The sequence below is a fragment of the Specibacter cremeus genome (genome assembly GCF_003946885.1).
Taxonomy (GTDB): domain Bacteria; phylum Actinomycetota; class Actinomycetes; order Actinomycetales; family Micrococcaceae; genus Specibacter; species Specibacter cremeus.
Map to the genome: position 1 here is coordinate 112,124 of NZ_RWKQ01000002.1, position 42,153 is coordinate 154,276.

Annotated in this window: 39 protein-coding genes (1 of these 39 running past the window's edge); 20 read left to right on the forward strand and 19 right to left on the reverse strand. The window is 70.7% G+C overall.

Annotated elements, in window-relative coordinates:
• The 4 genes from EJC77_RS01205 to EJC77_RS01220 form a co-directional block, all read right to left on the reverse strand.
• Positions 1-71, reverse strand: the 5' portion of a protein-coding gene (locus tag EJC77_RS01205; RefSeq protein WP_125609739.1) for a TOBE domain-containing protein. The gene continues 340 nt to the left of window position 1, outside the view; the window shows 71 of its 411 coding nt (coding positions 1-71); it begins with the start codon at positions 69-71; the stop codon falls past the left edge of the window.
• Between the two features lie 145 nt (positions 72-216).
• Positions 217-1,308, reverse strand: coding sequence for an NAD-dependent epimerase/dehydratase family protein (locus EJC77_RS01210; RefSeq protein ID WP_125609740.1), 1,092 nt, complete (start codon positions 1,306-1,308; stop codon positions 217-219).
• Positions 1,309-1,392: 84 nt separating this feature from the next.
• Entirely contained in the window at positions 1,393-2,196 is an 804-nt protein-coding gene (locus EJC77_RS01215; RefSeq protein WP_125609741.1) for a PspA/IM30 family protein, read from the reverse strand.
• Positions 2,197-2,420: 224 nt separating this feature from the next.
• Positions 2,421-4,403: a TPM domain-containing protein gene (locus tag EJC77_RS01220; RefSeq protein WP_338069446.1), complete on the reverse strand. Its 1,983-nt coding sequence runs from the start codon at positions 4,401-4,403 to the stop codon at positions 2,421-2,423.
• A gap of 293 nt (positions 4,404-4,696) precedes the next feature.
• On the opposite strand from EJC77_RS01220, the gene EJC77_RS01225 reads away from it, so the two are divergent.
• From EJC77_RS01225 to EJC77_RS01235, 3 genes are all read left to right on the forward strand, one after another.
• Positions 4,697-6,205, forward strand: coding sequence for a S1C family serine protease (locus EJC77_RS01225; RefSeq protein ID WP_125609743.1), 1,509 nt, complete (start codon positions 4,697-4,699; stop codon positions 6,203-6,205).
• A gap of 247 nt (positions 6,206-6,452) precedes the next feature.
• Positions 6,453-7,244, forward strand: a complete 792-nt coding sequence (locus tag EJC77_RS01230; RefSeq protein ID WP_125609793.1) for an electron transfer flavoprotein subunit beta/FixA family protein — start codon at positions 6,453-6,455, stop codon at positions 7,242-7,244.
• A gap of 12 nt (positions 7,245-7,256) precedes the next feature.
• Complete coding sequence (locus EJC77_RS01235) at positions 7,257-8,234, forward strand: electron transfer flavoprotein subunit alpha/FixB family protein (RefSeq protein ID WP_125609744.1); 978 nt, start codon at positions 7,257-7,259, stop codon at positions 8,232-8,234.
• On the opposite strand, the gene EJC77_RS01240 is transcribed toward EJC77_RS01235, so the two are convergent.
• The 7 genes from EJC77_RS01240 to folE all read right to left on the reverse strand — a co-directional run bounded on the left by EJC77_RS01240 (position 8,231) and on the right by folE (position 14,153).
• Positions 8,231-9,034: a class I SAM-dependent methyltransferase gene (locus EJC77_RS01240; protein WP_125609745.1), complete on the reverse strand. Its 804-nt coding sequence runs from the start codon at positions 9,032-9,034 to the stop codon at positions 8,231-8,233. The genes EJC77_RS01235 and EJC77_RS01240 overlap by 4 nt on opposite strands.
• Before the next feature lie 34 nt (positions 9,035-9,068).
• Positions 9,069-9,536 carry a tRNA (cytidine(34)-2'-O)-methyltransferase gene (locus EJC77_RS01245; protein ID WP_125609746.1) on the reverse strand — a complete coding sequence of 156 codons (468 nt, stop codon included), beginning with the start codon at positions 9,534-9,536 and terminating at the stop codon, positions 9,069-9,071.
• 30 nt (positions 9,537-9,566) lie between these two features.
• The gene (locus EJC77_RS01250; protein WP_125609747.1) at positions 9,567-10,496 is read right to left on the reverse strand and encodes a J domain-containing protein; all 930 of its coding nucleotides are present in this window, start codon (positions 10,494-10,496) and stop codon (positions 9,567-9,569) included.
• A gap of 65 nt (positions 10,497-10,561) precedes the next feature.
• Positions 10,562-11,308: a pyrimidine reductase family protein gene (locus tag EJC77_RS01255; RefSeq protein ID WP_125609748.1), complete on the reverse strand. Its 747-nt coding sequence runs from the start codon at positions 11,306-11,308 to the stop codon at positions 10,562-10,564.
• Positions 11,305-12,249, reverse strand: coding sequence for a dihydropteroate synthase (folP, locus tag EJC77_RS01260; protein WP_205786751.1), 945 nt, complete (start codon positions 12,247-12,249; stop codon positions 11,305-11,307). Before folP ends, EJC77_RS01255 begins: the two co-directional genes overlap by 4 nt.
• Before the next feature lie 8 nt (positions 12,250-12,257).
• Positions 12,258-13,493, reverse strand: a complete 1,236-nt coding sequence (locus tag EJC77_RS01265; protein ID WP_240629631.1) for an NAD(P)/FAD-dependent oxidoreductase — start codon at positions 13,491-13,493, stop codon at positions 12,258-12,260.
• A 36-nt stretch (positions 13,494-13,529) separates the two neighbouring features.
• Positions 13,530-14,153 (reverse strand): GTP cyclohydrolase I, encoded by a 624-nt coding sequence (folE, locus tag EJC77_RS01270; protein WP_125609750.1) that lies wholly within the window; start codon positions 14,151-14,153, stop codon positions 13,530-13,532.
• 112 nt (positions 14,154-14,265) lie between these two features.
• On the opposite strand from folE, the gene EJC77_RS01275 reads away from it, so the two are divergent.
• A complete protein-coding gene (locus EJC77_RS01275; protein WP_240629633.1) occupies positions 14,266-14,934 on the forward strand; it encodes a helix-turn-helix transcriptional regulator in 669 nt (222 codons plus the stop codon).
• A 105-nt stretch (positions 14,935-15,039) separates the two neighbouring features.
• On the opposite strand, the gene EJC77_RS01280 is transcribed toward EJC77_RS01275, so the two are convergent.
• Complete coding sequence (locus tag EJC77_RS01280) at positions 15,040-16,863, reverse strand: HNH endonuclease signature motif containing protein (RefSeq protein ID WP_164520269.1); 1,824 nt, start codon at positions 16,861-16,863, stop codon at positions 15,040-15,042.
• A gap of 311 nt (positions 16,864-17,174) precedes the next feature.
• Here EJC77_RS01280 and EJC77_RS01285 point away from each other — a divergent pair, with 311 nt between their 5' ends.
• From EJC77_RS01285 to EJC77_RS01330, 10 genes are all read left to right on the forward strand, one after another.
• Positions 17,175-18,026: a hypothetical protein gene (locus tag EJC77_RS01285; RefSeq protein WP_125609753.1), complete on the forward strand. Its 852-nt coding sequence runs from the start codon at positions 17,175-17,177 to the stop codon at positions 18,024-18,026.
• Positions 18,027-18,046: 20 nt separating this feature from the next.
• Positions 18,047-19,270: a cysteine desulfurase family protein gene (locus EJC77_RS01290; protein ID WP_125609754.1), complete on the forward strand. Its 1,224-nt coding sequence runs from the start codon at positions 18,047-18,049 to the stop codon at positions 19,268-19,270.
• A gap of 115 nt (positions 19,271-19,385) precedes the next feature.
• On the forward strand, positions 19,386-20,522 hold the full coding sequence (gene mnmA, locus EJC77_RS01295) for a tRNA 2-thiouridine(34) synthase MnmA (RefSeq protein WP_125609755.1): 1,137 nt from the start codon (positions 19,386-19,388) through the stop codon (positions 20,520-20,522).
• 113 nt (positions 20,523-20,635) lie between these two features.
• Positions 20,636-21,247 carry a TIGR03086 family metal-binding protein gene (locus tag EJC77_RS01300; protein ID WP_125609756.1) on the forward strand — a complete coding sequence of 204 codons (612 nt, stop codon included), beginning with the start codon at positions 20,636-20,638 and terminating at the stop codon, positions 21,245-21,247.
• Between the two features lie 142 nt (positions 21,248-21,389).
• Positions 21,390-23,039, forward strand: a complete 1,650-nt coding sequence (locus EJC77_RS01305) for an ABC transporter substrate-binding protein (protein WP_125609757.1) — start codon at positions 21,390-21,392, stop codon at positions 23,037-23,039.
• An 86-nt stretch (positions 23,040-23,125) separates the two neighbouring features.
• The gene (locus tag EJC77_RS01310) at positions 23,126-24,214 is read left to right on the forward strand and encodes an ABC transporter permease (RefSeq protein ID WP_125609758.1); all 1,089 of its coding nucleotides are present in this window, start codon (positions 23,126-23,128) and stop codon (positions 24,212-24,214) included.
• 2 nt (positions 24,215-24,216) lie between these two features.
• Complete coding sequence (locus EJC77_RS01315) at positions 24,217-25,167, forward strand: ABC transporter permease (RefSeq protein WP_125609759.1); 951 nt, start codon at positions 24,217-24,219, stop codon at positions 25,165-25,167.
• A complete protein-coding gene (locus EJC77_RS01320; RefSeq protein WP_125609760.1) occupies positions 25,164-26,852 on the forward strand; it encodes a dipeptide ABC transporter ATP-binding protein in 1,689 nt (562 codons plus the stop codon). The genes EJC77_RS01315 and EJC77_RS01320 overlap by 4 nt, the downstream gene beginning before the upstream one ends.
• Before the next feature lie 85 nt (positions 26,853-26,937).
• A complete protein-coding gene (locus tag EJC77_RS01325; RefSeq protein WP_125609761.1) occupies positions 26,938-27,426 on the forward strand; it encodes a chorismate mutase in 489 nt (162 codons plus the stop codon).
• Positions 27,423-28,499, forward strand: coding sequence for a uroporphyrinogen decarboxylase/cobalamine-independent methonine synthase family protein (locus EJC77_RS01330; protein ID WP_125609762.1), 1,077 nt, complete (start codon positions 27,423-27,425; stop codon positions 28,497-28,499). The genes EJC77_RS01325 and EJC77_RS01330 overlap by 4 nt, the downstream gene beginning before the upstream one ends.
• A gap of 36 nt (positions 28,500-28,535) precedes the next feature.
• Here the strand turns inward: EJC77_RS01330 and EJC77_RS01335 are convergent, their stop codons facing one another.
• The 7 genes from EJC77_RS01335 to EJC77_RS01365 form a co-directional block, all read right to left on the reverse strand.
• Complete coding sequence (locus tag EJC77_RS01335; RefSeq protein ID WP_125609763.1) at positions 28,536-28,802, reverse strand: type II toxin-antitoxin system RelE family toxin; 267 nt, start codon at positions 28,800-28,802, stop codon at positions 28,536-28,538.
• On the reverse strand, positions 28,799-29,020 hold the full coding sequence (gene relB, locus EJC77_RS01340) for a type II toxin-antitoxin system RelB family antitoxin (protein ID WP_125609764.1): 222 nt from the start codon (positions 29,018-29,020) through the stop codon (positions 28,799-28,801). The genes EJC77_RS01335 and relB overlap by 4 nt, the downstream gene beginning before the upstream one ends.
• Before the next feature lie 66 nt (positions 29,021-29,086).
• A complete protein-coding gene (locus EJC77_RS01345; protein WP_125609765.1) occupies positions 29,087-30,379 on the reverse strand; it encodes a DUF58 domain-containing protein in 1,293 nt (430 codons plus the stop codon).
• Positions 30,380-30,382: 3 nt separating this feature from the next.
• Positions 30,383-31,381 (reverse strand): AAA family ATPase, encoded by a 999-nt coding sequence (locus tag EJC77_RS01350; protein WP_125609766.1) that lies wholly within the window; start codon positions 31,379-31,381, stop codon positions 30,383-30,385.
• Complete coding sequence (locus tag EJC77_RS20245) at positions 31,378-32,601, reverse strand: DUF4350 domain-containing protein (RefSeq protein ID WP_164520271.1); 1,224 nt, start codon at positions 32,599-32,601, stop codon at positions 31,378-31,380. The genes EJC77_RS01350 and EJC77_RS20245 overlap by 4 nt, the downstream gene beginning before the upstream one ends.
• Complete coding sequence (locus EJC77_RS01360; RefSeq protein WP_164520272.1) at positions 32,598-33,311, reverse strand: DUF4129 domain-containing protein; 714 nt, start codon at positions 33,309-33,311, stop codon at positions 32,598-32,600. Before EJC77_RS01360 ends, EJC77_RS20245 begins: the two co-directional genes overlap by 4 nt.
• A gap of 26 nt (positions 33,312-33,337) precedes the next feature.
• Complete coding sequence (locus EJC77_RS01365) at positions 33,338-34,642, reverse strand: DUF7847 domain-containing protein (protein WP_125609768.1); 1,305 nt, start codon at positions 34,640-34,642, stop codon at positions 33,338-33,340.
• Between the two features lie 173 nt (positions 34,643-34,815).
• Here EJC77_RS01365 and mtrA point away from each other — a divergent pair, with 173 nt between their 5' ends.
• From mtrA to EJC77_RS01395, 6 genes are all read left to right on the forward strand, one after another.
• The gene (mtrA, locus tag EJC77_RS01370; RefSeq protein ID WP_125609769.1) at positions 34,816-35,490 is read left to right on the forward strand and encodes an MtrAB system response regulator MtrA; all 675 of its coding nucleotides are present in this window, start codon (positions 34,816-34,818) and stop codon (positions 35,488-35,490) included.
• Between the two features lie 16 nt (positions 35,491-35,506).
• The gene (mtrB, locus tag EJC77_RS01375; protein WP_420820285.1) at positions 35,507-37,303 is read left to right on the forward strand and encodes an MtrAB system histidine kinase MtrB; all 1,797 of its coding nucleotides are present in this window, start codon (positions 35,507-35,509) and stop codon (positions 37,301-37,303) included.
• Positions 37,300-39,042 (forward strand): LpqB family beta-propeller domain-containing protein, encoded by a 1,743-nt coding sequence (locus EJC77_RS01380; protein ID WP_125609771.1) that lies wholly within the window; start codon positions 37,300-37,302, stop codon positions 39,040-39,042. The genes mtrB and EJC77_RS01380 overlap by 4 nt, the downstream gene beginning before the upstream one ends.
• A gap of 114 nt (positions 39,043-39,156) precedes the next feature.
• Positions 39,157-39,993, forward strand: coding sequence for a ComF family protein (locus EJC77_RS01385; protein ID WP_125609772.1), 837 nt, complete (start codon positions 39,157-39,159; stop codon positions 39,991-39,993).
• A gap of 129 nt (positions 39,994-40,122) precedes the next feature.
• Positions 40,123-40,815, forward strand: a complete 693-nt coding sequence (hpf, locus tag EJC77_RS01390; protein WP_125609773.1) for a ribosome hibernation-promoting factor, HPF/YfiA family — start codon at positions 40,123-40,125, stop codon at positions 40,813-40,815.
• Positions 40,816-40,825: 10 nt separating this feature from the next.
• Positions 40,826-42,046: a winged helix-turn-helix domain-containing protein gene (locus EJC77_RS01395; RefSeq protein WP_125609774.1), complete on the forward strand. Its 1,221-nt coding sequence runs from the start codon at positions 40,826-40,828 to the stop codon at positions 42,044-42,046.
• The last annotated feature ends 107 nt before the right edge of the window (positions 42,047-42,153 follow it).

The following is a 42,153-nucleotide window of genomic DNA, read 5'->3' on the forward strand; positions in this document are numbered from 1 at the left end:
AGCCAGCGCCGGACGGTGTCGTCACTGACGCCCAGGAAACGGGCCGCCTCGGCGACGCGAATTTGTGTCATGCAACGAATCTACATCCTCGAATGCGGATTCATCCACTTGATTTCACCGTAAATGCGTCATTCAGGTTCCGTTGGAATCCCGGCGCGGCATTGATTCCCCAGTAATGGCGGGTGCGGGAGCCGATCACCCGCCGTTGGCGAGGAATCAACGCAGGGAGGCGGCCGCGAGCCGGTCCGAGAGGTCCATGAACGCCGGGTCGACCACCCGCGCCTCCGGATGGTCGATGTGCCAGGCCATGATGGCCCGGGCGCCGGCACTGAACGGGATGCGGGCACGGAAGTCCGGCACCAGGGCCTTGATCTTTCCGTTGTCAAAGACGACCGAGTGCGCCCTGTCGCCCAGCAGCCCGGGCCCCAGCGCCGGGGCGTTTGCGGCAATCGTCTCGCTGGCAACGTGCACGAGCCGCGGCTCCGGCACCCCGGCCGCGGCGCCCACGGCCCGGTAGATCGCATCCCACGGCAGCACCTCGTCGGAGGTGATCGTGAAGCTGTCGCCGATCGCCTCGGGCCGGCCCAGGAGGCCCGCGAACCCGACGGCGAAGTCGGCCGCGTGCGTCAGCGTCCACAACGATGTGCCGTCGCCATGCACCAGCACGGGCAGCCCGGCGCGCATGCGGTGCACATCCGTCCACCCGCCCAGCAGCGGCAGGCCGGTCCGGTCATAGGTGTGCGACGGGCGCACGATCGTCACCGGGAAACCGGTGTTCCGGTACGCTGCCGTGAACACGTCCTCGCAGGCGATCTTGTCGCGCGAATACTGCCAGAACGGGTTGCGCAGCGGCGTCGACTCCGTGACGGGCAGCCGTGCCGGCGGCTTCTGGTAGGCCGAGGCGGAACTGACGAACAGGTAGTGGCCCGTGCGCGCGGCAAAGAGCTCGACGGCGGCGCGCGCCGCCTCGGCCGTGAAGCACAGGAAGTCCGCCACCACGTCAAAAGTGCGCGAGCTAAGCGCCGCCCGGACGGCGGCCGGATCGGCGACGTCGGCGACGAGCCTGTCCACGCCGGGCCCGTCCACGCTGCCGGGGAGTGGCCGCCGTGTGTCCGTACCGCGGTTGAGCACCGTGACCCGGTGCCCCACCGCGACGGCCCGTGCCACCACGGCGGAGCTGATGACGCCCGTGCCGCCCAGCACCAGCACGCGCAGGGCGGGTGCGGCCCCGACTGACACCGGTTCCCGCCCGCGGCCGGCCCCGAACGTGTCCAGGCCGGCCGCGACGTCGTCGTTCAATCCGCTCATGCGACGCCGGCCCGGTGGGCCCACGCGCCCGAGGGCCCCGTTGAGACATCGCGCCAGCGGTGGATCAACGGGAGGGCCCGGGGCCTAGATCTTGTCGAAATCGGCCTCGTCGACCGTGTCGTCGGCTGCGTCGGCGCCGGCCGTCGGGGTGGGTTCGATCGCCGCCGGCGCCGGCGCGCTGCCCGCCTTGAGCGCGGCCAGCCGGGCGTCGATCTCGGTTTGCTCGCCCAGGTCCTCGAGGCTGTTGAACTGTGCGTCCAGGCTGGAGGCGGCAAGCTCGTTCAGGCCACGCACCTTCGCCTCCTCGCGGCGGATCTTGTCCTCGAAGCGGCTGACCTCGCTGGTCGGGTCCATGATGTCGATGCTCTTCAGCGCGTCATGCACCTGGGTCTGCGCCTCGGCGGTCTTGGCCCGGGCGATCAGTTCGTTGCGCTTGTTGGAGAGTTCGCCCAGCTTGGTCTGCATCTGGGTCAGGCCGACCTTCAGCTTTTCCACGACCTCGTTCTGCGCGGTGATATTCGGCTGGGCCGTCTTGGCCTCGTTCTCCGAGGACATCTGGCGCTGCAGGGCCACCTTGGCCAGGTTGTCGAACTTCTGGGCGTCGGTGGCGTTTCCGGCCGCACGGAACTCGTCGGCCTTCCGGCTGGCGGCCAGGGCCTTGGAACCCCACTGCTGGGCGGCCTTCACGTCCTCGTTGTAGTCGTCCTCCAGCATGCGCAGGTTGCCGATCGTCTGGGCGACGGCGGACTCGGCCTCGTTGATGTTGTCCTTGTAGTCGCGGACCATCTGGTCCAGCATCTTCTGCGGGTCCTCGGCCTGGTCGAGCAACGCGTTGATGTTGGCCTTGGCCAATTGTGCGATCCGGCCGAAAATGGACTGCTTCGTCATGGTGCTACCTTTCGTCCTGCCCTTGAATAACATCTCTGATCTGCTCTGCTTCGCTCGTGCCGTGTCCGTTGGATGCCGCGTCCCAACATTGCGCTGTCCCAAAATTGCGGCGTCCCTTACTACCGTATTACCTCCACTGCCCGGTGGACACCGCCCCGTGGACCGGTATCACCGCCCCGCGGACAGGTATCCGGGGCGGGAACCAGCCGGCCGGGCGCGGCCGGCTAGAAGTTGCCGCCGCCACCGCCAAAGCCCCCGCCGCCGCCACCGAAGCCCCCGCCCCCGCCGCCGCCACCGAAGCCGCCGCCACCGAAGCCGCCTCCGCCGCTGAACCCGCCGCCGATCATGCCGCCGAGGATGCCGCCGAGTATCGCCCCGCCCATGCCGCCGCCCATGCTGCCGCGGCCACCGTAACCGCCCCCGCCGCCGAACCCGTCGACGTCGTTCTGGGCGTAGGCCAGCGCCTGCTGGGCGAGCTGCAGCGCCTGCTGGGCGTACACGAGCGCGTTGGCCGGGTCGCTGTCCTTGATGGACACCGCGTAGTCCAGGTTGCGTTGCGCCTCGGACAACCGCGTGCGGGCCTGCGAGCCGACGCCGCCGCGGCGGGTCGAGATGAAGTCGTCGGCGGCCTGGATATGCGCCTGCGCCGACATGATGGCCTGGGTCAGCGCGGCCTGGGCCCGCAGGGCCTGTTCCTGCTGGTTGCGAATGCCGGTCAGCAGTTCGTCGAGCTGGCCGTGCGCGGCCTGGACGCCGGCCAGCAACGCGACGGGGTCGATCTTGCCCGACCCGGATTGCGCCCTGGCATCGGCCAGGACCGTTTCGGCGGAGGTCACGGTCGGTGTGAACCGTTGGAACTGCGGGTCCCTGACCATCGCCTTGGCCTTGTCCAGATCGGCCAGCGCGGCGGCCAGCGCCGGCCCCAGCGCCTGGCTCGACGCGCCGATCGACTGCTCCGTCTTGCCGATGGCCTCCAGCAGCACGGTGGCCTGCAGCAGGCTCTCCTCGGCGGCCTTGACGGCGACGGCGGCACCGGCCGTGTCCTGTGCGCCGAGCTTGTCGCCGGCCTCCTTCGCCGCGGTTTGCACGAACTCCAGCCGCTCGTTGGCCTGGGCGATGTTGTCCGCCACGGTGGCCAGCGCCGAATCCGCGTAGCGCTCCCGCAGCCCGGCCAGGGCCACCTCGGCGGCGTCGACCTGGCCCGTCACGGTCGCGGCGTCCGCCGAAACCTTCGCCAGCACCTGCGGCGCCGTGCGCTCCAGCTCGCGCAGCTCGTCGAACTTCGCCTTTTGCGCATCGAGCGCCGCGCCGGCTTCCTGGCAGTGCGCGATGATCTGGCCGTACCAGGAGCGTGTTTCCTCGATCGTGTCCGGGATTTCGTCGTCGAGCAGCTGCTGCAGCTTGAACGACTCGTTAAGATGCGTCCTGGCCGCCTGCAGCGCCGCCTGGAACGGTTTAACGGCCTCGTCCCCGTAGGAGGCCTGGGCGAAGCCGACCTCGTGGTCGCTGGCCTTGATGGCGTCATCGGCGGCGATCAGCATGCTGCCGGCCTTGGTGCGCAGCTCGGGGATCGGCACGCCGGCGTTCGGGTCGATCCCGGCGCCGTCCGCGCCGTACCCCAGCTCGCGCTGCCGCTCGGACCTCTGCTTGCGCTTGGAGCGCATCAGCAGGGCCGTACCGACGCCGCCAACGACGACGACGCCGCCGACCCCCAGCGCGACGAGCCCACCCGTGGCGTTGGGCACGGTGCCCTTGCCGCCGCCAGCCGCGTCGCCGAGCGCCGCCGCGGTGTCGATGGCTGCCTGCGCCCAGTTGTGCTGCTTCAGTTGCGGGAGCAGCGCCGACTTCTGGATCGTGTCGTTCTGGGCCGGCGTGATGACCGAGGTATCGGCGATGAGCGCGTATTTGCTGTCCTGGACGGCCACGGCCAGCACGGCGTCCTGGGGCCCGAGCTGCTTCTTGGTGGCGACGTCGGTCGCCCAGGTGACGGGCGTCACGCCGTCGAACGAGTTGACGTACACGACGAACAGGGTCATGCCGTGGTCATGGCCCAGCTTGTTGATGGCGTCCTGGACCTTGGCCTTGTCATTGCCCAGCACGGCCGCATTGTCCACGATGTACGTGCCGCCGGGGATCGTCACCGGTGGTTCGGCGTGGGCCGCGGCGGCCGGGAGCACCAGCAGTGCGGCCAGGCCGACGGCCGCCAATAGCCGTGAAAACAGCGGTCGTTGGAATACAGTGCTGCGGAACCGCATCAGTCACCCTCTGCTCGTGGTCGCCGGCAGCTCGTGGCGCCGGTCGTGATTTGATTCTAGGGGGGATATTTTGCGGCAGTCCACGCCGGCCGCTACGCCCGTGGAGAAATGCCCGCGGTGCGAAAATGGGCTTAAGAGTTCTTCACAGCCACCTTCCAGCGAATGTTCGCAACACCGACAGCAACACTGGCCATGATTGATGTCAAGAGAAACACCCACGGATCTTGACGAGAAGAGGAAAACCGATGAGCGAGAACCCTGGCGGCGAAACCCCCGGGACACCGGATCCGGTGGAGGGACAGAAGGACGGCAATGCGAACCCGACCGAACGCATCCTCCCGCCGGCGCCCGCGCAGCAACCCCAGCCCGCGCAGCAACCCCAGTACGGACAGTACGCGCCGACGCATCCAACCGAGGCGATCCCGACGCCGCCCCATCCGGGCCACGGGGAGCCGGGCGCGCCTCCGAACACGGCAGCCTACCCGGCCGCGCCGGCGTATCCGCACACGCTGGCCCCGGCCGTCACGGCCCGCCCGCGCAAGGAGCCGAGGAAGGTCGGCATGGGCCTGTTCGCCGCCAGCGTGATCGCGGCGGCCCTGATCGGCGGCGGCGTCGCCGGCGGCACCTCGTACCTGCTCAACTCCCAGGGCGCCTCGCCGGTCGTGGCCACGTCCCAGCAGAACACGCCCGTCATCGTCAACAACAAGGACAGCGTCAACGGCGTGACGGCCGTAGCGGCCAAGGCGATGCCATCGGTCGTCACCATCTCGGCCTCGAGCGGCAGCTCCGGCGGCACCGGGTCGGGGATCATCCTGGACACCGCCGGGAACATCCTGACCAACACGCACGTGGTGACGTTGGACGGCCAGGCCGCCCACGCGACCATCTCGGTGCAGACCAGCGACGGCAAGGTGTACACCGGCAAAGTGGTCGGCACGGACCCGCTGTCCGACCTGGCCATCGTGAAGATCGACGCCCCGAACCTGGTGCCCGCCTCGCTCGGTGACTCGTCCAAGATCAACCTGGGCGACAACGTGGTGGCCATCGGCGCCCCGCTGGGCCTCAGCGGCACCGTGACCGAGGGCATCATCTCCACCGTCAACCGCACCATCCAGGTGGCGTCGTCCGCCGTGCCGAGCACCCCGAGCGACGGGTCGCAGAACGGCAATGGCGGCAACGGCGGCTTCAACTTCGCGCCGCCGGACGGTTCCAACCGGCAGTCCCAAACGGCCACGGGCCAGGTGAACCTGAACGTCATCCAGACCGACGCCCCGATCAACCCCGGCAATTCCGGTGGACCGTTGCTCAACAGCAGCGGGCAGGTCATCGGCGTGAACGTCGCCATCGCCTCCGCCGGCAACTCGTCCAGCAGCAGCCAGTCCGGCAGCATCGGCGTCGGCTTCTCGATCCCGATCGACAATGCCACGCGGATCGCCCAGGAACTGATCGCCAACGGCAAGGCCACCCACGGGCAGCTGGGCGTCGCCGTCCAGCCGGCCGCCGCGGGCGGCGCCAGCAGCGGGTTCACGAACGGCGCCCAGGTGGCGGAGCTCACGTCGGGGTCGCCGGCGGCCAAGGCCGGGTTGCAGGTGGGCGACGTCATCACGGGGGTGGGCAGCCGGCGCATCACCGATGCGTCGTCGCTGACCGCGGCCGTGCGTGAACAGGCGGGCGGGGCCACCGTGAAGGTGACGTTCACCCGGAACGGCAAGGCGCAGGCCGTGGACGTCACGCTCGGCACCGCCTCACAGTAGCCGCAACCGGACGGGACCGGCCCGCCGCGCACCCAGGGCGCGGCGGGCCGCCGTCGTGCTTGGGGCAAGCCCGGCCGCACCGGTGTCAAGGCGCAAGTAACGAAGCGACCCGGAGGATTCCGGCGGCGGCCCCGAACGAACTAAGCTCTTGGGCAGGGCCTTGTGGCCGTGCCGCGCCTACCGGCGACGACAATTCCGTACGACGAATCGTGTCTTGACGCAAAGGACAGTAGTGGACAACACAGCACTGAACATTGTGGTTCTGGTGAAATACGTGCCAGACGCGCAATTCGACCGTCATCTTTCCGGACCCGGCCACGCGCTGGACCGCAATGAGAGCATCCTGTCCGAACTGGACGAATACGCGCTCGAGGCGGCCCTGGCCGTCGCCGAGTCGCGCGGCGGCGCCAAGGCCGGCAACCAGGTCACGGCGCTGACCATGGGGCCGGCCTCCGCGGCGGCCGCCGTGAAGAAGTCGCTGCAGATGGGCGCCACCGCCGGCGTCCACGTGTGCGACGACGCGCTGGCCGGTTCCGACGCGTCCGCCACGTCCCTGGTGCTGGCGGCGGCGATTGGCAGCCTGGCCCCGGTGGACCTGGTGGTCACCGGCATGGCCTCCACCGACGGGGAGACGTCGATCGTGCCGGCGCAGCTGGCCGCCCGGCTGGGCCTGCCGCAGGTCACGTTCGCCTCCTCCGTGCAGGTGGACGGGACCACGGTGACGGCGCGCCGTGACGGCGACGAGACCACGGAGGACATCGAGGCGTCGCTGCCGGCGCTCATCTCGGTCACCGACCAGGCCAACGAGCCGCGCTACCCGAACTTCAAGGGCATCATCGCGGCGAAGAAGAAGAAGGTCACCACGCTCTCGCTGGCGGACCTCGGCGTGGCCGCGTCCGACGTCGGCGCGTCCGGGTCGCTGACCCGGGTCACCGACGCCGCACCGCGCCCGCCGCGCACCGCCGGCACCATCATCACCGACTCGGGCGACGCCGGCATCGCGCTGGTGGACTTCCTGGCCGGGCAGAAACTTCTCTAAAGGGGCGCCTCCATGACTTCCATTGTTGTTTTCATTGACAGGACCGAATCCATTGCGTCTTCCGCCGCGCTCGGCACCGTCACGGCGCAGCTGCTGACGCTGGCCCGCACGGCCGGCGAGCCGGTGGCCGTGGTGGCCGGACCGGCGGATGCCGGGCTCGTCGAGGCGCTCGGCGGCTACGGCGTGACCCGCGTGCTGCACTCGGAACAAGCCGAGCTGGCAGACTACCTGGTGGCGCCCATGGCGGACCTCGTGGCGCAGGCCGCGGTCGAGGTCGGCGCCTCCGCCGTGCTGGTGGACAACGGCGCGCAGGGCAAGGAGATCGCCGCCCGCGTCGGCGTGGCGCTGAACGCCGGCGTCATCACCGACGCCGTGGGTGTGGAGAACGACGGCGGCACCCTGGTCGCGCACAAGTCCGTGCTGGCGGGGTCCTACACCGTCTCGGCCCGGGCCGTCTCGGACATCGCCGTGATCAGCGTCAAGGCGCACAGCATCGAGGCCGCGCCCGCGCCCGACCCCACCACCCCGGGCGTCGAGGCGCTGGAGGTCGCGTTCGTCCCGGCCAGCCTGGGCGCCCGCGTCGTCAAGCGGACCCCGCGGCCGGCCACCGGACGCCCGGAGCTGGAGAACGCCCGGATCGTGGTGTCCGGCGGGCGCGGCGTCGACGGGGACTTCGGTCCGATCGAGGAACTGGCCGACGCGCTGGGCGCGGCCGTCGGCGCCTCCCGCGCCGCGACGGACGCCGGCTGGATCCCGCACACCTTCCAGGTGGGCCAGACCGGCAAGACCGTCTCGCCCGAACTGTACATTTCCGCGGGCATCTCCGGCGCCATCCAGCAGAAGGCCGGCATGCAGACCGCCAAGGTCATCGTGGCCGTGAACAAGGACGCGGACTCGCCGATCTTCGAGATCGCCGACTTCGGCATCGTCGGCGACCTGTTCGACGTGCTGCCCCAGGCCGCCGCGGAGATCCGCAAGCGCCGGGGCTAGCGCGGGATGCTGCCGATCCCGATCAGGGTGTCGGAGTTCATGTCCACGCGGGGACCCACGGACCGGATGAACTCCTTGCGGACCCGGGCGATCGCCTCGGGGTCGCGGGGGAGCAGGGTGCGCCAGCCGCTGCCCATGACCAGGTTCCACGCCATCTCGTCGTCCACGGTCAGCGTCAGCGGACGGGTCAGCACGGTGACGTCCACCAGGCCCCGGGCGGACAGCCAGGCGGCCATGGACTCGACCGTGTCCACCCGCGCCATGTTGCCGTTCGCCACGGGCACCACCCCGGCAAGGCGGGGGCGTTCGGTGATGGCCGCCGCCATGATGCGTCCGGCGAAGGGCTCGAGCGCGCCGGCGATCCACGTGCTCGTGACGAAACGTCCACCCGGGCGCAGCATGGACAGCAGGTGGTCGACGCCGGCGTCCATGTCGTCGAAGAAGAACATGCTGTAGGAACACAGCACCGCGTCGAACGTGCGGTGCCCGCGCCAGTCGGTCGCGTCGGCCTCGGTCAGCGTCGTGTTCAGGATGCCGCGGCCGGACAGCTTGGCCGCGGCCAGGCGAAGGAGCCCGGTAGACAGGTCCACGCCGTCGACCGTCCCGGATGGGCCGACCGCCTCGGCCGCCGGGATGGTGGCCGCGCCCGTGCCGCAGCACGCGTCGAGGACCCGCTCGCCGGCGGTGAGGGCCGCCGCCGCGATGACCTCACGGGCCATGGGGTCCCACAACTTCTCGGACCACGATTCGAACTGGATCGCGCCGTCGGTGAACGCCAAGCCGGGATCGCGAACGGACATGCGGGGCCTCCGTGGGGTGGGTGGAATGGGACGTCTAGAGCTGGGCGCCGGCGAAGCCGTTTTGCCGCCACGCCTCATAGATGGCGATGGATGCGGAATTGGCGAGATTCAGGGACCGCAGCGAGGGGAGCATGGGCAGCCTGACCCGCGCCGTGACGTGCGGGTCCGCCTTGGCGGCCTCCGGCAGGCCGACGGATTCGCGGCCGAACAAGAGCACGTCGCCGGGCCGGTAGGAAATGTCCGTGTAGGGCGTGTCGCCGTCGGACGTGAACGCGTACACCCGCTCGGGCGCCAGCGCCGTCCATGCCGCCTCCAGGCTGGGGTGCACGGTCACGACGGCCAGGTCGTGGTAGTCCAGTCCGGCACGGCGCAGCTTGGCGTCCTCGAAGTCGAACCCGAGCGGCTCCACGAGGTGCAGCTGCGCCCCGGTGACGGCGGCCAACCGGATGGCGTTGCCGGTGTTGCCGGGGATTTCGGGCGTCAGGAACAGGATGCGGAACACCAGACCATCCTATTCCCCGGGCCGTCCGGCTCAGTACATCCCGCCGAGGAGGCGGGAGAGCACCTGCAGGTCGACGACGTTCGGCACCGGCCCGGAGGCGAGGAAGAACTTCGCCTCACGGATGAAACGGGCCGCGTTGGCCACGTTCAGCCCGCCGGTGCCGTCCGGGTCGGTGCCGCGCGCGTAGTCGATGACGGGTTCGAACTGGCTGCCTGTGGTGCTGTGCACGCACACCCACCCGGTCACGTTGCATTCGGGGAACAGCTCCTGCATGGCCCGCACGGGCCCGTCCAGCCGGGGCGGTTCGACGGCCTTCGCCCCGTGCATGAGCGACGACCCGTTCCACCGGTACGCCCCTTCGGGCAGCAGCATCGAGGCGACCACGACCATCCGGTACCCGGCCACGATCACGTGGTCAAGCTGGCCCTTCCCCACGGGCGATTGCAGCCCGTTGACGAGCCGGGCGGACGGGATGGCCGGCAGCAGCTGGGTCATGATGAGCCTGATCGTGTACGCCTCGCGGGCCATCCGGGCGTGTGCGCCGAACACGCCGCGCTTGCGGGGCGCGCCATGGACGGGCTGCGCCGCCGTCGACCGCGGCAGCAGCGGCTCCGTGCCGGCGGGCAGGTCCTCGTAGGCGGGAAAGTAGACGGCCGCCTCGGCGGCGACGTTTCGGCCCGTGCCGGCACGGGCCGACGTGCTGAAGCCGGCGGCCGTGTCGGACGTGCCGCGCGGGGCCTGCCGCGACCCGGCGCCGTAGGACCGGTCGTACGCCTGGCGCCGCGCCGGGTTGATGAGCGCCTCGTAGGCCTCGGTGACCGCGCGGAACTCGGCCGGGTCGCCGCCGTGGTCGGGATGCGCGGCGCGCGCGGCCCGGCGGTACGCCTTCTTGATGTCGCCGGCTGTCGCCGTGGCGGGCACACCGAGCACCTGGTAGTGCGTGCGGAACTGCTCTCCCACTCAAGGCCTTTCCGGTGTGGCGATGTCATAACATCCTACCGGGCGTTCCACGGTGAGAGTCCCGGCTACCCCCGGACGTAGCGCAGGAACAGCATCGACCCGGCGCGCAGGATGTGGGCCAGTTCCATGGATTCCGGCGCGGCGCCGGGCGGCCCGGCCGCGATGCGCGGCGCATTGCCGCCGACCAGGACCGGCGAGAGCGTCAGGCACAGTTCGTCCACGCGCCCGGCCGCCTGGAAGGAACCGAGCAGGCTCGGGCCGCCCTCCGCGTGGATGCGGGCCAGGCCCCGTGCGCCGAGCTCGGCGATGAGCACGCCAATATCGATGGTCGCGGCGCCGGCCGTGACGACGTCCGCCACGGGGGCCAGCGCGGCCACCCGCCCAGGTGCGGCGGCCGCCGTCGTGATTACCAACGGGCGCACCGGAGCCTGCGTGAACACCGGCATGCCGGGGTCCAGGTTCAACGTGCCGGACACGATGGCCAGCGGCGGATGCGCCGGCAGCCCCCGCGATGTGCGCCACGCCCGTGCCTCGGCCGGCAGCAGCGGGCCGCCATAGCCCTCCGCCCGGACGGTGCCGGCGCCGACCACAATCACGTCGGCGTGCCGGCGCAGCAGCCCGAAGACGCGCTGGTCGGCCGCGTTGCCCAGCCCGCCGGACCTGCCGCCGAGCGTGGCGGCCCCGTCGAGGCTGGCGATGAAGTTGAATCCGACCCACGGGCCGGGGCGCCGCCCCGCGGCGTACCACTCGAGCAGGTCCGCGTCGCCGGCCTCAACGACGGGCGGCGGGAAGACCCGGTCGATGCCGCTCATGGCTGGGCCGGCTCGTTGACGTCGCCCATGTTGTGCAACAGATACGCGGGCTCACGCCAGCCGAGCACGGCCTCCGTCATGCGGATCGCGGCGGCCGATTCCGCGACATTGTGCATGCGCAGGATCCGCGCCCCGCCGAGGATGCAGATGACGCCGGACGCCAACGAGCCGGCCAACCGGTCCGCCTTCGGCTGGTTGAGTGTCTCGCCGATGAAGTCCTTGTTGGACACGGCGGCGAGCGCCGGGAAGCCGAGGTCGGCGATCTCATTGAAGCGGCGCGTGATCTCGAGCGTGTGCAGCGTGTTCTTGTTGAGGTCGTGGCCCGGGTCGACGATGATCTTCTCCGGCGCGACGCCGAGCGAGATGGCCAGCTCCGCCTTCTCGCGCAGGAACGCGGCCACCTCGCTGACGACATCCACATACGACGGGCGGGGGTACACGGTGCGCGGCTTGGCCAGGCTGTGCGTGATGACCAGGTGGGCGCCCGTCTGGGCGACGACCTCGGCCAGCCCGGGGTTGGCCAGTCCGGTCGTGTCATTGACGACGTGGGCGCCGGCGGCGATGGCGCGCGCGGCGACCTCGGGCAGGAACGTGTCGACCGAGATGATCACGTCGCTGCGCGCGGCCACCGCCTCGATCACGGGCACCACCCGGTCGGACTCCTCCTCGGCACTGAGGGCCGGACCGGGCGCGAACGGCACGCCGCCGATGTCCACCCAGTCGGCGCCGTCACGCGCGGCCGCCAACGCCGCACCCACGGCGGCGTCGAGCGCGAACGTGGCACCGGCGTCGTAAAAGGAATCCGGTGTGCGGTTCACGATCGCCATCAGCGCCACATGGCGGCTGAAATCCAGCGTGCGCGGGCCGAAATCATGGACCGGATGCAGCAGCGGCGGGGTGTGGAAGGGGGCGGCCGTCACGGGCGGCTGGAGAATGGTCATCCCCTCCATCAAATATCGCCCAACGCGATTGCGGGGTTGGCCAGCGCCCGCGTGTCGACCGTGCGGGCGCTGCCGATCAGGGCCTTGATGTCCTCCTGGACGTCCCAGACGTTCACGTTCATGCCCGCCACGACGCGCCCGCCGGCCACCCAGAACGCGATGAACTCGCGGGACTCCAGGCTGCCCCGGATGACGATGTCGGCGCCCTTCGTGAGCGCCGCGTAGCCGGAATACTCCATGCCGAGGTCGAACTGGTCGGTGTAGAAGTAGGGGATGTCGTCGAGCACGGCGTCTTGGCCGAGCATGGTGCGGGCGGCCACCTTGCCGCCGGCGATCGCGTTGGCCCAGTGCTCGCTGCGGGCCCGGGCACCGGTGATCGGGTGCATGGCGTTCGCGACGTCCCCGGCGGCCAGGATGTCCTCCTTCGACGTGCGCAGCGACGCATCGACCAGGATGCCGTTCTCAACGGCCAGGCCGGCGTCCTCGGCCAGCGCAATGTTGGGCACGACGCCGACGGCGACGATCACCAGGTCGGCCGGAAGCACGACGCCGGTGGTCGACGTCACGCCGGTCACCTTGCCGTCGTCCCCGGTGATCGCGGCGGCACTGGACGGCAGGACGAACCTGACACCGGCCTCCTCGTGCCGCTTCGCGAAGACGGCGCCGAGTTCGGCGCCGATCGCGACGGACAGGGGGACTTCCTCCAGCCCGAGCAGCGTGACCTCGTTGCCGAGTTCGCGTGCCGTGGCGGCGATCTCCATGCCGATCCAGCCGGATCCGATCATGACCAGCCGGTGCCCGCCGTCCTTGAGGAGCTCCTTGAGTCGAATGCTGTCGGCCCTGGTGCGGAACGTGTGCACGCCGTCGAGGTCCACACCCGGGAACGGGATGCGGCGCGGCGTGGCACCGGTGGCCAGCAACAATTTGTCGTAGCCGAGGATGCGGCCGCCGGCCAGGGCGACCGTGTGGGCGTCCGGGTCGATGGCCGTGGCCGCTTCCCCCGTGATGACCTCGACGTTGTTCTCCGGGTACCAGCTTGCCGGGTAGGGCAGCAGCGCGTCCTCGCCCTCCTTCCCGGCCAGGAAGCCCTTGGACAGGGGCGGACGCTGGTAAGGGGTCTCGGATTCGTCGGCGACGATCGTCACCGGCCCGGTATAGCCCTCCTCCCGCAATGTCGCCGCCGCCGTGGCGCCGGCCAGTCCACCGCCCACGATGACCATGCCAGGTTGGCGTTGTTCGCTCATGATTGCCTCATTCCTTGCCGCTCGGTCGTACCGTTGCTAGTGGGGGAATTGTTCTCGCAGGGGGCCGGTGTCCGCAAGGCCTCCGGTGAACACGGACGTGCGTGTGAGGGTCCCGGCGACGTGGACGCCGCGCAGCGACATGCACAGGTGCTCGGCCTCGAGCACCACGCCGACGCCGCGCGGGTTGAGCGTGTCCTCGAGCCAGTCGGCCACCTGCTGGGTCAGCCGCTCCTGGACCTGCAGGTCCCGGGCGAAGTGCTCCAGCCCGCGGGCCAGCTTGGACAGGCCGAACAGGCGTTCGCCGGGCAGGTAGCCGATGTGGGCGACGCCGCGGAACGGCAGCAGATGGTGCTGGCACAGCGAATGGAACGGTATGTCCTTGACGATGACCAGTCCGGCATAGCCCTCGTCGTTGGGGAACGTGGTCCAGCCGGTCGGCCGGGGCGTGAGCATTTCGGCGAAGGCGTCGGCCACGCGTCGCGGCGTGTCGACCAGGTGCGGGTCGGCCACGTCACGGCCCAGCGCGCGCAACAGGTCGGTGACGGCGGCACGTGCCGCGGACAGGTCGATGCCGGCGGGCAGGGCCGCGTCAAAGGCGTCGGCGTCGTCAAGGTCGTCAAGCCGACGCAGGAGCGGTGATACGGTGCTGGAAATCGACATGTCCAAACCCTTCTAAATCTTGTATTCTTGACTTTAGAAGCGGATGCGCGACACGTCAAGCCTTCATGACGCAATTCGTGACGTGCCCGCGATCCGGAACGGAGGGATTGTTGTGGCGCAACTCGATGAATCTGAGCGCCTGGCCGCCGTCGCGGCGCTGGGCGACCCGGTGCGGCGTGACCTGTTCGAGGTGGTCCGGCGGGCGGGGACGGCGCTGAGCTGCGATGACTGCGCGGAGGAGCTGGGCCTGCCGCGCAGCACCGTGCGCGTCCAGCTGGACCGGTTGGTCGCGGCCGGCCTGCTCAGCACCAAATTCCGGAAGACCGGCCCCCGGCAGGGACCCGGGTCCGGGCGGCCGGCCAAGCTGTACACGGCGGCCCTGGCCGAGGTGGCCGCCTCCGTGCCGGACCGGCACTACGACCTGGCCGCGGACCTGCTGGCCGCCGCCGTCCAACACTCGGCCGACGCGTCCGTGGACATCCGGGAGGCCGTGGCGGCTGTCGCGTACGACGCCGGGACCGGCCTTGGCGCGCGGGCCGGCTCGATCGAGGCCATGCTGGACGCCACCGGCTACGACCCCCACCCGGACGGCGCCGGCGGCACCATCCTGGCAAACTGCCCGTTCCATGCGCTGGCCCGGCGCCACACGGACGTGGTGTGCTCGCTCAACGGCTCCCTGCTCGCCGGTGCGCTCGCCGGCTGCGGCGACACCGGCCACCGGGTCGTGGAGGATTCGGAACCGACACACTGCTGCGCCCGCATCGTCCCGTACGTGTCATAGGGCCGTTGGGCGCTGCCCGCCCGGGCTCCCGTGCCGGACGACGGCGGTGCCCACCTGCCGGCCCGGTGGTCGAGCCTGGTCGAGACCCGCGGGCGTGCGCCGCGTTCAGATGTCGGGTGGGTGTTGGTAGAGGTTTTGGAGGGGGTGTTGGAGGGGATCCTTGATCGGGGGCGCGGTGAACCAGGGGGTGCCGTTGATCATGGTCACGGTCCAGTCGGTGCGGTGGAGCAGGTGGTGATGCCATGAACATACGAGACAGCAGTTGGCCACGGAGGTGGGTCCGCCCTCGGACCAGGGGATGATGTGGTGGGCCTCGGCCCATTGCGGGGGCCGGTCGCAGTCGGGGAACGCGCAACCGCCGTCGCGGGCGTACAGGGCACGTCTGATGTCGGGGGTGACGAGGCGTTGGCGGCGGCCCTGGTCGAGGACCGCGCCCTTCCCGTTCATCACGATCGGGATGATTTGGGCGTCGCAGGCGGCTTGGCGGATCTGGTCGACCGGGATTTCGCCACTGTAGGGGACCCGGGCGGTGCCGAGCCCGCGGCGGAGGTCCTCCAGGGCGACGGTGACGTGCAGTTGCGGGCGCAGCCCGCCGTTGTCCGGCAGGGTGTCGGTCGCCGCGGCCAGGCGCAGGCAGTCCAGGAGCCGGTGCAGCAGTTTCTGCGCCCGGGTCCGCTCGTCCCGCAGCACCGGGTTGCCGGGCCCCTGCCCGGGTTGGGCGGCATCGAAGAGCCCGCACTCGTCCGCGAAAAACCGATCGGTCGCGCTGCCGGTGTCCGTGCCGGGGTGCGCGCCGTCGGCATCGGCATCATCCGGGGCGTCCGTGCCGGAATCCGCGCCCGGCCCAGCGCCGGGGGAGCCGCCGGTCCCGCCGGCGCGCCCGGGGGCGTCCGTGTCCCAGAGCGGCTGCTGTCCGGGCAGCGGCGCGCCGGCGGTGCCGGTGTTGCCGCCGGCGTTACCGGAGGTGCCGGTGTTGCCGCCGGCGTTACCGGAGGTGCCGGCGCCGCTGGCCCCGGTGCCAGTCCCGGTGCCGTCGCCCGTTCCGGTGCCGGGGGTGGTCGGGGCGCCGGTGGGATGGGGGTTGGTGGCGGTGCCGGTGGTGGCGAGGAAGAGTTCGAAGTCGGCGACGGTGAGGTGGCCGCGGATGGAGACGAGTCCGCGGCGGGGCCGGCCGAAGTGCAGGCCCTCCTTGGCGCGCAGTTCGCCCTCGGTGGGGGTCTGCCCGTCCGGGTCCAGGTGGGCCAGGGCACGGACCGCGCATTGGCGTACGGATTCCGGTGGATGCCGGTCGGCGAGATCGGTGAGCACCTCCTCGACCCGGGCCGCCTGCTCCGCACTGACCCCCGCGGGTTCCTGCCCGTCGTCGTCGGGTTCGGTGATGAGCACGGTGGCGCGGTGGGCGTAGTCGGCGATCAGTGCGGCGGTTTCCAGGGATAGCCGGCCGGTGAAGAAGGCGCGGGCCAGCAGCGGGTGCGCGGCCGGGCGCCCGGCGTGCGTGAGCGGGTCTGTGTGGGGCAGCACGGCGGCGGCGACCTTGAGCCGCCGTCCGGTCTCGGCGCTGGAGGCAAGCAGGGTATGGGCCACGAACACGGCCGGGGTCGGGGAGCCGGCGCCGTCGTAGCGCCCAGCCCCGGCCCGGGCGGCCAGTTCCGCGGCGAGTTGGACCTGCACGGCGGCCAGGGCGTGGGCCACCGCCTCGGTGTGCCGGGCGAGGGTGACCAGTTCTGGGTCGGGGACTCGGTCCAGGCCCAGCGCGACGGGGCCCAGGAACTCCGGTCCGGACTCGCCGGCACGTCCCGGGCCGGGGGTCCCGTGGGGTGGCCGGGTGGCTGTGTAGGCGAGGTCCAGGAGCCGGCGGAGGCGTCCGTCGGTGGCTCCACGAGTGGTGCGTGCCCCCGCGTGGTCGGGAGCGGCCTGCTCCGTATCCATGACCATCACATTACCAGAATACCTCTTCGATGAAAAGAGGCTTCTTGAAATAAGATATAGAAATGAGTGCCCATCGGCGATACCATCCCGGCGTCCATCTAGGGCGCGGTTAAGCACCAAATTGCGCCGAAATGGGTGCTTAACTGCGCCCTACTTGAGTCGCGGACAGCACGAGTAATGTATTCGATTCGGGAGTCGCATGACCAGGTCTTGACACGCTCGATCACCGCACGACGAGCGGCGCAGCGCCAGGGGGCCGGTGATGCGCAGAACTACTGCAACCTCGAACGGGGGCGGCGTAGGGTGGCGGCATGGACATCGCCGACGCGGGACAGTGGATCGCGGACGCGCTGGCACCCTTTCGCTCGGGCGCGCGCCCGGCGGCGGACCGCTCCACGGTGGCCGCGAGCCTGCCCGACCGATTCGAGGCCTACGCGCGGATCCTGCACCCGGTGAACCGGGAGGATGGCACGCCGCTGACCTGGTCCGAAATCGCCAGGAAGACCGGCCGCGCCGTCCACCCGTGCGCGCAGTTCGCCGCCGTGGCCGGCATCGCGTACGGCGACCCGCTGGTGCTGGACGGGAAGTACCTGCACGTCCCCCGGGAGGGCGAACTCGACGCTGCGCAGCTCGCCGCCCTCGCGACCATTCTCGGCGAGCACACCGGCACGCCCCGGGACGTCTATCTGGCACTGTGGGACGGGTACGGCTGGATCCACGGCGCCGGCGCGGTCAGCGTGCTGTGGTCCGTCGACGAACCGGAGACGCCAAGCGCCGAGTTCCAAGAGGAACAGGCAGCACTCCTGGCGCAGGTGAAACGCCTGCAGGAACCGTCCTTCCCCTATGAAGTCCTCAATGGCACGCTGCTGGACGTGGGCCATGGGTTCCGGCAGTACTTCGTGTTCCGCGGGACGATCACGGACCTGGCCCATCCGCCATGGGCGGAGGGGCGCACACTCAACACCCAGACGCCCAACCTCGCCTGGCCGGCCGACCACGCCTGGTGCCTGGCCACGGAGATCGACTTTGATTCCACCCTGGCGGGCGGCACGCGCGAGGCGATTGACGCCGTCGTCCGGTCACCGCTGCTGGAGGCGCTGCCGGTCACGCCGGCCACCAGCCTGGCCTGGGACGCCGACACCGTGAACCCCCGGGTGCCGTAGACGTGCCGTAGAATGGAGCGGTGCCCGTGTACCTCGACCACGCGGCGACCACGCCCATCTCGGCCCCGGCCCTCGCCGCACTCACCACAGTCCTCGCCCGCAGCGGCAACCCGTCCTCGCTGCACGGCGCCGGCCGGCGTGCCCGCGCCACGGTCGAGGAGGCCCGCGAAACCATCGCCGTGGCCGCCGGCGCGCACCCCACCGAGGTCATTTTCACCTCCGGCGGCACCGAGGCCGACAACCTGGCCGTCAAGGGCCTGTATTGGGCGCGGAATGCCGCCGAGCCGCAGCGCCGCCGCATCCTCGTCTCCGGCATCGAGCACGCCGCCGTCCAGGACACCGTCGAATGGCTGGAGAAGCATGAGGGCGCCGAGGCCGTCTGGCTGCCCGTCGACGCCACCGGCACGGTGTCGCTGGCCGCGCTGGAAAAGGAATTGGACGACGGCGGCGCGGAGTCGGTCGCCCTGGTCACCTGCATGTGGGCCAACAACGAGGTGGGCACGATCCAGCCCATAGCCGACATCGTGGTGCTGGCCGCCGGGCACGGCATCCCGGTGCATTCCGACGCCGTCCAGGCGTTTGGTTCCGTGCCGGTGGACTTTCGGGCATCCGGGCTGGCCGCCATGTCGATCAGCGGCCACAAGATCGGCGGACCCGTGGGCGTGGGCGCGCTGCTGCTCGGCCGCGACGTGACGTTGACGCCCGTCCAGCACGGCGGCGGGCAGGAGCGCGGCGTGCGCTCCGGCACGCTGGACACGGCCGGCATCGCCGCGTTCGCCGCGGCCGCCAGGGATGTCACGGACAACCTTGCCGCGGAAAGCGCCCGCATCGCGGCCCTGCGTGACGCGCTCATCGAGGGTGTCCGGGCGGCCGTCCCGGCGGCCGTGCTGCGCGGCGTCGACCCGGCGACGGCCCCGGACAAGCGGCTGCCCGGCAACGCGCACTTCACCTTCCCCGGCTGCGAGGGTGATTCGCTGCTGTTCCTGCTGGACATGGCCGGCATCGAATCGTCTACCGGGTCGGCGTGCACGGCCGGCGTGCCGCGCCCGTCGCACGTGCTGCTCGCCATGGGCCTGGATGAGGACACGGCCCGTGGCGCCCAGCGTTTCAGCCTCGGGCATACATCCAGCCCGGAAGACGTTGATGCCTTCGTGGCCGCGCTGCCGCAGGCGCACGCACGCGCCAAGCAGGCCGGCATGGCCGGGCGTGCGTCCAGCATCCGGACCGCCAGCACCACCCGGTGATCGAGCTGGGCCCACGGGCGCGAGGGACCCGTTGCGAGCTTGCGAGCAACGGGAGCGCCCGGGGAGCGAGATCCGGGTTTCGACAGGCTCAACCACTGTTAACGAAAGGCAAGTAATGCGAGTATTGGCCGCCATGAGCGGAGGAGTGGACTCCGCCGTCGCCGCCGCCCGGGCCGTGGAGGCCGGGCATGACGTCGTCGGCGTCCACCTGGCGCTGTCCCGCATGCCGGGCACCCTGCGCACCGGCAGCCGCGGCTGCTGCACCGTGGAGGACTCCAACGACGCCTGGCGTGCCGCTGACAAACTCGGCATCCCCTACTACGTCTGGGACTTCTCCGAGCGGTTCAAGGAGGACGTGGTCCAGGACTTCATCGACGAATACGCCGCCGGCCGCACCCCCAACCCGTGCATGCGCTGCAACGAGCGCATCAAGTTCGCGGCACTGCTGGAAAAGGCCATCGCGCTGGGCTTCGACGCCGTCTGCACCGGCCACTACGCGAAGGTCTTCACGGACGCCGACGGCAACCCGGAGCTGCACCGCGCCGCCGACTGGGCCAAGGACCAGAGCTACGTCCTTGGCGTGCTCACGCACGAGCAGCTCAGGCACTCCATGTTCCCGCTCGCCGACACCCCGTCCAAGGCCGAGGTCCGGGCCGAGGCCGAGCGCCGCGGCCTGTCCGTGGCCAAGAAGCCGGACAGTCACGACATCTGCTTCATCTCCGACGGCGACACGGCCGGCTGGCTGGCCGAGAAGATCCCGATGACCCCCGGGGACATCGTCGACGAAACCGGCGCCACGGTCGGCGGGCACACCGGCGCCAACCAGTTCACCGTGGGCCAGCGCCGCGGCCTGAAGCTCGGCACGCCCGCCGCCGACGGCAAGCCGCGCTTCGTGTTGGAGATCCGGCCCAAGGAAAACAAGGTGGTGGTGGGCCCGCACGCGCTGCTGGCCATCGACGAGCTCAACGGCATCAAGGTCTCCTGGGCCGGGCTGCCCATCGCCGAGGTCGCCACCGGCGAGGAGTTCGACTGCCACGCCCAGGTCCGCGCCCACGGCGACCCCGTGCCCGCCCGCGCCCGGGTGACCGAGGTGATGGACGACGGCGTCGGTCGCCAACGCCTGACCGTCACCCTGGCCGAGCCGCTGCGCGGCGTGGCGCCCGGACAGACCGTGGTGCTGTACCAGGGCACCCGTGTGCTGGGCCAGGCCACCATCGACGCGGCCCGCTCGCTGGCGCGCCCGGAGTTCTAGGGGCCCCGGCCCCGAGGGGCCCGGAGCGAGCGTGCGAGCTCTGGGAGGGGCCGGGGACTGGCGTAGACTTCCGTTCAAGCCGTCACAGCTGCCGGAAGGTGCACGCCTTGTCCATGCATACGATTCCCAACCCGATGTCCGTGCTGGAGCGCTCGCTCGACCAGTGCGTCGGCGTGATCGCCGAGATTCCCGCCGAACGTGCCGTGTGGTCGACTCCGTGCGAGCAGTGGTGCGTGCAGGATCTGCTGCACCATCTGGTGGTGCAGTCCCTGCCGCACTTCACGACGATGGCCCGCGGCGACGTGGTCGACCCGTTGTCGGCCACGGCCACGGTCGGCGCCGACTGGTCGCACCGGTTCAGTGACGGGGCCTCGATGCTGTTGCGGGCCTGGACCGCCGCGGACCTCAGCCGCCAGGTGGCGTTGCCGGGCGGCGGCGAGGCGCCGCTGCGCAGCCGGCTCGGCCTGAATATCGCCGAGTTCACGATGCACGCGTGGGACCTGGTCGTGGCCACGGACGTCCCCGTCTCCCTGGACCCGGAGCTGGCAGAACAGTCGCTGGCGTGGGCGTTGCGCACCCTCCGGCCCGAACTGCGCGGGCCGGACAAGCCCTTTGGCGCGGAGGTGCACGTGTCCGGATCGGCCGGCCCGTACGAACGCCTGGCCGGCTGGTTTGGCCGCAATCCGGCGTTCCAGTCCGGCCCGCGCATGGAGTCCGTCAGGTAACCATCTGGTTGCAACTGGGCCTCTGGTGCCGGAGTGGCAGCCGGGATCTGGTAGAAACGAACCATCAGGCACGTGTCACGGATCACACGACCACCCGTCGTGCGCCCCGTGACACGTGCGCGTTCCGACAGAAAGAATGCAGATGGCTAACAAGAGATTCGGCCTGCGCGCGGCGCTGGCTTTCGCGGGAGTATCGGCAATGGCGCTGACCGCCTGCACCGGACCCAGTGCGCAGGGCGGAGGCCAGAACACGTCCGGGGGTAATGCGGGGGCGCCCGTCGTGGTGGGCACCACCGACAAGGTGACGTTCCTCGACCCGGCCGGTTCCTACGACAACGGCTCGTTCATGGTGATGAACCAGATCTACCCGTTCCTGATGAACACCAAGCCCGGGGCCACCGATCCGACGCCCGAACCGGACATTGCAGAGTCGGCGTCCTTCACCACCCCCACCGACTACACGGTCAAGCTCAAGCCCGGGCTGAAGTGGGCCAACGGCAGCGCCCTGGACTCCAAGGACGTGAAGTTCACGTTCGACCGCCAGCTGAAGATCAACGACGCCAACGGCCCGGCCGCGCTGCTGGGCAACCTGGCCAGCGTCAGCACCCCGGATGCCACCACAGTCGTGTTCAAGCTGAAGACGCCCAACGACCAGACGTTTCCGCAGGTGCTCAGCAGCCCCGCCGGCCCCATCGTCGACGACTCGGTGTTCCCGGCCGACAAGGTGCTCGACGACGACGCGATCATCGCGGGCAAATCGTTCGCCGGCCCGTACACCATCGACTCCTACAAGAAGAACGAGCTCATCAGCTTCAAGAAGTACGACGGCTACCAGGGCGTGCTCGGCGCACCCAAGACGGCCAACGTCACCCTGAAGTACTACGCCAACTCGAACAACCTCAAGCTCGACGTCCAGCAGGGCAACATCGACGTCGCCTGGCGCAGCATGACGGCCACCGACATCGACAGCCTGAAGAAGGACAGCAAGGTCAACGTCGACATCGGCCCCGGCGGCGAATTGCGCTACATCGTGTTCAACTTCAACACCATGCCGTACGGCGCCAAGACGTCCACGCCGGACCCGGCCAAGTCGCTGGCCGTCCGCCAGGCCATGGCCGATTCCATCGACCGTGCGGCCATCGCCACGCAGGTCTACAAGGGCACCTACCTGCCGGCCTACTCGTGGGTCCCGCAGGGCTTCACCGGCGCCATCGAGCCGCTGAAGACGTCCTATGGCGACGGCCAGGGCGGCCCGGACGCCGACAAGGCCAAGAAGACGCTGGCCGACGCCGGAGTGCAGACGCCGGTGACGCTGGACCTGCAGTACAACTCGGACCACTACGGCCCGTCGTCGTCCGATGAGTACGCGCTCGTCAAGACGCAGCTGGAGAAGACCGGCCTGTTCAAGGTGAACCTGCAGTCCACCGAGTGGGTCACCTACACGAAGCAGCGGGTCCTGGACGCCTACCCGATGTACCAGCTGGGCTGGTTCCCGGACTACTCCGACGCCGACAACTACCTGACGCCGTTCTTCAGCGCCAACAACTTCCTGAAGAACCACTACGCCAACAAGGACGTCCAGGCCAAGATCGAGGAGCAGCGCTCCACGACCGACAAGGCCGCCAGGACCAAGCTGATCGAGGACATCCAGACGGCCGTGGCGAAGGACATCCCGACGCTGCCGTTGCTGCAGGGCGCCCAGGTTGCCGTCTCCGGCAAGAACGTCACCGGCGTGAAGGACACGCTGGACCCGTCGTTCAAGTTCCGGCTGGGCGTGCTCGCCAAGTCGTAACCGTTCCATCGCGCCGGTGCACCGCCCGCCACGGGTGGTGCACCGGCGCGACCGTTCGACCCCAGCCATCGGAGAAACAGGCAACCATGACCGCTTTGACCGAACTGCCGGAAACCACGGCAGACCTCCTTCCCACAAGGAAGACCAAGAACGGGGGAGGGCTGGGCAGGTACCTCCTGATCAGGTTCCTGCTGATCTTCCCCACCATCCTGATCCTCGTGACGCTCGTGTTCTTCCTCATGCGCGTCACCGGCGACCCCATCACGGCCGCGCTCGGCGGCCGGCTGCCACCGGACCAGCTGGCCCAGCGCATCCACGAGGCCGGCTATGACCGGCCCCTCTTCATCCAATACGTCGAATACCTGGGCCAGCTGCTGCGCGGCGACTTCGGCCGCACCATCTCCGACAACCTCAAGGTGACGGACATGTTGGCCACCTACGGGGCGGCCACGCTGGAACTGGCCATCAACTCGCTCATCGTCGCCCTGATCGTCGGCATCCCGCTGGGCATGCTGGCCGCGTACAAGCGCGATAAATGGCCCGATGCGGCCTTGCGTGTCTTCGCCATCCTGTTTTACGCCACCCCGGTCTTCTTCGCCGGCCTGATCCTCAAGCTCATCTTCTCCGTCTGGCTCGGCTGGCTGCCGGTCGCCGGGCGCGTGAAGCCGATCAATGAAATGGCCCTGACGGCGCTGTCCACCCCGACGGGAATCTACTGGCTCGACGCGCTGCGCAGCGGAAACTGGGCCGCCCTGGGCGACGTCGCCCAGCACGCCATCCTGCCGGCCATCGCCCTGGGCCTGCTCACCGGCGGCGTGTTCCTGCGCCTGGTCCGCACCAATGTCATCGGCACGTGGAACAAGGACTATGTGGAGGCCGGGCGTTCGCGCGGCGTGCGCGAGTACCGGCTGCTGACCCGGCACGCCTACAAACCGGCGCTGATCCCCATCATCACGGTCATGGGCATGCAGATCGCCCTGCTGCTCGGCGGCGCCGTGCTGACCGAGACCACGTTCGAATGGAAGGGGCTCGGCTTCCAGCTGGCCCACTACCTCACGGCCCGCGACTTCGTGGCCGTGCAGGGCATCGTGGCCCTGCTGGCCGTGATCGTCGCCGTCACGAACTTCATCGTCGACGTCGTCGCCGCGCTCATCGACCCGAGGGTGAGGTACTGACCATGGCCACGGACAAGTCCTTCGTGCGGAACCTGCCGCTCATCTCGCACCTGCGCAGCAGCGTCGGGCTGCAGCGCGGCATGCTCATCGTCGGCATCGTCGTCACGGTGCTGTTCCTGCTCACCGCGGCGCTCGCACCACTGATCGCCCCCTACGGCTTCAGCCAGCAGTTCAGCGCAACCCAGGATCCGCCGTCGTCCGCGCATATCTGGGGGACGACGGCGGGCGGTTACGACGTCTTCTCGCGCACCATCTGGGGTGCCCAGACGGCGGTGCTGGTCGTCGTCGTCGCCGTCATCCTCTCGATCTTCATCGGCGTGATGCTCGGCCTGCTCTCCGGCTACTTCGGCGGCTGGCTGGATCGGGTGCTGGTGGTCGTGGCGGACGCGATCTACGCGTTCCCGACGCTGCTGCTGGCCATCGTCATGTCGATCGCCATCAGCCACGGCTCTTCGAGCCTGTGGGGCGGCATCTTCTCCGCCGCCATCTCGATCACCGTCGTGTTCATTCCGCAGTACTTCCGCGTCATCCGGGCCGAGACGATCCGGTTGAAGGCGGAGCCGTTCGTGGAGTCGGCGAAGGTGGTGGGCGCGTCCAGCGTGCGCATCATGGCCCGCCACATCTACAAGAACGCCACCCGGACGCTGCCGCTGATCTTCACGCTCAATGCCTCCGAGGCCATCCTGACGCTCGCCGCGCTGGGCTTCCTCGGCTTCGGCATCGAGCCGACGTCCGCGGCCGAATGGGGGTACGACCTCAACCACGCCCAGTCGGACGCTACGGCCGGCATCTGGTGGACCGGCGTGTTCCCCGGGGCGGCGATCGTGCTGACGGTGCTCGGGCTGACGCTGCTCGGCGAATCGATGAATGACCTGAACGACCCGCGGCTGCGCGGGCGCAAGCGGGCCGGGCGGAAGAACGGGCGGAAGAACAAGGAGTTGGTGGACGCATGAGCACTGTTGGTCAAACGGAGGCGAATCCTGTGCTGGACATCGCCCGCCTGAAGGTCACGTTCGCCACCGACGCCGGGGCCGTGCTGGCCGTCGACGACGTGTCCTTCTCCGTGGCGCCCGGGGAGATCGTCGCCGTCGTCGGCGAATCGGGCTCCGGCAAGACCGTCACGGCCAAGGCCATCCTGGGGCTGCTGCCCGAGACGGCCGTGAGCAGCGGCGCCGTCATCATCAGCGGCAACGACGTCATCAGCGCCGGCGTTCGGTCCGTGCGGGCCATCCGCGGGCGCGACGTGGCCATGGTGTTCCAGGAGCCGTCCACGGCGCTCAACCCCGTCTTCACAGTCGGGTGGCAGATCGCCGAGGGGCTGCGCGCCCACGCCCCCGGCGGCAAGAAGCCCAGCCGCAGGCAGGCCAGGGCTCTCGCCGTCGAGGCGCTGCGCAAGGTCGGCATCCCCGACCCGGAGGAGCGGGTCAACTACTATCCGCACCAGTTCTCCGGCGGGCAGAAGCAGCGCGTCGTCATCGCCGCCGCGCTGGCGCTGAACCCGGGGTTGATCGTCGCCGACGAACCGACCACGGCGCTGGACGTGACCGTGCAGGCCGAGATCCTGGAACTGTTGCGGGCGTTGCGCGACGACTACGGCACCTCGATCGTGCTGATCACGCACAACATGGGCGTGGTGGCCGACCTGGCCGATCGGGTGGTGGTCATGTACCACGGCGACGTCGTCGAGGAGGCCGACGCCACCACGCTGTTCGCCACCCCGCGCGAGGACTACACGAAGGACCTGCTCGCCGCCGTGCCGCACCTGGGCCGCAACAGCGCCTCGGCCGGGCTCACCGCGCGGGCGCACCAGGACGCGCCGGTGCTCGTGGAGGCCCGGAACCTGGTCATTGAGTACCCGGGCCGGCTGGGCCGTGGCGGGTTCCGGGCCGTGGATGACGTGTCCTTCACGATCAGTGCCGGGGAGGTGTTTGGCCTGGTCGGCGAGTCCGGCTCCGGCAAGACGACGATCGGCCGGGCCATTGCCGGGCTGAACCGCACCACGGGCGGGTCGCTGAACGTGCTCGGGCACGAGATGCTCGGGTTCAGGGAGCGGTCGTTCCGGCCGGTGCGCAAGGACATCGGGTTCGTTTTCCAGGACCCGGCGGCGTCGTTCAACCCGCACCTGAGCATCGGCGAATGCGTGGCCGAGCCGATCGTCATCCATGAGGGGACCACCGGCCCGGCCTTGACGAAGCGGGTCGGGGACCTGCTCGAGTCCGTGCAGCTGCCGCGCGGCTATGCGGACCGGTTCCCGCACGAGCTCTCCGGCGGCCAGCGGCAGCGGGCGTCATTGGCGCGTGCGCTGGCGCTGCGGCCGAAGCTGCTGATCGCCGACGAGCCCACGTCCGCCCTGGACGTGTCGGTGCAGGCCAAGGTGCTGGAACTGTTCAAGGAGATCCAGGCCGAGTTCGGGTTCGCGGCGCTGTTCATCAGCCACGACCTGGCCGTCGTGGACATGCTCTCGCACTGGGTGGGCGTGTTGTACAAGGGCCGGCTCGTGGAGCAGGGGATCGGCAGCGCCGTCATGGGCGATCCGCAGGACGACTACACGAAACGGCTCATCGCGTCGCTGCCGGTGCCGAACCCGGCCGAGCAGGCGAAGCGGCGGGCCGTGCACCGGGCGCTGCTGGGGTTGTAGCCGCGTGTGGGCGGGGCGGGGCGCCGCGGCGTCCCGCCCCCTGTCCATGAACCGGGTCCATGAACTTGCCCCTAAACTTAGGATCATGACCGAATCCCGTGAGCACACCGCGTCCGGCCAGCCCTCCGACCACACACCCGGGCCGGGTTACGACCCCGCCGCCAGTTCGCTGGCCGGCACCGTCGACCCGGCCGTCATGGCCGAGCTTCTCTCCATGCGCTCCAGCATCGACAACATCGACGCCACGCTCGTCTACCTCCTGGCGGAACGCTTCAAGGCGACCCAGCGGGTGGGCGTGCTGAAGGCCCGGCACAAGCTGCCGCCGGCGGACCCCACCCGGGAGACCGCCCAGATCGCCCGGCTCCGTGCCCTGGCCGAGTCCGCGCACCTGGACCCGGCGTTCGCGGAGAAGTTCCTGAATTTCATCATCAGCGAAGTGATCCGCCACCACCAGGCCATCTCGGAGAGCCATGCCGCCGCCGAGGCAACCGACTCCGCCGTGCGCGCCGCCCACAGTTCCGCGGACCGGTCCGCGGCCCTGTCCGCGGACGACGGCGTCACGCGCCTTCCGTGAGCGCCGCTCCCGACGCTTCGGCCGAGGTCGTCACCGCCACGGCGCTGGGACCGTGGCCGGGCATCGACATGCCCGAGGCGGTGATGGTCGCGCTCGGGGAGTTGGGCGACCCGCACCTGCCCTTGTTGCCCGAACTGCCGGACCGCGGCGTCGGCACGGACGCCGTGGGCCGGACCGCCGCATTGCTCGTTGAACTGCCCGTGGACGTCCAGCCGTTCGGGTGGCGGCTGGTCGAGCGGCCGGGGGCGGATCACCGGCGCGCCGTGTCCATGTTGGCGTCGGACGTCAACGTGCTGGCGGACGTGGCCGGCACCCGCGAATCCGTGCCCCCGGCCGTGAAGATCCAGGTGCTGGGCCCCTTGACGTTGGCCGCGTCCGTGTACCTTCACTACGGCGAGCGTGCCCTGCTGGATCACGGGGCACGCCGGGACGTGGCCGAGTCGCTGGCCGCGGGCCTGGCCGGGCATGTCGCGATGGTGGCGCAGGCCGTGCCGGGCGCGGCGATCACGGTGCAGCTGGACGAGACGGACATCGCCCGCGTGCTGGACGGCGCAATTCCGACGGCATCCGGCTACCGGACACTGCGGTCCGTGCCCAAGGATGAGGTGCGGGGCGCCTGGCAATTGCTCGTGCGTGCCGCGCATGACGCCGGCGCGACCGACGTGGTGCTCAATCTTGGGACCGGGTCCCTGCCGGGGAGCGGCCGGGAGGACAGCTCCGGTTGGCGGACGGGGCTGGAGCTGGCCGTGGCCGGTGACGCCGAAGCCGTGGCCGTGCCGCTGGCCAGGCTCGACCCGAGGCACTGGGAGGTGCTGGCCGGGGCGCTGGAATCAGGCACGCGGCTGTGGGCCGGAGTGGTGCCCGCGACGGCCGCCCTCCCGCAGGTGTCGGCTCTGGTGGAGCGCGTCATGCGGCCCTGGAATGGCATCGGCCTGCCGGCCGGGTCGTTGGCCGGGCTGCGCCTCACGCCCGAGGCCGGGCTTGCCGGCCTGTCCCCGGCGGCCGCCCGTGCCGTCCTGGCCCGCACCACGGACACGGCCCGGGCCCTGAACGACGTGCGCACGGGAGACTGACCCGGCTCCTGCGGCGACGGAAGAGGCGGGACCGGTTCAGTAGACTTGACTGCGGTGAGCGACGTGCAGCGCCAGTATGGTCAGTGTTTCGTCCATGATTTGTGCAAGTACCCGGTAGTCTCCGACTCGATAGCGCCACACGCCCGCGTGATTCGCGGTCAGGCCCTTGCCGCGGGTTCGTGGACTCTCGAGTAGTTGCACTTCTTCAAGGTAGGTCGCTATGCGACGTTGAACGGGTCGGTCGAGCTTTCTGAAATCCCGGTCAAATTGTTCGGTGGTCTCAACGTGCCACCGCGGCGTCATTGGCCTGTCTCAGCCAGCAGGGCTGACAGCGGCCGGCTCTTCCGGCCGCCGGCTTCGAAGGTCGAGAGGGCTTCGTCTGCCGCGTACGCATCCTCAAGATCTTCCAGATGTTCGTGTAATGCGGCCCGAACGTAGAAGCTCTTCGAGCGTCCCGTCCGTTGGGCGAGGCGATCCAGACGGGCCTCCTCATCGGCCGTCAGACGGATGGAAATGGTCATCACCGCACCTCATCACCCTGTAAGACATGTATACATCCATGATAGTCCCTCGGCATGCTGTGCGCCCTACAACCGCCCCGCCGCCTTGAGCCGGATGTACGCGTCGGCAAGGTCCGGCGGCAGCTGGTGCGGCGTCGCATCGACCGCCTCGGCGCCCAACTGCCGCAGCACGGCGGCCAGTGCGGCCCGTTCGGCCAGCGCATGTTCGGCGGCGGCCGCGCGGTAGGTGAGTGTCGTCGTCGTCCGTTCCCTGCGCGTCGCGTCAAGGTGCGGGTCGCGGACCGAGGCGACCACCACCACGTGCCGGCGGACCAGCGCCTCGACGAGCGGGACCAGCCCCTGCTCGGCCGCGCCCGTGTCCAGCGACGTCAGCAGCACCACGAGCGAGCGGTGCGGGGCGACGGCGCGGATGGCCCCGGGCAGCGCGGCGGCATCCAGTTCGATCAGCTCGGGCTGCACGGGCGCCAGCGCCTGCACCAGCGACCCGAGCATGCTGCCGCGGCCCGTGGAGGCGACGCGGGCGCGCAGCCGCCGGTCGAACGCCAGCAGGTCCACCCGGTCGCCGCCGCGCTCGGCCAGCACGGCCAGCAGCAGCGCCGCCTCGATGCCCGTGTCCAGGCGCGGCTCGTCGCCGATCCGGGCCGCCGACGTGCGCGAGGTGTCCAGCACGATCACCACCCGCCGGTCGCGTTCGGGCCGCCACGTGCGCACCACGACGTCGCGCCGGCGCGCCGTGGCGCGCCAGTCGATGGAGCGGACGTCGTCGCCGCGCACGTAGTCGCGCAGCGAGTCGAACTCCGTGCCGGCGCCGCGGATCTGCACGGCCGCCCTGCCGTCCAGCTCGCGCAGCCGGCGCAGCTTCGAGGGCAGGTGCCGCTTCGCATGGAACGGCGGCAGCACGCGCAGCAGGCCCGGCGCGGCGATCGTGTGCTGCCGGGCAGCCAGCCCCAGCGGACCCAGCGAGCGGACGGTCACGTGGGAGGATGCCAGGTCGCCGCGGCGCACCGGCCGCAGGGACACGCTCATGGCGGCGCGCTCCCCGGCCCGGACGTGCAGGGTCTGGAGCGGGTCGAGCGCCCCGGCCGAGGGCTGCCACCCGTCCCGGACCAGACCCCGCAGCGTCCGCGGCGATTCGTTGGCCACGTGCAGCACGGCGGTGACCGGTTCGCCCAGCCGCACCGAGCCGGGCAGCGTGCGGCGCAACGCCACCCGCCGCGGCGACGCGGCCAGCACCAGGTCGGCGCCGGCCAGCAGCACCAGCACGGCCGCCACGAGCAGCACGGTCGATCCCCGGGGCGCGGCGATGATCGGCACCACGCCGAGCAGCACCAGCAGGAAGAAGCGTCCGGTCACCGCCATGGGTCAGCGCGGCACCGGCACCGTGGCCAGGATGGACGCCAACACGCCGTCCACGGCCACGCCGTCCATCTCCGCCTCCGGCCCCAACGCCACACGGTGCCGCAGCGCCGGCAGCGCGAGCGCCTTCACGTCGTCGGGGGTCACGTAGGCGCGGCCGGACAGCCACGCGAACGCGCGCGCCGTCTTCAACAGCGCGGTGGCCCCGCGCGGGGACACGCCGAGCTGGAACGACGGCGCCGCCCGGGTCGCGCGCGCGACGTCGACGATGTAGGCCAGGACCTCCGGCGCCACCTCGACCCGGGCCACCGCGGCCTGCGCGGCCGCGAGCTCCGCGGCCCCGGCGACGGGCCGCACACCGGCGGCGCGCAGGTCCTGCGGGTCGAAGCCCAGCGCGTGCCGGCGGATCACCTCGATCTCGGCGTCCCGCTCGGGCAGAGGCATGGAAAGTTTCAGCAGGAACCGGTCCAGTTGCGCCTCCGGCAGCGGATACGTGCCCTCATACTCCACCGGGTTCTGCGTGGCCGCGACCAGGAACGGCGCCGGCAGCCGGCGGGACACGCCATCCACCGAGACCTGGTGTTCCTCCATGGCCTCCAGCAGCGACGCCTGCGTCTTCGGCGGAGTCCGGTTGATCTCGTCCGCCAGCAGGATGTTCGTGAACACGGGGCCCGCACGGAAGGTGAACCCGGAGGTGTGTGCGTCGTACACCAGCGAACCGGTCACGTCGCCGGGCATCAGGTCCGGGGTGAACTGCACCCGCTTCGTGTCCAGGCCGAGCGACGCCGACAACGCCCGCGCCAGCAGCGTCTTGGCCACGCCGGGCACGCCCTCGAGCAGCACGTGCCCGCCGCACAACAGGGCGATGAGCAGGCCCGTCACGGTCGCGTCCTGCCCCACCACGGCCTTGGCCACCTCGTCGCGGACCCGCAGCAGGGCGGTGGCGGCGTCCGCCGTGGCGACGGAAACCGGCGCCGCGGGTGGCACGGGGTGCTGTTCGGTCATCGGGTCACGACTTCTTCCTCTAGTGCGTCCAATTCCTGGGCCAGTGCGAGCAGTTCCTTCTCGGTGCGCGGCACGGCCGTCACGAGCAACTCGACCAGTCTTGCATGCGGCACCGTGCCGTGCCCTGCCAAAGACGCCGCCACCGCCGTCGCGACGGCGCCGGCATCCGCACCCGAACCCAGCCGCAGGTACCGGGCCAGCCGCCCGCGCGTGGCGGTTTGCAGCGTTCGGCCCGCCAGCCCCACGGCCTTCGCATCCTGGTAGAGCCGGGCCCGCCCGGTCACCGTCTCGGACGCCGCCACGATCACCGGCAGCGGCTCCTCGACGAGTGGCCCGAGCCGCCGCCCCCGCCACAGCATGCCCACCAGCGCCGCGCCCATCAGCCACAGCGCCGCGGGCAGGATCCACCCGGGTGTGAGCGCCGCCAGATCGGGTTTTTGGTCGCTCGCCGGGATGTCCGCCGGCGACGCGATGTACCACAGCAGGTTCGGCGTGCCGCCCAGCAGCCGGAACGCCAGCGCCGCGTTGCCCGCCACGTCAAGGTGCCCATTGTCGACGACGGCGGCCGCACCCAATACCGTGACCCGGCCTCCGCCGGTGCTCGCCATGACCCCGGAAAAACACGTCACGGGGCCGTGATAGACGAGCGCCGATGCCGCATTCGCCGCGCCGCCGGGTGCCGCGGCCGGCGAGATGCCGCCGGCCGCCACGGCATCCGCGTTCGCGCAGCCGGCGGGCAGGGTCCCCGGTGAGCCGGCCGTGGCCGGCAGGACGCCGCCGGAGCCGAACCGCGAGTCCAGCCGCCGCACGGCCAGCGGGCCGGGCTCGATCGCCACGATCCTGGCGCCCGCTCGACGGGCGGCATCGCCCAGCGCCGTGACCTGGTCGCCGGCCAGCAGATGCAGCGGGTCATAGAACAGGACCGTGCTGCTGCCGTGCGGGGCATCCTCCAGGGCGCGGACCGTGGCGGTGAGCGAATCGGCCGGGATCACCCGCACGCCCTGGTTCGCCAGGACCGTCGCGGCGGCCTGGCCGCCCGCCGGGGCCGGGTTGTCGGCGGCCAGCGGCCTGCCGCTGCGCGTGCCGGCGACGGAGAGCACGTAGCCGCCCACCGCGACCGCCAGCGAGACGGCCACGACGATGATCCAGAACCGGTGCCGGCGCCAGCCCCGGCGCAGGCGCTCGGGTGCGGCGACCGCCTCCGTGCGGAACGTGGTCATGGCCGGACGCCCCCGGATGCCACGGGCGCTCCCGGATCGGACGGGTCGGCCAGGTTGGACGGATCAGACGGGTCGGCCAGGGGTGGCGCGGGGCGGGCCGCGGCCAGCGCCGCGTCGAGGCCGGCGAGCGTCGTCCATTCGGCCGGCGACGGGGTGCCGTGTCCATACCGGACCGCGTTGAACAGCCCGGCCGCGGCGGCCAGCGGGTGCCGGTGGTCCGGGAAGACGCCGGCCAGCGCGGCGGCGACCTCGTCCGCCGTGCGGCCGGGCGCCGGTGCCAGCAGGTCGCGTTCCTCCGCCCGGCGCACCATGGCACGGAACAGCTCGGCGACCGCCGTGGCCAGGTCGCCGGCGGCCTCGGCCGTCCGGGCCGCGGCCCGGTGGGCGTCGGCGGAAAGGACCGTCCCGCCGTCGAACACCGTGCTGCCGGCCATGGCGCGGCGGCGCTCCAGGCGCGGCCGGACCACCACGATCGCGGCGGTGACCAGCACGACGACGAGGCCCAGCAGGAGCCAGAGGGCCGGGCTGGCGGCCAGGTGGGCCAGCCCGGACAGGAAGTCATCGAGGGTGCGGACAATCCAGTCCCAGACCAATTGCGCCACCCCGGGCTTCGCGTCCTGGTAGACCCGCCGGGACAATTCCTGCACGGCCCAGCGCCGGGCGGTGCCGGCGTCGGGCGTCACCGGAACCGCGGCCGGCCACGGCAGCATCATCCTGGGACACTCATGCGGTCGGGTTACGACCGGTAGGGGTTGGCGTGGCCGCCGGCCGGCGGCGGTGCCGGCGGCATGGCACCCGGTGGGACACCTTGAACGCCGGGGATGCCGCCGTCGTCGACCGGGTTCTCCGCGGCGCGCAACAGGACGACGTCGAAGCCCTCCCGGCGCATGCGCAGGTCAACGTACAACAGCGCCATGACACCGGTCTGGAACGCCAGCGTCACGGCGCCGACCAGGCTGGAGACCAGCATGGAAATGACCTGCGCGACGACCACCTGCGTCACCAGCTGCCCGGGCGTCGGGTTCGGGTTGGCCATGGTGGAGCCCAGTGACACGACGAATGAGACCGGGGTGGTGATGATCCCGCCGATGACGGCCGTGATCACCCCCGCCAGCAGCACGATCCCGAACGTGCGCCACCAGTGCCCGGCGGTCAGCGACCAGGACCGCTTGACGGCCGCGCCAAGGCCCAGGTTCTCCGCCACGATCGCGGCGGGAGCGAACAGCAGCTTGATGCCGACCCACACGAGGAGCGGCGCGGCGGCCAGGACCAGCATGACGCTCACGCCCACGCCGACGCCGCCCGACGTCGAGATGAGCAGGACCGCAAGCCCGCCGAGGATCGCGAAGGCCGCCACGCCCGCGGCCAGATAGACGACGGCGAGCAGCACCAGGGTGCCCAGGCGGGGGCGGGCCAGCTTCCACATGTCGGCGAACGTGGTGTGCCGGTTCAGGACGGCCCGCATGACCGGGATGACCAAGACTCCCTCGAGCACCAGCTGGGCCACGGAGATCACGGCGCCGGCGACCAGTGTGCCGGCCCCGGCGGTCACGAGCCAGCCGCCGAGCTGCGAATCGGTCGGCACGGACTCGCTGTCCAGCCACGACATGACCTCGCCGTTGCCCAGGAGCACGAACAGGGTCACGCCCATCAGCGCCGCGGACAGCGCCTGGACGATGAGCGCCGAGCCGAACATCGCCTTGCCGTTGCGGCGGGCCGCCTGGAACGCGCCGTCGAGCACCTCGCCCAAGCCCAGCGGGCGCAACGGGATGACGCCGGGCTTCGGCGGGGCCACATACCCCCCGTAGGGGTACTGCGGCGGGCCCCACTGCGGGGCGCCCGGGTACGGGCCGGGTGCCGGGGCGTACTGGCCCCAGCGCGGCTGCGGGGGCTGTGCCGGCGCCTGGCCCCAGGCGGGTGGCTGGCCCCACGCCGGCGGCTGGCCCTGGCCCCAGGCGGGCGGGCCGGAACCCGCCGGGCCGGAATCCGCCGCGCCGGAACCTTGCGGGTCCGGTGCCTGCGGCTGCTGTTCCTGCGCCATGGTGCTCCCCAATGTCGTGATGTTGCTGTGACTCGTTGGTACAAATCTATATGGAAACAACGATCGGCGGCGGCGATTCGTGCGGGTCCGGATCGTTCCGCACGATTCGCCCGCCCGGGTGCCACGGGAGCGTCCAACGGGACTTTGGCTCCCGGATAGGCAAATATAGAGGTATGAAGGCACGCATCCTGGTAGTGGACGACGATGAGGCATTGGCCGAGATGATCGGCATCGTGCTGCGCAACGACGGCTTCGACCCGGTATTCTGCAACGACGGCGGCCAGGCGCTCGAGGTTTTCCGCGCCAGCGCCCCCGACCTCGTCCTGCTGGACCTGATGCTGCCTGGGTTGGACGGCATCGAGGTGTGCCGGCTGATTCGCGCCGAATCGGATGTCCCCGTCGTCATGCTGACGGCCAAGTCGGACACCTCGGACGTGGTGCGCGGACTGGAATCCGGTGCCGACGACTATGTGGCCAAGCCGTTCAAGCCGGCCGAGCTCGTGGCCCGCGTCCGCGCCCGGCTGCGCCCGGGCGACGTGAAGGCGCCCGAGATGCTGACGGTCGGCGAGGTGTCCATCGACGTGGCCGGGCACGCGGTGCGGCGCGCGGGGGAGCGCATCTCGCTGACCCCGCTGGAATTCGACCTGCTCGTGGCGCTGGCCCGCAAGCCGTGGCAGGTGTTCTCACGCGAGCTGCTGCTCGAACAGGTCTGGGGGTACCGGCACGCGGCGGACACCCGCCTGGTCAACGTGCACGTGCAGCGGCTGCGGTCCAAGATCGAAAGGGACCCGGAAGCCCCGGAAGTGGTGTTGACGGTTCGTGGCGTGGGATACAAGGCCGGGCAGTAAGCTGTCCTGGGCATACGTGCGGGACCGGCTGCGGGTGCTGGGCCGGTGGCTTTGGCGCGCCGCGCGACGCGTCACGGCGTTCGTTTCGCACCGGTGGCGGACGTCGCTGCAGTTCCGCACCGTCGCCGTCACGCTTGTCATCGCGTTCATCGCGGTGGGCGGCGTGGGCGGCTACCTGTCCACGCAGATCGCCAACGGGCTGTTCCAGGAGCGGCTGGCCCAGGCCAAGCAGGAATCCACGCGGGGCGCCACCCAGGTGCAGGAGAGCTTCTCCAATGCCCAGCCCAGCAATTTGGCCGGCGCGTCCACGTACGTGCGCGACACGCTGAAGCTGCTCGAGGTCGGCGCGGACGACAACCGCAAATACCTGATGGTGAAGATCCCGGGGCAGAAGAAGACGCTGGCCGTGACCTCGTCGGATTCCGGCGGTGTGACGACGGCGATCATCCCCGACACGCTGCGCGAATCCGTGCAGAAGGACCCCAACTCCCAGTACTGGCAGTCGATCGCGTTGCCGACCGGCCAGACCGGCACCCACCCGGCCGTGGTGATCGGCAGCCAGGTCTCGCTGCTGGGCACCAACTACGAGCTGTACCTGATCTACGACCTGAATTCGGCCCAGCTGACGCTGAACTACATCCAGTCGGTGCTGTGGCTGGCCGGCGGCGTGCTGCTCGTGCTGATCGGCGGCATCGCCTGGTACGTGACGCGCACCGTGGTGCTGCCCGTCAGCCAGGCGGCGGCCGTGTCGGAGAAACTGGCCGCCGGTCATCTGGAGGAACGCCTGCCCGTCGTCGGAGAGGATGAGATGGCGCGCCTGGCAACGTCGTTCAACAAGATGGCCACGTCGCTCCAGGACCAGATCACCGCGCTCGGCATGCTCTCGGAGATGCAGCAGCGTTTTGTCTCCGACGTCTCCCACGAGCTGCGCACACCGCTGACCACCGTGCGCATGGCCGCCGAGGTGTTGTACGACGCCCGGGAGGACTTCGACCCGATCAACCGCCGCTCGGCGGAACTGCTCTACCACCAGGTGGAGAGGTTCCAGTCGCTGTTGGCGGACCTGCTGGAAATCTCCCGGTTCGACGCCGGCGCCGCCGTCCTGGACGTCGAGTCGGTCGACATCTTCTCCATCATCCACACCGTCCTCGACGGGGCCATCCCGGTCGCCGAACAGAGCGGCTCCACGCTGTCCGTCGTGACCCGGCTGCGCGATCATCACTGCGTCGTCGAGGCCGATCCGCGCCGCATTGACCGGATCCTGCGCAACCTGACGCTCAACGCCGTCGAGCATGGCGAGGGCAAGCCCGTGAAGGTGTTTGTCTCCGCGGACGAACAGGCCGTCGCCGTCGCCGTGCGCGACTACGGCATCGGCATGTCCCCGGACGCCGTGAACCGTGTATTCGACCGGTTCTGGCGGGCCGACCCGGCCCGTGCCCGCACCACGGGCGGTAGCGGGCTGGGCCTGTCCATCGCCATGGAGGACACCCGGCTGCACGGCGGCTGGCTGGAGGCCTGGGGCAGCCCGGGGGAGGGCGCCTGCTTCCGGCTCACACTGCCGCTGAGGCGCGGCGGCGAATTCACCCACTCGCCCGTGCCGCTGCCACCGGACGGCGGCGGCTCGAGTGTGACCGCCCGCGCCCTGACCACCGGGCCCGTGACGACGGCGACGGGTTCCCTCGGCGTGGTCGGCGCGCTGGGCTCCCTCACGGCGCCCATGCCGATCATCACTCCGGCAGCGAAGCCCGGAGACCCCGGAGACATAGCCGAGCCGGGATCCACCGAGCACTCGTCAAGGGCGGAACTCGGATGAAGCCACTGCGCCGCACCCGTCCCGGTCGTGGACGCGCCGCCTGGGCGGGCGTCGTCGTCGTCGTGCTGCTGGCCATGCTCGTGGCCGCGGCCGGCTGCGCGACGATCCCCACGCACGGCCCGGTCGGAAAGAGCGACCCCGTCGCGCCGCGCAACAACTCGGTCAACATCAACTTCCAGCAGGTGCCGCCGCCGCCCGGGGCGACACCGCGGGAGATCATCGAGGGATTCATCAACGCCGGCACGGGTGTCGCCGACGGTTTCCAGGTGGCACGCCAGTACCTGGACCCGGGGCTGGCGAACACGTGGAAGGCGGATGCGCGCACGCTCGTGTACAAGAACGCGTTCTCGATCGAATCCTCCGCCGGCGCCAACTCGTACCAGGTGAAGTTCGAGGTGCAGTCGGAGGTGGACAATGCAGGCATCCTGACCGCCGCCGCCGGCAACTCGGTGGAAAGCATCGGGTTCTCGCTGGTCAAGGTGGACGGGCAGTGGCGGATTTCCAGGGTCCCCGACGGGATCATGCTCAAGTCGCCCGATTTCGCCACCCTGTACAGCGCCTACACGCTCTACTTCTACGACCCCACGTTCCAGTACGGCGTCCCGGACGTGCGCTGGCTGGCCGGCCGCGCATCGACCACCGTGACGGGCATCGTGCGGGCCATGCTCAACGGCCCGGCGCCGTACCTCAAGGGCGCCGTCGCCAGCGCCTTCCCGGACGGGATCTCGCTGGTGCGCGATTCGGTGCCGGTGAACGACGGCGTCGCCCAGGTCGATCTGACCGCGCAGCCGCTGCTGGGCGCGACCGTCAAGCAACGCCAGCAGATGAACGCCCAGCTGCTCGTGACGTTGCAGAAGAACCTGAACACGGTGACGTCCGTGACGCTGCGCGCCGACACGCGCGGCGTCGACCTGGGCAACACCGGCGACGAGGCGCCGTCGCTGGTCATCGACAACCAGGTCCCCGCCACCCAGGTGGCGCTGCGCAAGAACGAACTCGTCACCTTCGACGGGGCCACCGCCAGCCCGATCGCGCGGATGCCGTCGGTGGCGAAATTGAACCCGATGGGCCCGGCCATGTCCTATGACGGCAAGCATTTCGCGTTCGGCTCCACCGACGGATCCCACGTGTATGCGGTGACCCCCGGTGCGGACCCCGTCGAGGCGGTGACCGGGCGCAACCTGACGCAGCCGTCGTTCTCCCCGGGCGGCTGGGCGTGGACGGCGTCGGGCGATGGCAGCGGAACGGTCGTGGCCTTCGACGCCAGGAAGGCGGGCCCCGACCTGCCAACCGCGGTGCTGAACGTGCCGTGGCTGGCCGGACGCACCGTCACGGCCCTGCGCATCTCGCGCGACGGCAGCCGTGCCCTGGTGGTGTCCTCCGCCGGCGGGACCAGCACCGTCCAGCTTGCCGGGATCCTGCGCTCCGGTGACGTGCCGAAGGAACTGGCGACGCCGATCACGCTGCCCAGCACCGGCAACCCGACGCTGGGCGTCTGGGTGGACGGCACCTCGGTGGCCGTCATGCGCCCGTCCACCGACGAACCGGTGACCATCCAGGTGCTGGACCTCAAGCGCGAGCCCGTCGCCCTGACCCCGCTCAAGGGTGTGCAGTGGATCAGTGCCGGATCCGGCGACCGGAACATCCGCGCCCAGACCAGCCAGGACACGTACGGGCTGGTCGGCAACGCGTGGGGAGTGCTGTCCAAGGACCTTGTCCAGGCATCCTTCGCCGGCTGAGGTCCGTCGCCCCACCCACGGGCCGGCCCTCCACAGGCGCCGCCGCGACCGGCCCCGTCCCCACCCCGGCGGGCCAGGCTGGACGGGTGCCTCCCCGCGGGACAGGGTGGGCGCATGCCCGCCACCCATGCCGCCACCCATGCCGCCACACCCGGCAGCCGGTGGACCGCGTGCTGGCTGTGGCTGACCGCGGCCTGGGCTGACTTCGGGTTCCTCGTCTGGCCCTCCGAATGCCTGGTCTGCGGGGCGCTCGACGACGCCCTGTGCGCCGACTGCGCGCGCGGGCTGCGGGGCCGGACCCGGCACCCCTTCCGGGCCGAGCCGGTCGTCGACGCGCTGGTGGACGTCGACGGCGTACCCCTGCTGGCCGTGGTGGCGGCCGGCGTCTACCGCGACACGCTGGCCGTGGCCCTGCTGGCGTTCAAGAACCATGGCCGGACCGACCTGGGCGGGCAGCTGGCCGCCGTCCTGGGCAACGGGTTGCGCGCCGCATTGCCCGGTTCCCAGGACGTCTGGCTGGTACCGGTGCCCGCCAGCGGGGCCAGCCTGCGGCGTCGCGGCTACAACCCCATCGTCCTGCTGCTGGGCATCCTGCGACGCCGGGACGCGTTGCCGGCCGGGGCCGTGACCCGGCAGGTGCTGCGCCTGCGGTGGCGCCCGCCCTGGACGGCGACCCGGCAGAAGGCCCTCGGCCGGGCCGCACGGCGCGCCAACGTCCGCAACACGATGCGGGTTTCTCCACGGGCGAACATCGCCGGCCGGTCCGTCGTGATCGTCGACGACGTGGTCACCACGGGGTCCACGCTGGCCGAGGCGGCGCGGGTTTTGGCGGCCGCCGGGGCGCATGTGCGCGGTGCCGTGGTGCTGGCCGCGGCCCGCTCGCCAGGGCCGGCGGCGGACCCGGGACGGGCCCCCGGCGACGCGGAGAAGAAAAGTCGTGCCAAGAGATGAATATGAATCGCCGGTGAACTAACGTGAGTAAACGGGTACCTCTTCAGGAGGCGAACCACCCGTCGGCGGTCTGGTCACATCACATCCACGTGCCGGCCGTTGTGTCACCGAAGCTGTTTGGAGGGCACCATGGAGTTCATGATCAGCGGCCGAAACCTGAGCATTTCCGACCGTTTCCGCGAATACGCGACCGACAAGCTGGCCAAGACCGAGCACCTGGGGGACAAGGTGCAGCGGATCGACGCCAAGGTCTCCAAGGATTCCAACTCGCGCAGCACCGAGGCCCAGCTCATCGTCGAGCTGACCGTCCAGGGCCGCGGCCCGGTCATCCGGGCCGAGGCATCCGCGTCGGACAAGTTCGCGGCGTTCGACCTCGCCTACGCCAAGTTGCTCGAGCGGCTGCGCCGTGCCAGGGACCGTCGCAAGGTCCACCACGGCCGGCGCAACCCGCAGGCCGTGAGCACGGCCACGGCGGACCTGCCGCCGGTCAGTTCCGCACCCATCTACGCCCAGCCCGAATCCGAGCCGGCCGCCGAGCGCACGCCGTACGACATCGAGAACGACATCCCGGCCGGCGATTCGCCGGTGCTGATCCGGCGCAAGGTGTTCCCGGCCGCGCCGCTGACGCTCGACGACGCGGTGGACAACATGGAGCTCGTGGGGCATGATTTCTACCTGTTCATCGACGCCGACAGCGGTGTCCCGTCCGTCGTCTACCGCCGCCGCGGCTGGACCTACGGGGTGATCTCGCTCGACGCGGAGGCGGCGCAGGGCGAGGAAATCCGTGCCTACCGCTCGGCGGATGAGCCGGCCAAGGTGTAAGGAGACGCGTATGGGTGCACGGATGAGCCTGTCACAGGCACGGCGCATCGCACTCAACGCACAGGGTTTGGCGAAGGTCCGGTCCACCGGCCCCGCAAGTTCGCGGGCGGTGGGCCGGACCTTCGCGCGCCTGCAGCTGGTGCAGATCGATTCCGTGAACGTGCTCGCACGCAGCCACTACCTGCCCTTCTTTTCCCGCCTCGGCGACTATGACCGGGGCGTGCTGGGCCGGCTGGCCGGATCGGCGCCGCGGGCCATGATGGAGTACTGGGCGCACGAGGCCAGCTTCATCCGGCCCGAGCACTTCCACGACCTGCGCGCCTGGCAAAGCCGCAGCTGGGTCGCCGGCGACCGGCTCGACCCGGCACTGCGGGAGGATCTCGAATCACGGATCCTGGTACTGCTGGCGGACAGCCGTCCGCTGACCGCCCGGGAGGTCACGGCCCGCATCGACCACCGCGAGCACATCGTCAAGGACGACTGGGGTTGGAATTGGAGCGCCGTCAAGAGCACACTCGAGGGCATGTTCGAACGCGGCCAGGTCAGTGCGGCCTCCCGCACGGACCAATTCGAGCGCCGCTACGCGCCCACCGGCAAGGTGCTGCCGCCCGCCGCGGCCGGCGACCCGGCCCCGGACCGGCACGAGGCAATGGTCCGCCTCATCGATGCGGCCGCCCGGGCCCACGGCATCGGCACGCTCCGCTGCCTGGCCGACTACTTCCGGCTGCCGGTGCGGGCTGCCGCGGGGGCCGTCGCCGAGCTCGTGGCCGCCGGCTCGCTGGAACGGGTGGACGTTGCCGGCTGGGACGCCGAGGTCTACGTCCACGCCGAAGCCAGGGCGGTGCGCACGGCACAGGGCCGGGCCCTGTTGAGTCCCTTCGATTCGCTCGTGTTCGAACGCCGCCGGCTTGAGCGGCTGTTCGGCTTCCACTACAGGCTGGAGATCTACACGCCGGCGGCCAAGCGCCGTTACGGCTACTACGTGCTCCCCTTCCTGCTCGGCGAGACCATGGCCGCCCGGGTCGACCTGAAATCCGACCGCGCCGCCGGCCGGCTGCTGGTGCGCGGGGCGTTCGCCGAACCGGACGCCCCGGCGCGAACCGCGGGCGAGCTGGCCGCCGAGTTGCGCCTGCTGGCGTCCTGGCTGGGACTGGGCGACGTCGTCGTCCATCCCCGCGGCGACCTGGCGCCGGCGCTGGAACGCGCGCTGGCCGGCCCCCCGGCGGCGTAGGCCCCGCAGGGAGGGGCCGGGGACGGGGTGTGCGTCAGGAATGTAGGTGATGGTTTTTAGGGTCAGTATGGCGCTAGTCTGGTTATTAGTTTCACGGTCAGACAAGG

What these genes read in the sequence shown, in the direction of transcription:
- EJC77_RS01210 (WP_125609740.1), bottom strand. Translation starts at nt 1,308, where the DNA reads ATGAGCGGATTGAACGACGACGTCGCGGCCGGCCTGGACACGTTCGGG.
- EJC77_RS01215 (WP_125609741.1), bottom strand. Translation starts at nt 2,196, where the DNA reads ATGACGAAGCAGTCCATTTTCGGCCGGATCGCACAATTGGCCAAGGCC.
- EJC77_RS01225 (WP_125609743.1), top strand. Translation starts at nt 4,697, where the DNA reads ATGAGCGAGAACCCTGGCGGCGAAACCCCCGGGACACCGGATCCGGTG.
- EJC77_RS01235 (WP_125609744.1), top strand. Translation starts at nt 7,257, where the DNA reads ATGACTTCCATTGTTGTTTTCATTGACAGGACCGAATCCATTGCGTCT.
- EJC77_RS01240 (WP_125609745.1), bottom strand. Translation starts at nt 9,034, where the DNA reads ATGTCCGTTCGCGATCCCGGCTTGGCGTTCACCGACGGCGCGATCCAG.
- EJC77_RS01255 (WP_125609748.1), bottom strand. Translation starts at nt 11,308, where the DNA reads ATGAGCGGCATCGACCGGGTCTTCCCGCCGCCCGTCGTTGAGGCCGGC.
- folP (WP_205786751.1), bottom strand. Translation starts at nt 12,249, where the DNA reads ATGACCATTCTCCAGCCGCCCGTGACGGCCGCCCCCTTCCACACCCCG.
- EJC77_RS01265 (WP_240629631.1), bottom strand. Translation starts at nt 13,493, where the DNA reads ATGAGCGAACAACGCCAACCTGGCATGGTCATCGTGGGCGGTGGACTG.
- folE (WP_125609750.1), bottom strand. Translation starts at nt 14,153, where the DNA reads ATGTCGATTTCCAGCACCGTATCACCGCTCCTGCGTCGGCTTGACGAC.
- EJC77_RS01280 (WP_164520269.1), bottom strand. Translation starts at nt 16,863, where the DNA reads ATGGATACGGAGCAGGCCGCTCCCGACCACGCGGGGGCACGCACCACT.
- EJC77_RS01285 (WP_125609753.1), top strand. Translation starts at nt 17,175, where the DNA reads ATGGACATCGCCGACGCGGGACAGTGGATCGCGGACGCGCTGGCACCC.
- mnmA (WP_125609755.1), top strand. Translation starts at nt 19,386, where the DNA reads ATGCGAGTATTGGCCGCCATGAGCGGAGGAGTGGACTCCGCCGTCGCC.
- EJC77_RS01300 (WP_125609756.1), top strand. Translation starts at nt 20,636, where the DNA reads ATGCATACGATTCCCAACCCGATGTCCGTGCTGGAGCGCTCGCTCGAC.
- EJC77_RS01305 (WP_125609757.1), top strand. Translation starts at nt 21,390, where the DNA reads ATGGCTAACAAGAGATTCGGCCTGCGCGCGGCGCTGGCTTTCGCGGGA.
- EJC77_RS01310 (WP_125609758.1), top strand. Translation starts at nt 23,126, where the DNA reads ATGACCGCTTTGACCGAACTGCCGGAAACCACGGCAGACCTCCTTCCC.
- EJC77_RS01315 (WP_125609759.1), top strand. Translation starts at nt 24,217, where the DNA reads ATGGCCACGGACAAGTCCTTCGTGCGGAACCTGCCGCTCATCTCGCAC.
- EJC77_RS01320 (WP_125609760.1), top strand. Translation starts at nt 25,164, where the DNA reads ATGAGCACTGTTGGTCAAACGGAGGCGAATCCTGTGCTGGACATCGCC.
- EJC77_RS01325 (WP_125609761.1), top strand. Translation starts at nt 26,938, where the DNA reads ATGACCGAATCCCGTGAGCACACCGCGTCCGGCCAGCCCTCCGACCAC.
- EJC77_RS01335 (WP_125609763.1), bottom strand. Translation starts at nt 28,802, where the DNA reads ATGACGCCGCGGTGGCACGTTGAGACCACCGAACAATTTGACCGGGAT.
- relB (WP_125609764.1), bottom strand. Translation starts at nt 29,020, where the DNA reads ATGACCATTTCCATCCGTCTGACGGCCGATGAGGAGGCCCGTCTGGAT.
- EJC77_RS01345 (WP_125609765.1), bottom strand. Translation starts at nt 30,379, where the DNA reads ATGGCGGTGACCGGACGCTTCTTCCTGCTGGTGCTGCTCGGCGTGGTG.
- EJC77_RS01350 (WP_125609766.1), bottom strand. Translation starts at nt 31,381, where the DNA reads ATGACCGAACAGCACCCCGTGCCACCCGCGGCGCCGGTTTCCGTCGCC.
- EJC77_RS20245 (WP_164520271.1), bottom strand. Translation starts at nt 32,601, where the DNA reads ATGACCACGTTCCGCACGGAGGCGGTCGCCGCACCCGAGCGCCTGCGC.
- EJC77_RS01360 (WP_164520272.1), bottom strand. Translation starts at nt 33,311, where the DNA reads ATGCTGCCGTGGCCGGCCGCGGTTCCGGTGACGCCCGACGCCGGCACC.
- EJC77_RS01365 (WP_125609768.1), bottom strand. Translation starts at nt 34,642, where the DNA reads ATGGCGCAGGAACAGCAGCCGCAGGCACCGGACCCGCAAGGTTCCGGC.
- mtrA (WP_125609769.1), top strand. Translation starts at nt 34,816, where the DNA reads ATGAAGGCACGCATCCTGGTAGTGGACGACGATGAGGCATTGGCCGAG.
- EJC77_RS01380 (WP_125609771.1), top strand. Translation starts at nt 37,300, where the DNA reads ATGAAGCCACTGCGCCGCACCCGTCCCGGTCGTGGACGCGCCGCCTGG.
- EJC77_RS01385 (WP_125609772.1), top strand. Translation starts at nt 39,157, where the DNA reads ATGCCCGCCACCCATGCCGCCACCCATGCCGCCACACCCGGCAGCCGG.
- hpf (WP_125609773.1), top strand. Translation starts at nt 40,123, where the DNA reads ATGGAGTTCATGATCAGCGGCCGAAACCTGAGCATTTCCGACCGTTTC.
- EJC77_RS01395 (WP_125609774.1), top strand. Translation starts at nt 40,826, where the DNA reads ATGGGTGCACGGATGAGCCTGTCACAGGCACGGCGCATCGCACTCAAC.